Below are 48,119 nucleotides of genomic sequence, written 5' to 3'. Positions count from 1 at the left end.
AAATATCAAAAATTATTAAAAGAAAAAGGCATTATCCAAAGCATGAGCCGAAAAGGCAATTGCTTAGATAATGCCGTAATAGAAAATTTCTTTGGTTTACTAAAAAGCGAATTATTCTATTTAAAAAAATTCAAATCCGTTGAAGATTTTATAAAAGAGTTAAAATCTTATATAAAATATTATAATACAAAACGGATAAAGATAAAACTAAAAGGACTTAGTCCTGTAGAATACAGAACTAAGTCTCAATTAGTAGCTTAATTAATATGTCCAATATTTTGGGTGCATATCAATTGTATCTTGCTTTTCTTTTTTAGTTGTATAAATAGAAGATTTTTTACAAATATAAAAATTGGAATAGCAAGATGAGTATCTTTATCAAATGTTCTAATGCATAAATATTGATTAAATGTTATATAAATGATAAGATTTAATTGAAGTAAATTTCAGTTAATTTTAAATTTTTAATATTTTGGAGGGGATATTATGACCGTTTACAAAGAGACGATACAATTGACATCTCATGGAAAAACACCGACTTTTTTTGATATTACACCACAAGTAAAAACAGCAATACTTAACAGTAAGATTAAAAATGGCATATGTATAGTTATTTCCCCACATACAACATGTGCTGTATTTTTTGAAGAATTTGTGCATGATTATACAGAAAATGGCGATGAATTTTTACAAGCTGATTTAAATAATATCTTGCAAAAACTCATTCCTGATAACATAGCTGAAGGTCAATATAATTATCCAGGTGAAAAACATTATGAAGCAGTTGCTTCTTGGCCAAATGCAGAAGATTATTTACCTAATGGTGATAGAACAGCATTATTAAATTGTGAAGCGCATTTAAAAGCTACTTTAATTGGTTCAAGTGAAACTTTTGAAGTTGATAATGGTGCTTTAGGTGTAGGTACAACAGGATACGTTTATTTTGTAGATTTTGATAGAACTCGTTCGCGTACAAGAAAATGTAAAATTATTATTATGGGCGAATAATAGGAGGTTTTTATATGTTAGTGTCTTCAAAAGAATTATTACTTACTGCAAAGCAAAAACATTTTGCTATACCTTCTGCTAATTTTGTAGATGAAATTTCAGCAAAAGCTCATATAGAAGTAGCAGAAGAAATGAATTTACCATTGATTTTATCTTTTGCTCAGGTGCATAGTAAATATCAAAGTCTAGAAGAAGCAGCTAATATAGGAAAATATTATGCTAATAAAGCAAAAGTTCCTGTAGTATTGCATTTAGACCATGGTGAAGATTTTGATTTTATAAAAAGAGCTATTGATTTAGGTTTTACATCTGTAATGATTGATGCTTCAAATGAAACTTTAGATGAAAATATTAGAATTACAAAAGAGGTAGTAGATTATGCACATGCACATGATGTTTGTGTGGAAGCAGAAATTGGGCATGTTGGTACAGGTGTAAGTGTAGATGCATTAAGTGAAGCTAAGTCAGTATATACTTCTGTAGAAGAAGCAATAAAATTGACACAAGAAACAAATTTAGATTCTTTGGCAGTATCTATCGGTACAGCACATGGAAGTTATAAAGGAACACCTGTAATTAATTTTGAACGTTTAAAAGAATTATCAGAAGCTTTAGATGTTCCATTAGTGTTACATGGAGGTTCTTCATCAGGTGATGAAAATTTATCTCGTTGTGCTAAAGAAGGTATAGCGAAGATAAATATTTATACGGATTTTATTTTAAATGCATATAAAAATTTACAAGAAAATGAAGCTAAAGACTATTTTGCTGTTAAAACACTATTAAAAGATGGTATAAAAGATATTTTACGCAGATATTATAAAGTATTTAGTACACAAAATATTTAATACAAACTAAAAATATGGAGGAGATTATTTTGAGAAAAATAAAAACACCGTTTTTTATGGTAAATCCTAAATCATATTTATATGGGAAAAAGCTTTTAAAATTGGCATTGGCAGCAGATGCTATAGCTAAGGAAAAAGATTTTGATGTATTTTTTACAGCACCTTTTGTAGATTTGAGAATGATTGCTGAAAATACAACTAATTTGATAGTTACAGCACAACATATGGATAGTTTAAAAGCTGGCAGAGGTATGGGTTATGTTGTACCAGAAGCTTTGGCAGAAGCTGGCGTAAAAGCTGTGTTTTTAAATCATGCAGAGCATTCTTTGAAATTAGAAGAATTGGTAAAAGTTATTAATAGAGCTAAAGAAAATGATATGTATACAGTAGTATGTGCTGATTCGGTAAAAGAAGCCCAAGCTATTGCAACATTAAAACCAGATATTTTATTATGTGAACCAACTGAATTAATCGGTACAGGTACGGTAAGTGATAAATCTTATATTGAAGCCACAAATAATGCTATTCGCAGTATTGATGCTGATATATTAGTTATGCAAGCAGCTGGTATTAGTACAGGAAAAGATGTTTATGAAACAATTATAAGTGGAGCTGATGGAACAGGTTGTACAAGCGGTATAGTTTGTGCAAAAGACCCTGAAGCCATGGTGAAAGAAATGTTAGATGCAATAGAAAAAGCTGTTAAAGAAAAAGGATAAAATAGGAATTTTAATAAATAGTATAAGATTTTTTCTTATACTATTTGTTATAAAAAAATAAAAATATAAATTTATGTAGAGGGGGAGTTTTTTATGGATTTTATAGCATTTTTAGCGAACGGTTTTATTGAGTTATTTAAAGCAGGTGCTACAACCTTTATGGGATGGGTAACGGGTATTATTCCACTTGTAGTAGTATTGATGACTGCAGTAAGTGCATTGATAAAACTGATCGGTGAGGAACGAGTATATAGTGTAGCACAGAAGGCAACAAAATATACGATTACAAGATATACTATTGTTCCAGTACTCGCAGTTATATTTTTAGCTAATCCAATGTGTTACACTTTTGGTCGCTTCGTTGAGGAAAAATATAAACCTGCTTTCTATGATGCAGCTGTAAGTTTTGTTCATCCAGTAACAGGATTATTCCCACATGCAAATGGCGGAGAATTGTTTGTATATATGGGAATTGCATCAGGTATTACAACATTAGGCTTGCCACTTGGAGATTTGGCAGTAAGATATTTTATCGTGGGTGTAATAGTTATTTTTATTAGAGGTTTTGTAACAGAAAAGATTTTTGCAAGAATGTCTGCAAAATAATATGATAAAATGTTCTAAATCAGAACATTTAAATCTATCATCAATTACTTTTACATTTGTTCTAGTCTAATAGTATTGCAAAAATAATTATTTAAGTGTATTATAAAGTCAGTTAATAAATTAAGAAACATCAGTTTATACAAAATATTCTATTTATTTTATAGGTGCTATTATGAAGAAGATAATTGATGATATTAGATTAATTTACAAATGTTGTAGTCTATATTATGAAGATAATATGAGTCAACAAGAAATTTCAGAAACCTTGCAAATTTCTCGACCTTCTGTAGCTAGAATGATAAAAAGTGGTAGACGTAGTGGAATTGTCAAAATTGAGATAAAAAATCCAGATAATTTGATGTTTGCCAATATGGAACGTGAATTAGAGAAGAAATTTGGCCTAGAAGAAGTGGTAATAGCAGCAGCTAATTCTACAGAGATAGGACCAAATATTATAAATGAAAATTTAGCGCAGGAGATGGCAAAATTTTTAACTAGAATAGCAGAAGACAGAGAATATATAGGTGTGACAATGGGGATGACTCTTAGAAATTTGACTCATGCAAATTTATCTAATATAGAAAAATTAAAATGTACTTTTGTTCCCATTGTGGGTGGTATTGGTGAAAGCCGATATGACATTCATTCTAATTATATAGCAATGGCCTTTGCTAATATATTTAAGGCAGATTGTTTACAATTTTTTGCTCCATTAGTGTTTTCCAAACCAGATTTATTGAATGATTTTTTACAAGAAGAATCAATGCAGGGAATTTTAAAGAGCTTTAATAAAATTTCTACTGTAATTATGGGGATAGGCATACCAGATAGAGCTCATTCAACTATCTTAAAGGCTGGTTATATCAATGAAGAAATGTTTGATACTTTTGTTAAACAAGGTGCAGTCGGAGATATAGCAATGCAGTTTTTTGATAAAGATGGAAATGTAGAAAGGTTTAATGTTTTTAATAAATTGGTATCAGGTATGCCTATTGAAAAGTTAAAAAAGATTAGACGTAGAATAGGCGTGGCAACAGGAAAAATAAAAGCAGATTCAGTTGTTGGTGCTATAAAAGGTGGCTTTGTAAATATCTTAATAATTGATTCGGAATGTGCTCAAGCATTATTAAACTACGAGGAATGATGATGATGGACTTTACAATGTTATTTGTTTGTTTATTAGCATTTATGGTGATTCAAGCATTAGGAACATATGTTCAAGTGCAACAATATAAAAAAGCTGTGCGTCGTTTACATAAAAAAGGCAATATTGGTATAGGAAGTAAACGCTCAAGAATAAGAAATAATATTGTAATTATTGCTTGTGATAATCAAGGGAAAATTGTTGATGGAGAGTTAATGGAAGGTTTAACTGTATTTACAAAGTTTAAACAAATTCCAGATATTATAGGTAAAGATATATTTTTATTAAAAGAAGAATATGAAGCTTTATCTAAAAAAGAGAAAAAACAATTTAAAGGTCATCTGCAAGCAGTAGAAGCTTTATGTAATCGACTTAGCTCTATTGAAAATACATGAATTTTTTTAGGGGGAACAAAATTATGGAATTAATTGCGGGATTGGCAAACGGTTTTATTGAATTATTTAAAGCAGGTGCAGCTACGTTTATGAGCTGGGTAGTGAATATTATACCTCTTGTAGTGGTTTTAATGACAGCTGTTAGCGCTTGTATCAAATTGATTGGTGAAGAAAAAGTTTACAATGTGGCTGGTGTATTAACTAAAAGCATTTTTACTAGATATACATTATTACCAGTTATCTCTGTATTGTTCTTAGCAAATCCTATGTGTTATACATTTGGTAGATTTGTTGAAGAAAAACATAAACCAAGTTTTTATGATTCAACAGTAAGTTTTCTTCATCCAGTAACAGGATTATTCCCACATGCAAATGGCGGTGAATTATTTGTATATATGGGAATAGCAACAGGGATTACTACATTGGGATTGCCACTTGGTGATTTAGCTGTACGTTATTTTATAGTTGGTGTGATTGTAATATTTATTCGTGGTGTCGTTACAGAAAAAATATTTGCGATTATGAAATCTAGAAATTAAAGTTATAAGAGAGGAGTTAATCCATATGTATAGAGCGATAACAATTACAAGAGGTAGTGCTGGTTGGGGCGGTCCACTTACTATTAAACCTACAGAAAAATGTTATAAAGTAATAAGCGTTACCGGTGGTGGTATACATCCAGTAGCAACTAAAATTGCTGAAATGACAGGTGGCGAAGCTGTTGATGGTTTTTCAACTGGTGTTCCTGATGATGAAGTAATGATTGCTGTAGTTGACTGTGGTGGTACAGCTCGTTGTGGTGTATATCCTAAAAAGAAAATTTTTACTGTAAACTTAACTGCAGTGGGAAAATCTGGCCCTCTTGCTAAATTTATAACAGAAGATTTGTATGTTTCAGATGTTACAGAAAATTGTTTAAAATATGCAGATGAAAATGCAGTAATTACACAAAAAGTTTCTGAAAGTAGTGATAGTCAAAAAGCACCAAAAACTAAAGCTCAAGCTAGAGCTGAATTAGCTGAAATGAATGCAGGGAAAAAGAAAAACATCATAACTCGTATGGGTATTGGTGTAGGTGCTATTGTAAATAAATTCTATCAAGCTGGTCGTGAAACTATTGAAATGGTAATTAAAAATATCTTACCATTCATGGCCTTCGTAAGTATGATTTTAGGTATTATCAGTGCTTCTGGTATCGGTGATGTAATAGCAAATACTATTTCTCCACTTGCAAGTACATTACCTGGTATGATAGGTATTTCTATTATTTGTGCATTACCATTTATCTCTCCAGTACTTGGACCTGGTGCTGTAATTGCACAAGTTGTTGGTAGTCTATTAGGTGTACAGATTGGTTTAGGAAATATTCCTCCACAATATGCACTTCCAGCATTATTTGCAATCAATGCTCAAGTAGGTGCTGACTTTGTACCAGTTGGTTTAAGTTTAGGTGAAGCAGAACCAGAAACTATTGAACTTGGTGTTCCAGCAGTTTTATATTCCAGACTTATCACTGGACCTGTAGCTGTTTTAATTGCTTATGTATTTAGCATTGGTTTATATGCTTAAGTAAAAAGAGAAAAAGAGGTACTTAAAGATGAAATATTACGCAGAAATAACAGGTTGGGGCGACGAAGCAAAAGCTTTTTTAAAAGAGTTGAATTATATAATTTTATTCAATGATAATGCTCCATCAGAACTTGCTGAAATATCTATATTACATTCTATTGGTGAAATGAAAGGCGATATTGAAGTTGGAGATACTATCATTATTGCAGAAAAGGCTTTTGAAGTAACAGCTGTTGGTGATGAAGCTCAAAAAACTTTTAAAGAATTAGGTCATGCTACTATTAATTTTGCAGGTAGAGATGTACCAGATTTACCAGGACATATCATGTTAAAAGGTGATGAAGCTTTAACAGAAGATGATATTGTTAAAGGCGCTAAAATTGAAATATATTGATAATTAATTACCAATATAAATATATAACAAAATATTTTATGGAGTGTGAATTTCAATGCTTAATATGGATCAAAAACTTTTAAAACGTGAAGAAGAAGGAAAAATTATTCGCACTGGTATCGTAGGTGCAGGTCAAATGGGTAGAGGTATGGTTACTCAAATGGCTATCATGAAAGGTATCAGTCCATCAATCGTATCTGATATTAAAATTGAAAATGTAATCAATGCTTTCCATTATGCAGGTATTAGTGATGAACAAATTGCTATCGCTAAAACTTTAGAAGATGCAAATAAATATATGGAAATGGGTAAATTTGTAGCAACAGATAATTCTGATCTCATTTCTCAAGCAAATTTAGTAGAATGTGCTATTGACGTTACAGGTGTGCCTGAAGTTGGTGTAAAAATTGCTATTGACTCCATGAATAATGGAAAACACGTAGTAATGATGGACGTAGAAACAGATGTTGTAATTGGTTCTTATTTGAAAAAACTCGGTGATAAAAATGGTGTAGTTTATACTGGTTCTGCTGGTGATGAACCAGGTGCTGTAATGGAACTTTACTCTTTTGCTAAAGCTATGGGTATGGATGTAAAAGTAATGGGTAAAGGTAAAAATAACAAACTTGATTATGATTGCAATCCAGATACAGTATTAGAAGAAGCTACTCGTCGTAAAATGAGCCCTAGAATGCTTTGCGCATTTAAAGATGGTACAAAAACAATGGTAGAAATGACTGCAATGTCCAATGCAACTGGTTTAGTTCCAGATGTTATCGGTGGTCATGGTCCTGCTGCAAGTCCAGCTGAACGTTGTAAAGAATTAAATGAAATCTTCAAATTAAAAGAAGATGGCGGTATTTTAAATAAACATGGTGTAGTTGAATATGTAAATGGTATTGCTCCTGGTGTATTCGTAACAGTTTCTACTGAAAATGAAGAAATTGCATATCAAATGCAATATCATAGCATGGGTCCTGGTCCACTTTGGACATTATATCGTCCATATCATTTATGCAACCTTGAAACACCATTAACAGTAGCAAAAGCAGTTATTGATAAAGAACCTACTATTATTCCTATTGATGGCCCTGTAAGTGAATGTATTACTGTTGCTAAACGTGATCTTAAAGCTGGTGAATATATTGATGGTATTGGCGGATATACAACATATGGTTCCATTGCAACATCTAAAGAAACATATGAAAAAGGATATGTACTTTATGGCTTAGTTAATAAAAAAGCTCGTATGTTAAAAGATGCTAAAAAAGGTCAATTATTAACACTTGATATGGTAGAACTTGATACAAGCACTCAACTTTATCATGTACGTAAAGAACAAGATGCTATGTATGGAAAAAAATAATACTTACTAAAATATAAATTTTAATAAGTATTTAAAAGAAAAATATAAATAAAAAATAAATTTGTTACAATAATTAATATACTATACCCTAAAATATAAAACAAGATTATAAAATAATATAAGGTCTTTACTTTTTAATAGTAAAGACCTTATCTATTTAATTATATAAGTAAAGGGATAGTAAAATAATAGTTTTTATAAATCTATTTGTTGAAAAAAAATGAAATATCCATTATAATAAAATTTGTTTGATTAGATAAGTTGTATTTTTGTTAAAGAAAGTTGTAATACAACATTAGGAAGTATATAAGTTTATATAAAATATTTAAAAATATATAAAAATATATATAAATCCTAAAATTAAAAAAGGGGTAGTAAAAAATGACAGACATTAATAATTTATCAGTTAATGCCATTCGTGTATTAGCAGCAGATGAAGTACAGAAAGCAAATTCTGGACATCCAGGTCTTCCACTTGGCTGTGCACCAGTTGCTTATGAACTTTGGGGCAAACATATGAACCACAATCCTAAAAATCCTAAATGGGTTAATCGTGACCGTTTCATTTTATCCGGTGGACATGGTTCTTCTATGCTTTATGCTCTTTTACATTTATTTGGTTATGGCTTAACTGTAGAAGATCTTAAAAATTTCCGTCAAGATGGTTCCTTAACTCCAGGTCATCCAGAATATGGTCATACTGTTGGTGTTGAAGCTACTACTGGTCCACTTGGTGCTGGTATGGGTATGGCTGTTGGTATGGCTATGGCTGAAGCTCATTTAGCTGCAACTTTCAATAAACCAGAATTCCCTGTTGTAGACCACTACACTTATGTATTAGGTGGAGATGGCTGCATGATGGAAGGTATTTCTTCTGAAGCATTTTCTTTAGCTGGTACATTAGGTCTTAGCAAATTAATCGTTATTTATGATAGCAACAAAATCTCCATTGAAGGTAGCACAGATATTGCTTTCACTGAAAATGTGCAAAAACGTATGGAAGCATTTGGTTTCCAAACTATCACTGTTGAAGATGGTAACGATTTAGAAGCTATCGGCAAAGCTATTGAAGAAGCAAAAGCTGATAAAACTCGTCCTTCTTTCATCACTGTTAGAACTCAAATCGGCTATGGTTGCCCTGCAAAACAAGGTAAAGCTTCCGCTCATGGTGAACCTCTTGGTGTAGACAATGTAAAAGCTATGAGAGAATTCTTAGGATGGGAAAGTGAAGAAGCTTTCTATGTTCCACAAGAAGTTTATGATAACTACAATAAATTAGCTGAAAATGGTGCTAAAGCTGAAGAAGCTTGGAATACACTTTTTGTTGATTATTGTGCAAAATACCCTGAATTAAAAGCTCTTTGGGATAAATACTTCGGTGAAGTTGATGCTAAAGGCCTTCTTGAAGATGAAGAATTCTGGGCTTATGAAGATAAAGCAGTAGCAACTCGTGCTCTTTCTGGTACAATGATTAACCGCTTAAAAGATAGATTACCAAATCTCTTCGGTGGTAGTGCTGACCTTGCTCCTTCTAACAAAACTCATATGAATGATGCTGGTGATTTCAGCAAAGATGATTATCTTGGCAGAAACTTACACTTTGGTGTTCGTGAATTCGCTATGGCAGCTATCGTAAATGGTATTCAATTACATGGTGGCTTAATCTCTTATGGTGCTACATTCTTCGTATTTAGCGATTATACAAAACCAATGCTTCGCTTAGCTTCCTTGATGAACTTACCTGTAACAATGGTATTCACTCATGATAGTATCGGTGTTGGTGAAGATGGTCCTACACATGAACCTATTGAACAATATGCTATGCTTCGTTCTTTACCAAACTTCAACTTATTCCGTCCAGCTGATGCTACAGAAACAGCTGCTGGTTGGTATTTAGCTGTAACAAGCAAAACTACTCCAACAGGTCTTGTATTAACTCGTCAGAACTTACCACAGCTTCCTGGTAGCTCCAAAGAAGCATTAAAAGGTGGTTATGTAATCGCTGATTCCACTAAAGAAACTCCAGATGCAATCATTATCGCAACTGGTTCAGAAGTATCTTTAGCTTTAGATGCTAAAGCAGAATTAGCAAAAGAAGATATTGATGTTCGCGTAGTAAGTATGCCTTGCGTAGACTTATTTGAACAACAATCCGCTGAATACAAAGAAGCAGTTCTTCCAAAAGCTATCCGTGCTCGTGTAGCTGTAGAAGCTGGTACTGATTTTGGTTGGGGGAAATATGTAGGTTTAGATGGTGCTGTTGTAACTATGCATGGTTTCGGTGCTTCTGCTCCTGCTGATATCTTATTCAAAAAATTCGGCTTCACTACTGAAAATGTAGTAAATACTGTTAAATCTGTTCTTTAATAAGTAGTAAATATTTTTATAGAAAAAGACGATTGTCTATGGCAATCGTCTTTTTTGTATTTTTACATAAAAATAATAAAATTTTATAACAATTTTAGTTAAAAAGTAGTATAATGTTGTAAGTTTATAAAATGCGTTTTATAAACATCATTTGTTAATGCACATCAAAGATACTGTGCGAAGAATAAGGGGAGTGTTATGAAAAGTTTTAAACTGACAAAAGAAGAAGCTACAATGTTAGCACAAAAATATGCTACACCATTAGAGGTGATTTCTTTAGAGCATATTGAGGAAAATTATAATTTATTGTGCAAACATATACCGAGGTTGAAGGTTTTTTATGCAATCAAAGCTAATTCAGCGAAATGTATTTTGGAAAAGCTGATAAAATTAGGCTCTAATTTTGATGTCGCTTCAGCCGGAGAGATAAGGCTATTGTCTAAAATGGGTGTATCAGGGGAGAAAATGATTTATGCTAATCCTGTAAAGACGGTAGAAGGGCTGATTGAAGCTAGTAAGGTAGGTATAAAGCGATTTACTTTTGACAGTGAAAATGAAATTGATAAAATAAAAAAATATGTACCAGATGCAGAAGTTTTAGCTCGTGTGAAGATTAAACAATCTGATGCTATTGTAAATTTAAATATAAAATTTGGTGCAGATGAAACTAAAATTTTATATTTATTAAATTATGCAAAAGCTAATGGTTTAAAAGCAAATGGGATATGTTTTCATGTAGGTAGTCAGGTTTTATCTACAAAATCATATGAAAAGGCATTTTCATTAGCACGAGGTTTAATAGATAGATTAAAAGCTAGTGGACTAGATATAAAATATATGGATATTGGTGGCGGTTTACCTGTAGCATGTTTAGATAAAGATGTTGATGCAGAAAAAATCATGAAAAGTATAAATGATTGTTTAGCTGATTTTGAAGATGTAGAAGTTTGGGCTGAACCTGGTCGATATATTTGCGGTAGTGCAGTAAATGTGATTACTTCTATAATTGGTAAACAAATGCGTGATGAAAAACAATGGTATTATATAGATGATGGTATATATGGTTCTTTTTCGGGAATTTTATTTGACCATTGGGATTATGATATAATATCATTGAAAGATGAAGATAATACTTATGAAAAAGCCACTATAGCAGGTCCAAGCTGTGATTCGTTGGATATAGTAAAAAAAGAAATGTATTGCCCTAAATTAGATGAGGGCGATTTATTAATAGCCTTAAATGCTGGGGCTTATAGTAAAGTATCAGCTACAACTTTTAATGGCTTTTCTTTACCAAAAACAGTGGCATTAGAATAGTATTTTTGAGAGGAGGAAATACCATAAATAAAGCATCTATTGCCAATTTATTAGTGATTGTTTTAGTTTTATGTGGTATATTTTTTACAATGTCTCCTGAAAGCCAAGAAGGATATAGTTCTTTTATGGAAATAATGTTAGGTTTAGTAGGAGTATTTGTAGTTGTAACTGTCGTTAGAATGATAGTGGCAAATAAAAGAAATAAATAAAGTAAAATAGTTAAAATTAATTTATTTAATATTGAGATTAAAATTCCTATATTTTTATATAGGAATTTTTTTTATGATATACTAGATTTAGTTTTAAAAGGAGGTTTTTTGATGGAGCAAAATAATACACCTTTGTATACAGCAATGAAAAAATATATTGAAGATAAAGCAATGGCTTTTCATACACCAGGACATAAACAAGGTAAAGGTGCTGCAAATGAACTTCATGAAATGATAACAGATACAGGTCTTAAGATGGAAGTATCTTTGATGGAAGAATTAGATGATATACATGGAGCTTCTACTTGTATAAAACAGGCACAAGATTTGGCAAGTGATTTATATGGTGCAGATGAAACTAGATTTTTTATCAATGGAACAACAGGTGCTATTCATGCGATGATTTTAACAGCTGTAAATCCTGGAGATAAGATAATAATACCTAGAAATGCACATCGTTCCGTACTTGGCGGTTTAGTTTTAGCAGGGGCAATACCTGTATTTATTCAACCAGAAATAGATGAAAATTTAGGTATTGCTATGAGCATTACGAAAACTGAATTAGAAAAAGTAATACGTGAAAATAAAGATGCTAAAGCTGTAGTAATGGTTTATCCTACATATTATGGAGTAGCAGGGGATATACAAAGCATAGCTAATTTAGTGCATGAAAATAATATGTTATTATTAGTTGATGAAGCACATGGGCCACATTTAGCTTTTTGTGATAAATTGCCAATACAGGCATTATCAGCAGGAGCAGATATTGTTGCACAAAGTACGCATAAAATAGTAGGTTCAATGACACAAACCTCTTTATTGCATATGAAAAAACAACGCGTAGATGTAGAGCGTTTTAATAAAATGTGCAGTTTAGTGCAGTCGACAAGCCCTAATTATTTATTATTAGCTTCACTTGATATAGCACGCAGACAGATGGCAATGGAAGGTAAAGATTTAGTCGGTAGAGCTGTGCAATTAGCGGAAGATTTACGTGAGCAAATCAATAAAATTCCAAATCTAAGCTGTTTTGGTCATGAATATATGAACAGTGAAGGCAAATATGATTTAGATGTAACAAAAATAACTGTTTGTGTGCGTAAATTGGGGATAAGTGGAGCTCAGGCAGAACAGATTTTGCGACATAAATATAAAATTCAATGTGAATTATCCGATATGTATAATTTATTATTTATTATTTCCTATGCTGATAGTGAAAAAGAATGTGCGTATTTATTAAATGCTTTGCAAGAATTAGCAAAATCTTTCCAGGATAAAGAGACAAATCCTTTAGTACAGATTAATTTGCCAAGTATTCCTCGTTATGTTTTATCACCAAGACAAGCAATGTTTGCTAAGACGAAGAAAGTAAAATTTGAGCAAAGTGTAGGCAAAATAGCTGGAGAATTGATTACATTTTATCCACCAGGAATACCTGTGATTTATCCAGGGGAAGAAATAAGTAAAGAAATTATTGATTATGTATTGTTGCAAAAACAAAATGGGGGCAATATAATAGGCCCAGAAGATATGAATTTAGAAAATATTAATATAGTGGAGGAATAATGGTGAAAGGAAAGCTCATAATCATTGAAGCTGGTGATGGTTGTGGTAAAGCTACACAGACTAAGCTTTTATATGATAGATTAAATCAAGCAGGTTACAAGGTAAAAAAAGTAGAGTATCCAGATTATGAAAGTCCAGCATGTACACCGGTAAAAATGTATTTGCAAGGTGAGTTTGGCGGTCATGTAGATGATGTAAATGCCTATGCTGCTTCGGTATTATTTGCTGTGGATAGATATGCTTCATATCGTATGAAATGGAAAAAAGATTATGAAGAAGGCACTATTATTTTAGCAGATAGATATACTACTTCTAATATGGTTCATCAAGCTGTAAAAATAGAAGATAGTAAAATGCGTGATGAATTTTTATCATGGCTTTGGGATACAGAATTTACGAAAATGGGGCTTCCTGTGCCGGATAAAGTTATTTTCTTGAATATGCCACCAGATATTAGCAATAAATTGATTGATAATAGAGCTAAAAAAGATAATCGTAAAAAAGATATTCATGAACAGGATAAAAATTATTTAGAAAAATGCCATGAAGTTTATCAAGAAATGGCAAATCGCTATGATTGGGATATCGTAGAATGTGCAAAGGATAATCAGTTAAGAACTATAGAAGAAATTCATGAAGATGTTTGGCAAAAAATCCAAGGTCTGATTAAATAAAAATAGTAGATAAAAGTCTATAAACTTTATAATTAAATAGCTTTATGATATACTAAGTTTTAGTCATAAAAAATAAATTATGGCTAAAACTTTTTTATTAATGAAAATTTTGCTATCTAAATATATGTAAGAGTAAAGGATGTTCAGTATGAGTCAAGAAAAGAATAGCATATTGAAAGATGATTTCTATTCCATGATACAGATGCAACGCGTAAAAGTAGATGATGAATATAAATTATTATTGCAAAATCCTAATAATGAACAGATGCAAGTATATCAAACACTCATTAAAGATTTTGTAACTATGGCTGTAAAACAATTTTATATTGTAGTGATGAGTTCTGCTAAAGAAGAATTACCACAATATAATTTATACGATTATGCAAATAAAGTAGATGATTTATTATTAAATATCAATCAATGTATTGAAAATGAAGATACAGTATCTTTGACACAATATCACAAACAAATAGATGAACTTTTAGATAAGTTTATCTACATAAATTAAGATGATTAGTTGGCAAAATATTTATGGGCATGAGCAAATAAAAGCGGATTTACAATTATTATTGCAAGAAAATAAATTGCCTCATGCCTTATTATTTTCAGGAATTGATGGTATTGGTAAATTATTGACGGCTAAGATGTTAGCTAAATCGCTACTTTGCTGTAATTCGCAACAAGGCAATATGGCTTGTGGTTATTGTAATTCTTGCAAGATGTTTGATGAACAAAATCACCCTGATTTTTATTATTTGGAGCCAGAAGGTAAAACAAGAAAATTGATTAAGATTGAGCAAATTCGTCAAATACAAGCAAAAATAGCTTTATCGCCATATCTGTCAGATAAACAAGTGGTGATTATAAATGATGCTCAATATTTAAATGATACAGCAGGAAACAGTTTGCTTAAGACTCTAGAAGAGCCAATAGGCGAAGTGTTTTTTATTTTAATCACTTCTAATAAAGATATGATACTGCCTACTATATTATCGCGTTGTATGAAGATATATTTTGCGCCTCTTTCTTATCTAGATGTGGCGAAGGTTTTACAACAAAAAATACAGATTGAAGAAGATAAAGCTAAAATCATTGCTAGATTGTCTGGTGGCAGTATATTAAAAGCTATGCAATTTATTGATGATGATGCTCTAGCCTTAAGACAAAAGGCATTATCTTGTCTTCAAGACAATTTTTCCATAAAAGATATATGGTCATTTATTGATGAATTATCAAGTTTTGAGCGAAATAAGATAAATGATATAATGAGTCATTTACAAATGCTATTGAGAGACTTATTACTGATGAAGGTTAATAAAGATAGTGATATTATTTATAATCAGGATATAAAAGATGATTTATTGAATATACAAAACAAGTATGATGAAGTTAATCTATTAACTAAATTGACCTTAGTAGAAGAGATTTTAAAACGGTTAAATTCTAATGCAGATATAAAACTCATCTTGCAGAAATTTATTTTAGATTGGCAAAATAAATAAACGAGAAATAGACAGGAGGGCACTTTGTGCAGACCGTTGTAGGTGTAAGATTTAAAAAAGCTTGTAAAATATATTATTTTGGGTTAGGTGGATTGGAATTATCCCAAGGTGATGGCGTAGTAGTAAAAACTGCTCGTGGTGTTGAATTTGGAACAGTTGTTATAGGGCCACGTGATGTACCAGATTCAGAAGTTGTACAGCCATTAAAAGATGTACAAAGAAAAGCAACACAAGAAGATATTGATAAGTTGGCAGAAAACAGCGAAAAGGAAAAAGAAGCTTATGCTATTTGTGAAGAAAAAATTCGCTTGCGCGAATTGCCAATGAAACTCATCAGCGTAGAATATACTCTTGATGTGAATAAGATAATTTTTTACTTCACTGCTGAAGGTAGAATTGACTTTAGAGAATTAGTAAAAGATTTGGCAGCAGTATTCCATACTCGTATTGAACTTCGTCAAATTGGCGTACGTGATGAAGCAAAATTATTAGGTGGAATAGGTTGCTGTGGTAGACCACTTTGCTGTGCTACTTTTTTAGGCGATTTTGAACCAGTATCCATTCGTATGGCGAAAGACCAGAGTTTATCTTTAAATCCAACAAAAATATCTGGTATTTGCGGTCGTTTGATGTGTTGTTTAAAATATGAAAATGATTTATACCAAGGTTGTTGCAAACAAAATAGTATTATTGCTCCGCCAAAACAAGGTAGTCGTGTAGTATCTATGGAAGGCGAAGGAAAAGCTATTTCTATCAATATGCAAAAACGCACTGTAACTGTATTATTAGACTCTAAGAAAACTATTGTGGCTTCATGGGAAGATGTTGTAGAAAAAGATGACGATGATATCTGATTGGAATTTAAATTTAAAAGAAAATGAACGTATAGATGATTTATTAGCTGGCGGATTGAAAATAATTCAAAATAATAAAGAATTTTGTTTTTCCATTGATGCTGTATTATTGGCACATTTTGTAACTGTACGTAAAAATGCTAAAGGCTTAGATTTAGGCACAGGAACAGGTGTTATCCCCTTATTATTATCCAATAGAGCGATGAAAATGGACGCTTTGGAGATAAATCCTGTAACTTGTGAAATTGCCAAACGCAATATGGTCATGAATAAGCTTCAAGACAAGATTTGCGTTCAAGAAGGCGATTTATGCAAGATAAAAGAGTATTATAAACCTCAATCTATGGACTTTGTTGTATCCAATCCACCTTATCGTCAAATAAATCAAGGTCATTTAAATATTTTAGATGGAGTGGCAAGAGCTAGACATGAAATAACAGCTACACTTGATGATGTAGTGCGTGCAGGTAGTTTTGTATTGAAGAGAAAAGGTCGTTTTGCCATGGTACATTTGCCAGAGCGACTAGGCGAAATCATGGTGGCTTTTCACAAATATAATATTGAAGCGAAAAGACTGCAATTAGTGCAACCAAAACGAGATAAAGCACCGAATATAGTCTTGATTGAAGGTGTCAAAGAAGGCGCTCCAGGTGGATTGAGTGTAGAGCCAGCGCTTATTGTCCATGAAGATAATGGTGATTATACAAGAAAATTAATGGAATATTATTATCCAGATAGATTGTAAGAGGCGAGGTGAATATATATGGTAGAAAATAAAAATGGCTGTTTATATTTAGTAGCTACTCCTATTGGAAATTTAGAAGATATGACTTATCGTGGAGTTAGAATTTTAAATGAAGTAGATTTAATAGCAGCTGAAGATACAAGAAACACACGAAAATTATTATCACATTATGATATTCATACAGCGCTTACAAGCTATCATGAACATAATAAATTTGAAAAAGGGCCACAGCTTATAACAAAACTTCAAGAAGGATTAAATATCGCTGTAGTAAGTGATGCAGGTCTTCCAGGAATTGCTGACCCTGGTACGCATTTAGCACAACTAGCGATACAAGAAGGTATAAAAGTAACGCCTATTCCTGGAGCAAATGCAGCCTTATCGGCACTTATTTGTTCTGGTATAGATACAAGAAAATTCACTTTCATAGGATTTTTGCCCAAGACAAGTAAAAAGCGCAAAGAATTATTAGAGTCTATAAAACTTAGAGAAGAAACATTGATTTTTTATGAAACACCATATCATCTAAAAGATATGTTGAAAGAATTAATGAATGTTTTAGGTAAAGATAGACAGGCTTCAACTTGTAGAGAGCTTACGAAAAAATTTGAAGAATTTAATCGTGGCACTTTAGAAGAATTGGTAAATTTCTTCCATGAAAATGAACCTCGTGGTGAATTTGTAGTTATTGTATCTGGAATTACTGAAGAAATGTTAAATGAACAAGAAGATACAAAAGAAGATATCTCTCCTGTGAAATATGTGCAGGACTTAATGGAAAAGGGCATAAACAAAAAAGAAGCCATGCGTATGGCTGCAAAAGCTTTAAATATGAGTAGACGAGATATTTATCAAGCATTATTAAAAGATGATTGATATTTTATGTATTTGATATAAAATAAAAACTCTGCTATATCTAAATTGATATTTTGGATATAACAGAGTTTTTTTATTAAAGCTTAGATAATAGAGTTGTTTGTGTTGGTTGAGGTAAATCTGTTTCAGGAAGTGGAAGTGCAGAAGTTTTTACTTCTTGAGGAATTTCATCAACTGTAGTGTTATTTAGATGAGAAATTCTAATATTTAAATTGAATTTGCTGAGATTTAGATAATTTTTAAATGTATTGCGCAATACATAACCATTCACATCAGAAAATTCTTCATCAGGAATACTATCTAAAACTTCATTACCAAATTCTTGAATATTATTGGAGAAATCTGTTTTTAAATTAGTTATGGATTGAGATTTTTTATCAATGGTCAATTCATAAGAAATTTTTCTAGGTTTAGCAAGACTTTCTACTAATTGAGGATTTTTGGCTAGTAGATTATCTAGTTTTTCTAAATTTTGCTTTTGTTTATCATCTTTAGCATAAAGAGTTTTTAATTCTGCCTTCATGCCTTCATCTAAAATTGGTCTAGTATAAGTTACATAGATTTTAGCAGTATTTTTATTCACATCATACATAAATATATTAGTGATATTTTGAGTGAATTTATCTAAATTAAATTGTTTTTTTTGGGAGAATAATTCATTGGCATTATCAGCAAGTGTTGTACTAGATATATACCATTGGTCAGGATTTATATCATTGATGAGAGGAGTTGTTTTCATCTTTAAATATTGATTTAAATTATTATCAGCAATCTCAGTATAAAATTGAGTTGTAGCTTCAAATTTAATAGTATCTATCCAGCTATTAAAAGAAATATTCATATTACCAGATGTATTCATTAATTCAGAGTATTTACCATCGACAATGATATCACCATCAGCAAGTGGACTTGTCATAGATAAATTGATTTTATAAGTCAAATTTTTAGCATTAGCAGTATTTTCTACAGCTTGTTTGAGGTAATCAATGGCTTCATCTTGTGCTTTATTAGCAAAAACTGTGCTACTAAAACAAAATACAAATAAAGATAATAGTAAAATTAATAAATGCTTCGATTTCATAGTATTCATAGTATCGCCACCTTTATACTTTTTCTTTAATTATACCATAGATTATTAGTAGGTTAATATTTTTATTATGGATTTTTTTGTATTTGTTGTATAATAAATTAGATACAAATTTTTAAAGGAGGAATTATTGTTGGCTAAACAATCTTTTTATATAACTACGCCAATTTATTATCCTAGTGCAAAACTTCATATCGGTCATGCTTATTGTACAACAATTGCAGATAGTATTGCTCGTTATAAACGTTTATCCGATTTTGATGTATTTTTCTTAACTGGTTCTGATGAACACGGTCAAAAAATTGAACAGAAAGCCGAAGAACAAGGTGTTACACCTATTGAATATGTAGATAAAATAGTTGCAGGCTTCCAAAATTTATGGAAAAGATTAAATATCTCTAATGACGATTTCATTCGTACTACACAAAAACGCCATGAAAAAGTAGTACAAGAAGTTTTCAAACGCATTTATGAAAAAGGCGATATTTATAAAGGTGCATATAAAGGCTTATATTGCACACCTTGCGAAAGCTTCTGGCTCGAACGTCAATTAGTTGATGGTAAATGCCCAGATTGCCATCGTGAAGTGAAAGAAGTAGCAGAAGAAGCATATTTCTTCAAGATTTCTAAATATGCTGATCGCTTACTTGAATACATTGAAGCAAATCCAGATTTCATTCAGCCAGTATCTCGCAGAAATGAAATGATTAATTTCATTAAACAAGGCTTAGAAGATTTATGTATTTCTCGTACATCTTTTGACTGGGGTATTCCTGTGCCAATTGATGAAAAACATGTAATTTATGTATGGTTTGATGCACTTACAAACTATTTAACACCAATTGGTTATTTAGATGACCCAGAAAAATTCAACAAATTCTGGCCAGCAGACCTTCACCTTGTAGGTAAAGAAATTGTTCGCTTCCATACAATTATTTGGCCAATAATCTTAATGGCACTTGATTTACCACTTCCTAAAAAAGTATATGGTCATGGTTGGCTTGTAGTTGATGGCGATAAAATGAGTAAATCTAAAGGAAATGTAATCGATCCAATCGGCTTAATTGACGAATTTGGCGCAGATGCTATCCGTTATTTCTTACTTCGTGAAATCAATTTAGGTCAAGACGGTAACTTCTCTCGTGATGCTTTGATTTCTCGCATTAACTCTGACCTTGCAAATGACCTTGGAAACTTATTACATCGTACACTCAGTATGATTAATAAATATAATAAAGGCATTATCGAACAGCCTGGCGATATTCGTGAAGTAGACCAAGCATTAATTGATGATGCTACAAAAACTATTGCTGAATATAAAAACTACATGGATAATATGAAACTCAGCGATAGCATCAAACTTGTATGGTCATTTATCAGCCGTACAAATAAATATATTGATGAAACTACTCCATGGGTTTTAGGTAAAGATGAAGCTAGAAAAGCTGAATTAAATCGTGTACTTTATGATTTAGTAGAAAGCTTACGTGCAATCAGTGTAATGATTGAGCCATTCATTCCTACTACAGCTCGTCGTATTTGGGCTCAATTGAATTTACCACAAAACTTTGATGAAATTCGCATCAGCGATATCGAAGGTTGGGGCAAAACTCCTGTAGGTATTCAAATCAATAAACCAGAACAGCTCTTCCCTCGTATTGAAATCGAAGAAGAAAAACCAGAAGCTAAAAAAGAAGTAAAAGAAAATAAAAAAGCTAAAAAAGAAGAACAAAAAGCTCCAGAAAAAGCCAAAGAAAATGAAGATGGCATGATTGGCATAGAAGATTTTAGCAAAATTGATTTACGTGTAGTAGAAATCTTAGCTGCTGAACCTGTGCCAAAAACAGATAAACTCATGAAAATACAAGTTTCTTTAGGCGATGAAGAAAGAACAGTAGTATCTGGTATTGCTAAACACTACAAACCAGAAGATTTAATTGGCAAACATGTAGTTTTAGTTGCTAATTTAAAACCTGCAAAACTTCGTGGTGTAATGAGCCATGGTATGCTTTTAGCTGCTTCTAAAGGCGATGAACTTCAAATAGTAGAAACTACAATGCCTGTAGGTAGTAAGGTGAAATAATGTTAGTAGATACACATGCACATCTTGATGATTTAAAATACGAAGAAGATAGACAAGAAGTAATAGCTAGAGCAAAAGCTGAAGGTACAACAAGAATTATTACTATGGGTGATACTATGGAGTCCTCATTTAATGCTATTAAAATTGCAGATAATTTTGATGGTGTTTTTGCAGGAGCTGGAGTACATCCACAAGAAGCTTTGAGCATACAAAGCAATAAAGATTATGATACTTTAGCAGAACTTATGACTTTACCAAAGGTTAAAGTTTTAGGTGAAATTGGCTTAGATTATTATTATGAAAATGCTCCTCGTGAAGTTCAGCGTGAAGTATTTATTCGTCAATTAGATGTAGCAAGACAAATGCATATGCCAGTTAGCATACATGACCGTGATGCTCATGGTGATACTATGGCAATCTTGAAAAAAGAAGGAAAAGGGCTTACAGGCTCAATACATTGTTTTTCTGGTAGCTATGAAATGGCAAAAGAATTATTAAAGATGGGTTGGTTCTTAGGTGTTGACGGACCGCTTACTTTTAAAAATTCAGCAAAATTGCCAGAAATAGTGGCAAAAATTCCTTTGGAAAGATTGCTTTTAGAAACAGATTGCCCATATTTAGCACCTGTTCCTAAACGTGGCAGACGTAATGAACCAGCATATGTAAAATATATAGCAGAAAAGGTAGCAGAGATTAGAAATATTTCTTTAGAAGAAGTAGCAAATCAAACAACTAAAAATGCTATAGAAGTATTTAATTTATAAAATAAAAGCTTTTCTTTAAGTGGAAATTAAATTCCTTTAAAGAAAAGCTTTTTTATCTTGCTTTTATATAAATAATATTAATTTTTATAGAATAGAATTATATATGCAATTAATAATTATACAAAAAACACAATAAATGATATATATGTGAAATAGATTAATTATAAGTAAAATTTCTGTATTTATTTTTATGAGCCGTTTGCATTTAAATGCCTTATTTATTTACATGAAATACATCATATTTTAGGTGTAAACACATAGAAAAATCCTTTATTTATAAGGTTTTTTACTAGATTACAATTTACAATTTTACAAGTACAAATGTTACATATTTATGAAGAAATTTGACACAAGTGTAAATACTTGGTATAATATCTTTTCGTAAAGGAGGAATTCAATGGATTTTAAAAACCTATTAAGCCACAATTTAACAAAATGTAAACTAACTGCAGTAGTGGTTTTATGTTTTGCAATGGCTACATTAACTGGATTTGTAACAGCAAATAAAAATGTCACAATTGTAGCAGATGGTAATAAAATGGTAGTCAATACGGTCTATGATAATCCAAAGAATATATTGAAGCAAGCTGGTATAAAGTTAGATAATGGAGATGATTATACAGTATCTACAGGTAATATAACTGATAATGCTGTAATTACAATTAATCGTGCAATGCCAGTAACTGTAGAAATTGATGGAGATACAAAAGTAGTAAAAACCACAAAGAAAACTGTGGGAGAATTGATATCTTCAATGAATTTAGATGAAGATAAGTATTTTGTTGAGGGCGGTAAAGATACTCAGCTACATACTGATGCAAAAGTAAAAGTTTTAAATGTTTCTAGTAAATTAGTATTAAGAGATGAAGTACAAAATTATCAGGTGATAAAAGAGCCAGATAGCTCTATGATCCGTGGTAATGAAGAAGTAATTCAAGCTGGAAGAAATGGTTTAAATAGATTATTAGTTAGAGAAAAATATCATAAAGGTATTAAAGTGGGAGAAGAAGTAGTACAAACTTCTCAATTAGTTCGTCCTGTAAATCAGGTTGTTCGTGAAGGCACAGCAGAACCGATGAATACTATTGGTTTGAGATCATATTCTCAAGTATTGTATATGGAAGCTAGTGCATATTTACCTTATGATGGTGGCGGTGCTGGATATACGGCGCTTGGTATTCCTGCTCGTTATGGTGTAGTAGCTGTAGACCCAGATATTATTCCACTTGGAACACGTGTATATATTCCAGGTTATGGTGAAGCTATTGCAGCAGATACTGGCGGTGCGATTAATGGCTATATGATTGATTTATGTATGGAAGATTATACTCAAGCTATAGCTTTTGGTCGTCGTGGTGTAGAAGTTTATATTTTAGATTGATATTTGTATAAATTGATTTAAAATAGTAGGATAGATAGAAAATTATATATAAAGATGAAAAAGAGTCTGTAAGTTTACAGGCTCTTTTTGTCTAGAGTATATGGCTTTTTACTTGCGTTTTTTGATATATTTTTGTTATACTAAAAAAATATGAGTTTATTTGTAATATTTTAGTTTAGTTGAAAAATAAGTGAGAAGGTTTTTAATGATAAAAGAAGTTTTAGTTGTAGAAGGAAAAATGGACGTTGTAGCCATTAATAAAGCAGTTGAAGCTGATTGTATTATCACAGAAGGTTTTAATTTATTGCCTAAGACTATAAAAAATATTAGAGCTGCTTATGAAAAACGTGGCATTATTATTTTAACTGACCCAGATTCAGCTGGAGAGCGAATTCGCACATATTTAACAAGAAGATTTCCTAATGCAAAGCACGCTTTTGTACCTTGTGAAGAAGCTACTGCAAATGATGATATCGGTATAGAGCAGGCAAGTCCTGAAGCTATTCGTAAAGCATTGGCTAAAGTGCGTACAATGAATTGGAAACCTAGTGATGAATTTAGTGCTACTGATTTAATTTTAAATCGCTTAAATGGTTTTGCAAATTCTGGTGTTCGTAGGGCAAAATTAGGTGCTATTTTAGGAATTGGTTTTGCCAATGCTAAAACTTTTTTACGCAGATTAAATAATTATGGAATTACTAGAGATGAATTTAATCAAGCTTTAGCAAAATTAAATTCAGAAAATGATATTAATGAAGTTGGAAATAAATAATAAATTGGAGGAATTTTAATTAATGAAGCAACCTACTATTGCTAATAAGAAGGTTACAAGATATATTTTACAGCGTTTTGGCATTCATATGAGCAAACGCTTAGGACAAAACTTTTTAATAGATGCTAATATTGTACAGGGCATTGTAGATGCAGCAAATGTACAGGAAAATGATAGAGTATTAGAAATCGGCCCTGGTATCGGTACTTTGACTCAAGCTTTAGCTGAAACTGGAGCAGAGGTTACTTGTGTAGAATTAGATAAAAGATTGCCAGAAGTTTTGGCACATACTTTAGAGGCTTATGACAATGTGCGTGTTATTCAAGGAGATATTTTAAAAGTAAATATTCCAGAAATCATGGGGGATAAACCATTTAAAGTAGTAGCTAATTTGCCATATTATATTACTACACCAATTATCATGGCTTTGCTCGAAAAACATTTGCCCATAACAGATATCGTAGTAATGGTACAAAAAGAAGTAGCAGAACGTATGGCAGCACAGCCAGGCGGTAAAACATATGGTGCTTTATCTGTAGCAGTGCAGTATTATACAGTGCCTGAAATCGCTTTATATGTACCACCACGTTCTTTTATGCCACCTCCAGAAGTGGATTCTGTAGTAGTGAACTGTAAAGTTAGACAGATTCCTGCCGTAGAACTTATTGATGAAAAAATGTTCTTTAGAGTGGTAAAAGCAGCTTTTGGTCAACGTCGTAAGACTTTAAATAATGCTTTAAAATCCATGGGCGTAGATAAAAATATCATCGCTGATGTATTAGATAAAGCTGGAATAGAAGCAACTCGTCGCGGAGAAACTTTGACTATGGAAGAGTTTGGAGCTATTGCTAATATTTTGGCACAAATGGCAAAACAGGAGGCATAATTTATGAAATTTGTTTCTTGGAATGTAAATGGTCTTCGTGCTTGTATGAATAAAGGTTTCATGGAAACTTTTCAAACTTTAGATGCAGATATTTTTTGTTTACAAGAAACAAAAATGCAACCTCATCAATTAGAATTAGACTTACCGGGATATAAACAGTATTGGAATAGTGCAGAAAAAAAGGGTTATTCAGGTACAGCTATTTTTACTAAAGTAGAGCCATTAAATGTAAGTTATGGTTTAGATATAGAAGAACATGACCATGAAGGTCGTGTAATTACTTTAGAATTTGATAAATTCTTTATGGTTTGCGTATATACACCAAATTCTAAGCGAGAATTAGAGCGCTTGGATTACCGTATGCAGTGGGAAGATGCTTTTCGCAATTATTTAGTTGAATTAAACAAGCAAAAACCTGTCGTGATGTGTGGAGATTTAAATGTTGCTCATAAAGAGATTGATTTAAAAAATCCTAAGACAAATCGCCGTAGTGCAGGTTTTACTGATGAAGAACGCAGTAAAATGACCGAATTATTACAAGCAGGTTTTGTCGATACTTTCCGCTATCTTTATCCGGATAAAACAAGCATTTATTCATGGTGGTCATATATGCGAAAAGCTCGTGAAAATAATGCTGGGTGGAGAATTGATTATTTTATCGTATCTAAAGATATTGAAGCAAATATAAAAGAAGCTGGCATTCACAATGAATTTTTTGGTAGTGACCATTGTCCAGTTAGTTTGGAATTAGATATTTAAATAAAATGGCAATAGACTTTTTTTTAAGCCTATTGCCATTTTTTATTCTTCAAAACTGTATTCAATTATGCTACCAGATGGACAAGAAACTTCTTTTCCTTTAAATAGTAAACCTGAAAAAGGAACGATAATACTACTTGCTATATTGGCATAATTTTTGCCACCTTTTAATTTTAAATCGCAAGGAAATTCTAAAATACTGCCATCAGTTAAGGTGATATTATTTAATTTTATGCGGATAATAGCACTTTCCCCAAGCAATCTACTGCCATGGATTTTAGTAATCATACCTTGAAGTTTTGTATCTTTAGGTAAAATGATTTCGTTGTTAACAACTAAATCTTGGTGAAGACGGAAGTTGATTAAATCGTATTTATGATTAGTTTTACTGTCTAAATTATCTATATTTATTATTTGCATAGTAGTTTTTTCTGGTAAATGTAAATAAGTAGTAGTATTAGTTGTGGTATTTTGGGTATTTGTATTATTTTGAGCATAAGTTATAGAAGGTAAGTAAATAATACAAGATAAAATAATTATTAAAGTAAGAAAAACAGATTTTGGTGACATAAAAAAATCCTTTCATATTAAAAAATATATTAACATTATAATAGATATATTTAATTAAGTTAAGATAATTATTTATATTGACAGTATAATTATAGAATGATATAATATTACTGTTGTTTAGCACAACATGCCGAAGTGGCGGAATTGGCAGACGCACTTGACTCAAAATCAAGCGTAGTCCCCTACGTGCCGGTTCGAGTCCGGCCTTCGGCACCATTAGTAAATTCAAGGCTTTACAGGTTTTCTGTAAAGCCTTTTTTGCTGTCTAAAAAAGTAAATTTTTAAGATTTGGGCACATTTTGGGCACATGAACTTTTTTAAGAGAATTTTATTGAATAATACAATCTATAATATAAAAAATTTGTTAGTATAATTTATTAGTATTTTTCAAAAAAGTAATGAGTAAAGCTAAATTTTGGCAAATGATAGGACGTGGTACAAGACTTTGTCCAAACTTATTAGATGGTAAAGATAAAGAAAAATTTTATATCTTTGATTTCTGTGGAAACTTTGACTTTTTCCGATTAAATAAGGGAAAAGCAACAAAAAATCAATTATCCATACAAGGAAGTATTTTCTCTTTAGAATTTGATATAGCTTTTAAATTACAGGATATAGCGTATCAAACAGATGATTTAATTGCTTTTAGAGCTTCTTTAGTTGAAAGTATGGTCAATAAGGTTAGAAAATTAGATAAAAGTAATTTTGCTGAAAACAACATTTGAAATATGTGGAAATGTATTCTAACCCTGAAAGTTATAAATTAATTACTTATGAAAATACTTTAGATATAAAAAGAGAATTGGCTCCTTTGATTGAACCTGAAGAAGATAATGCTATTGCTTTACGTTTTGATGCTTTAATGTATGGTATAGAATTAGCTTATTTAATGAATAAAAAAGATGGTAGAAGATATAAAGATTTGAAAGATAAAGTAAAAAGCATTTCTAAAATAGCTAATATACCAGAGATTATAGAGCAAAAAGATATCATAAATAAAATCTTAAATACAGATTATTTGAATGATGATATTGGTATTAATAAATTTGAAGATATTAGAGAAAGATTACGTAATCTAATGAAATATATACCAAAATCACAAATGATATTTGAAACTGATTTTAATGATGAGATTTTATCAAAAACATGGAATGAATCTGACTTAGAAAATGACGATTTAAAAAATTATAAAGAGAAAGCGGAATATTATATTCGTCAGCATCAAAATGAAAAAGTTATTTCTAAGATAAAAACTAATCAGCCTTTAACAACTGATGATATAAAGGATTTAGAAAGAATTCTTTGGAATGAACTTGGTACACAAGAAGATTATAAAAAAGAATATAAAGACAAGCCATTAGGAGAATTCGTCAGAGAAATTGTTGGTTTAGATATGAATGCTGCTAAACAAGCTTTTTCTAGATATCTAAATGAAACTAATTTAGATAGTAGACAGATTTATTTTGTAAATAAGATAATTGAATATATCGTTCAAAATGGAATGATGAAAGATTTATCTGTTCTACAAGAAACACCTTTCACAGATAAAGGCAGTGTAATTGATATTTTCCCTGATATATCTGTTTTTGCAGGCATAAGAACTATCATACAACAAATTAATTCAAATGCATTTATAGCATAAAATATTAATAAAAATAAGCCCTAATAATTTAATGCTAGGGCTTATTTTTATATTAATTTTATTTCATAGATGTTCTTTTTGTAGGTTTATTTCTATTTTTAGTTGTTTTAATCATATTTTTCATTTCTTCCATAACAACAGATTGATTTTTTTGATCCATTTGTTGTTGAAGTATAGATTCTGTCATACCTTTGGGAATATATGGTTTTTGTATAGATTCCCATGTAATTATATCTTTATATCCTAATGCATTAGCCATTGTCTCTAAAAGTTTTTCATGTTCTATCTTTATTTTAGATAATTCTGTATCTGTTGGATTCTCTACATAAAGTTTATCAAGATAAACTTTCCATTGCTTTCTAACAGCTTCATCATCTGCAAAAACAATATCAATTAAATTCAAAGCTTGAACACTTTCATTTGTCCAGCCAAAAATACGATGAGTCATCAATATTTTAAATATCTGCATTTTATCATTTCGTTTTTGATGTTTAATTTGCAATCTTTGTCCAACAATAACTGCGAAAATTGGGATAAATATAAGTGCTATTATATTTAGAATTTCTATCATTTTATTACCTCCAGTTTTTTATTTAATTAAATTATATCTCTTTGTTTAATATGAAGAAAGTTTTCCTTTTGATAAACTAAAAAATTTCAGTTATATATTATATTAATGATAATTATCCTATACTCAGCTCTAGTACAAATGTGCTAGGGCTTATTTTTATGCCCAATTTTATTTAGGAGGAATGTATTATGAAACAAGGTTTAAAATCAATTGAAAGTCTTTATGGAGAACTTATGCGTCAACGTGAAATGAGAAAGGATTTGATAGCAGATACAAGAAGTTTGACAGCCAATACAGAAAAAGGAAAAACTATAATCACTGTAAATACAGGAACCGACCTTTTAGATTATCAAGTAACAGAAATTGCTCACCGCCAAATTGCAGAACGTTTGAATATTCCGTTTAAGTATTATGAAAGAATGAGAACAGATTTTCCAATGCTTTTAGATGCTAATATCAATGGTTGGTTAAAACTAAAAAGTGAAAAACGTATGCTTCGTACATTAGATGGTAACTTACGAGCTTTTCTATCTAATCGTTATCGTAGATTAGATAACCTTGAGCTTGTAGACCATATATTACCAGTTATTGCCCAAATGAAAAATTGTACTATAGCAAGCTGTGATATCACAGAAACTCATCTGTATTTAAAGGTAATCAATAAATCAATGAAGGCAGAAATTGCAAAGGGAGATATTGTACAAGCTGGTTTTGTAGTAAGTAATAGTGAGATTGGTCTTGGAGCTTCAAAAGTTGAGCCACTTGTTTATCGTTTAGTATGTAAAAATGGCATGATTAGCAGAGATTATGCTCATAAAAAATATCATACAGGAAGAAATGTAGAAGATACAGACAATGCATATGAACTATATTCTGATGAAACATTAGAAGCTGATGACAAAGCATATTTCATGAAAGTACAAGATATCGTAAGTGCAGCTGTTGATGAAACTAAATTCTTATTAACAGTAGATAAAATGCGTCAGGCAAAAACTATTTCTACAGGAAATAATCCAGTGGAAACAGTAGAAGTTTTAGGCGATAAATATATCTTAAATAAAGTAGAAAGAGCTTCTGTACTTAGACATTTTATTATAGATAATGATTTCAGTCAGTTTGGTTTAGTTAATGCAGTAACAAGAGCTTCTCAAGATGTAGATAATTATAATCGTGCTACAGAACTTGAAAGAATTGGTGGAACAATTTTAGAAGATAGTATAAAATCCATAAAACAAAATAAATTAGTGTTGTTACCAAGAGATTTAAACCAAGATTTAGGCATAGCTTAATTGCTATGCCTATTATTTTTTTATTAACTATATATTTATTTTGATATATAATATAAATGATAATCATTATATTATGTATTGAGGGGTATTATTTTGGAGATTAAACAATTAGAATATTTTTTAGCTGTTTGTGAACGTGGTAGTATCAATAAAGCAGCTGAGTGCTTGTATACATCACAACCCAATGTGAGTAAAATAATAAATAGTTTAGAACGAGAATTAGGTAGAGAATTATTTAAACGAACACATAAAGGTATAGAAATAACACCTTATGGGAAAACCATATATCAATATGCTGAAGTTATTTTAAAACATATACATTTAATGACAGATATTGCATTACCTATAAATAGTAATAAATTATCAATAGCAACATATAGAAGTGATATTATATCAAATATTTTAACTACTTTTTATGAAAAAAATAATGGTGAAGTATCAATAGAACATTATCAAGGCTCGATAGAGGAAGTAACAGATTATGTAAAAAAAGGAATAACAGAAATAGGATTGATATATGTAGCAGAAAAACAAATGAAAGTTTTTTTACATATTTTATTTCATAAAAAATTAGAGTTTATACCATTAGGAAGCAAATCTATTTGTATATATGTAGGAGAAAAACATCCTTTGTTTAATACGGAGTATATAGAGTTATCTGATTTAAAAACTTTAAAATTTATTAAAGGCATAAAAGATTTTTTTTCATTAGAACATCATTTAGATAAAATAAATATTGGTTTTACTGAATGGGAAAACTTAAATAATTCAGTTTATACAAATAGTGATGCAACAATGGTAAATTTATTAATGAAAACAGACTTATGTAGATTAGGAATATATAGTAAAAAGAAAAAGTATGAACCTTTTAATATAAAAGCTATAAAAATAAAAAATACAGAAGGTATATTAAATATAGGATATGTGTATGTTGAAGGACAAAAGTTAAGTCAGCATGTACAGTCGTTTTTAGAAGACTTTAAAAAAACTATATAATATTTTGTTATAACCAAGGTTTAACAAAATAGAATAAACATATATATTTTTTTTATGATATAATTATTGATGTTGAAAATCGTTATCATAAGGAGGAAATATATGTTAAATCCATTAAAAAAGTTGACTAGTAAAAAAATAACAACAGCAATTTTATCATGTATTATGGCTACAAGCTTATTAACGGGATGTGGTTCTGATTCAAATGTTAGAAATGAACGTCCAAAAGATGAATTAGTTTTTGTTAATTACAGAGATATTCGTGATTTAAATCCACATTTATATGCTGGTGAAATGTATGCTCAAGAGATGCTTTATGAAACCTTGATAACATTAACTGATGAAGGATATAAAGGTGTGCTTGCTGAATCATGGGATATCAGTCCAGATGGTACTACATATACTTTCCATATTAGAGATGGTGTAAAATTCTCTGATGGAGAAGTTTGTGATGCTTATGCAATAAAAGCTAATTTTGATGCAATTATAGAGAATAAAGAGCGTCATACATGGTTAGAAATGATGCATTTATTAGATAGTGTATCTGCACCAGATGCTAAAACTTTTGTTATTAAATTAACTAAACCATATTATCCAATGCTTACAGAATTGAGTGTTACTAGACCATTTGCAATGATATCTCCTAAAGCAATGAAAAATGGTAGTACTAAAAATGGTGTAAATGAATATATTGGTACAGGACCATATATCTTAAAAGAAGTAGTTACTGATGAATATGCTATTTTTGAAGCTAATCCTAACTATTGGGGTGAACAACCTAAAATTAAGAAAATATTGGTAAAAGTTATACCAGATAATCAAACAAGAATAATGGCTTTGGAAAAAGGTGAGATTGATTTGATTTTTGGTAAAAATATGCTAGATGTTGATTCTATTAAGAAATTTGAGGAGAATTCAGATTTTACAGTAGCTTTATCTGAAGCAACATCAACTCGTCAGATAGTATTAAATACAACAAATAATATTTTAAAAGACAAAACAATACGCCAAGTATTACAACATGCTACTAATAAACAAGCTATTTCTGATGGAATTTTTTATGGTGTAGAAAAACCAGCTGATACTTTATTTGCGAAAACTATCCCATATTGTAATATTGATTTAAAACCTTATGTTTATGATACAAATTTAGCTGAAAAAATGTTAGATGAAGCAGGATGGACTAAAGGTAATGATGGAATTCGCATGAAAGATGGGAAAAAATTAAATTTATCATTATTATATAACAGCGATAGTGTAACAGAAAAATCTATTGCAGAATATCTACAATCTGAATACAGTAAAATAGGTATTTCTTTAAATATTTCAGGAGAAGAAGAACAGTCCTATAGAGATAAAATGAAAGCTGGAAACTTTGATATGGTATTTAATATTTGTTGGGGAACACCATACGATCCACAATCTTCATTAGCAGCAATGAGACTTCCTGTATATGGTGATTATGCTGCACAGCAAGGCTTAGAAGATAAAGCTCAAATTGATGAAGCAATTACAAATATTATGATTTCAACTGATGAGGCTAAACGTCAAGAATTGTACAAATTTGTATTAACTCGTTTACATGATGATGCGGTATATATTCCATTAACTTATGAATGTAATAAAGCAATATATCGTTCTGATTTGAAAGGAATGCATTTTATGCAAACTCAATATGAAGTACCGTTTCAAGATATGTATATAGAATAATTATTAATAAAAATAAAAGGCTTTCTTCAGTAAGAAGAAGCCTTTTATTTTTAGAAAGGAGTTTTTATGAAACATTATGTAATAAAACGTATATTAAGTGCTATACCATTATTAATTTGTATTTCCTTTGTTTGTTTTTGCTTTATAAATTTAATACCATCAGATCCAGCAGAGGTGGCTTTACGTGTTAGACAAGTTCCCGTTATAACTGAAGAAGCCGTACAAGAAGTACGAAGTGAATTAGGATTAGATAAGCCTTTTTTTGTCCGTTATGTGGATTGGGTGGTGAATTGCGTACAAGGTGATTTTGGTATTAGCTATACTAATCCATCAAGAACGGTATCTGAAGAACTTTTGCGATGTATGCCAGCTACTTTAGAATTAGCAGGTGCTTCTTTTATTTTAGTTATTTTACTTAGTATTCCAATTGGATTTTTTTGTGCAGTTTATAAAGATAGTTTATTTGATAAAGTAATGCGTGCTTTTATTTTTATGACTACAGCTATGCCAGCTTATTGGATTGGTTTATTACTGATGTGGTTTGTATCTATTAAATTGGATTTATTGCCAACAAGTGGAAATAATAGTTTAAAACATCTAATATTACCAGCACTCACAGTGTCATTAACATATATTTCTACATATATTCGTTTAATTAGAAATAATATGTTAGAAAATATGAAAAAAGATTATGTATTATATGCAAATGTAAGAGGTTTATCTCAACGTTTAATTTTGACAAAACATATTTTGCGAAATTCTATGCAGACCTGTTTTGTGGCTATTGGTATGAGTATTCCTCAACTTATTGCTGGAACAATTGTTGTAGAAAATGTATTTGCTTGGCCTGGATTAGGAACATTATGTATAGAATCTATTTTCAATCGTGATTATCCAATTATTCAAGCATATGTATTGTTAATAGGTACTTTATTTGTTATCTTCAATTTAATTTTTGATATTTTACAAACTATAATTGACCCTCGTCTACGCAAGGAGGTTTCTTAATGTTAGAACGTTTTTTGCATAATAAAATGGCAATGCTAACCAGTGGTTTTATTTTGATAATTGCTATTTTAGGTATATTAGCACCATTGATTGCTCCAAATGACCCATATGCTAATAATATTTTAAATAAATTTGCTCCAATGAGTGCACAATACCCTTTAGGAACAGATCAATTAGGTAGATGCGTATTGTCTAGAATGTTATATGGAATACAACCAACATTAGGCTTAGCCTTATTAACTATGATTGGTACAATTGGACTAGGAGCATTTATGGGATTATTGGCTGGGTATTTTAAAGGGCCTATAGATGAGATAATCATGCGTATTGTAGATGTAATGTTATCCTTTCCAAGTCAAATCATGGTTTTTGCAGTAGTAGCGTTGTTAGGTATAGATGTACGTAATGTAATTTTGGCAAATGTTTTTATTAAATGGGCATGGTATGCACGTATGATACGAACATCAGTTGTCCAATATCGTGATTGTAATTTTGTGCAATTTTCTCGTTGTGTAGGAACATCAGAAAGATTTATTCTTTGTCGTCATTTATTGCCATCTATTACAGCCGATTTAGCAGTACTTGCTACTTTAGATATTGGTTGGGCTATAATAAATATTTCTACATTATCCTTCTTAGGTTTAGGAGTACAAGCACCTATTCCTGAATGGGGAGCTATGCTGAATGAAGCTAAACATGTATTAACAACAAATCCTATACAAATGTTTGTACCAGGTATTGCAATTGTAGCTTTAGTTACAGCATTCAATTTACTAGGAGATGCTCTTCGTGATGTTTTTGATCCTAAGGAGGTTAACTAATGAGCGTACCTATTTTGGAAGTAGAAAATTTAACCGTAATTTTAAGACAAAAAAAGAAAAAAAAGGTATTAGTAGATAATTTAAATTTTAAATTATATGAAGGTCAATGTTTGGGAATTTTAGGTGAGTCAGGTAGTGGAAAATCTTTAACAGTAAAGGCTATTTTAGGTTTATTAGACCGTAACTTTGAAATTACAGGAAAAGCTTTATTTAAAGGTAAAAATTTGTTAAAAGAAAATAAAGAAAGTTTAAGAAAACTACGTGGTGAGCAAGTAACAATGGTATTGCAAAATCCAATGACATGCTTTGATCCACTTTGTAAAATAAATGACCAGATTGCAGAAACTTTTGCTATGCATTTGAATTTAAGTAAGAAAGAAATACATGAATTATCAATTGAATTATTAAATAAAATGCTGATAAAAGATCCAGAAGAAGTGTTAGAAAAATATCCACATCAATTATCTGGAGGCATGTTACAGCGAATAATGATAGGCATTGCGTTAGCTTTAAAACCAGATTTATTAGTAGCAGATGAGCCTACGACAGCAATAGATGCAATAACTCAATATGAAATATTAGAGGAATTTATGCATATAAAAGAGAGAAAAAATACATCTATGATTTTTATTACACATGATTTAGGAGCAATTTCTAAGGTGGCAGATGAAATTATTGTAATGAATAAAGGAAGATTAGTAGATCAAGGAAATTTTGATTATATTTTACACTATGCTAAAGATGAATATACTAGATTGCTTGTAGAAAAAAAATTAGCAGTAATGAAGCAATATCGTGAAGTTGTTGATAAAAAGGAGTGATTAATTAGTGATTAAATTAAGAGATATTTGTGTTAGTTTTAGAAATGAAAAACAAGAGTCTTTTTTTGGTAAGACAAGAAAACAAGTATTATTTAATATATCATTAAATATTGCTCAAGGAACTTGTTTGGGAATTTTAGGTGAGTCAGGTAGTGGAAAATCTACATTAGGTAGAGTTATTTGTGGAATGTTAAAACCTGATAGTGGAATATATACTTTAAATGATGTGGAAATTTATAAAAGTAAATCTAACAAAAAAATATTACAAGAAAAGTTAAGTATTGTGTTTCAAGATTATACAACATCAACAAATCCACGTTTTAAAATAAAAGATATAATTGCTGAGGGACTATTTGTTTATAAAAAACGAACTAAAAAGAATATTGATTTAAAAAAAGAAATAGTTCATTTATTGGAAATGGTTGGTTTAGATGAAACTTTTTTAAACAGGTTTCCACATCAATTATCTGGTGGACAATTACAACGTGTGTGTATAGCTAGAGCGGTTGCTTGTCAACCAGAAGTAATTTTATTAGATGAAGCTATTTCTTCATTAGATGCACATACACAAGTGCAAGTAATGGATTTGTTAAAGGAATTAAAAGAAAAATTAAATTTAACTTATATTTTTATTACACACGATTTAACCTCAATAACATATCTTTGTGATGAAGTAGTATTTTTAAAAGATGGAAAAATCACAGAAAGTTTAAAAGTAAAAGATTTGAATAAAACAACAGATGAGTATGCTAAAAAATTAATTCATTCAATAATAGAGTTTTGATAAAGGAGTATTTGCTTAATGAAAAAAAATATATTATCACAGTTATTAGTTATCGGCTTATTAACTATATCTATGACTACAGTATCAGCTCAATCTATTCAAGCAAATGAGGCAAATGATATTGATTTAGAGATATCTACAGAAGATGAAAAAAATGATGATAAAATAGCATCTAAAGATGAACATAAAGATATCTTAACTATAAAAGGTTTGACTCGTTATGATATACGTCGAGATAATGTAGAAGGGAAAAAAGGAGAGACAAAAAAATCTTTATTAAGAATGCGATTAGAGCCAACTTTGAATTTAGGTGATGATTGGAAAATAAAAAATCGTGTAGATGTAGATATAAATTATAAAGATAGAGATGAAGATCATTTTTATAATAGAATGCTGTATTTACAAGGACCAGCTTTTGGCGGAACTATTTCTTTAGGAAAAATAGATTATGCTGATTTTGCGAATATGGAAATTGGGTATGGTATGATTTATGATGATTATTTAAAAGGTGGGAAATTTACTTATAAAGATGCAAAATCAGATATTGTCTATACTACTGCTGTAGGAAATTTTGATTCGCCACATAATGATAAAAATAATGGAATGCTAAAAAATTATCCAGAATATGATGCTATGCATTATGTTGGGTTACAAGCTGAAATACCAATGTCTGATAAGTTAATGACAGGTGTTGCTTATCATAATGTAAGAAGTGGTGAATTAGAAGAAATTCAACAAATTTTAGAAATAGCAAATGAATATAAATTTGATAATAATTTTAAATTAGGAGCAATATATGCTATGTCTAATTTAGATTCATCAGATTATGGATTAAAAGATAATAATCAAGAAAAAGCATATGTTATGCAGTTGAATTATAAAGGTATAAAGAGAAGTGAACCTAATACATTTGGAACATGGGTAGCATATAAAAATTTAGGTCAATTATCTACTTTTGTACCAACGTATACAAATAGTTTTGTAGGAGAAAAAGGATTTGAGTTAGGTACAAAATATGTATTTGCTAAAAATTTAACAGGTGAAATATCGTATTTTAATGGAAAAAATATTGATAATAATAAAGAAAAAACACGTTGGTTTGGAAGGGTAGAATATAGGTTTTAAAGTATAATTAACAATAAAAAGGAGATTTTATGGTATCACAATTAACATATAAAGATTATTTAAAGATTACAATACCTTTTATGTTGGCTACAGCTACACAGCCTATATTAGGAGCAGTAAATACGGCTGTTATGGGACATATGACAGAGGTTTTTTATATTGCTGCTGTTTCATTAGGTGTAATTTTGTTTAATAATATATACTGGTTATTTGGTTTTTTAAGAGTATCTACTACAAGTTTTTCTGCTCAGGCTTTAGGGAAACAATGTGATAAATTGAGATTTTTGTCTTTAGCAAGACCAATAATTGTAGCGATATTTATTAGTGGAATATTTTTACTGATATATCCTATTTTATTTAATTATTATATTGATTTTATGAAACCAGAAATACAAGTAATAGAATTAATGAGAATTTATTGTGATATAGTAATTTGGGGAGCTCCTTTTGTTTTATTAAATTATGTAACACTTGGTTGGCTAATGGGACAAATGATTATACGATATACTATGTTTATGCAAATTTCTATGAATGTAGTAAATATCATATTATCAATATTATTTGTATTTGCATTAGATATGAATATAGAAGGTGTGGCTTATGCATCCATAATAGCTCAAATTTATGGCTGTATAGTAGGTTTTTTGGCTATTTATTTTAAAGCTAAATTAAATATAACAAAAGAATACTTGCAAGAGTTAAAAAATATAAAACCTTTTTTATCTATGATGAAGGTAAATACGGATTTAATGTTGAGAACGGTTTGTTTATTGACTATCAATAATTTATTTGCTATAGCAGGTGCAAGCTTAGGTACAATAACATTAGCTGCAAATGCAGTTATATTAGAAATAATATTTATTATAGTGTATTTTATTGATGGTATGGCTAATGGAGTGAGTGTATTTTCAGGAAAAGCTTTAGGTAATAAAAATAAAGTATTATTAGAAAAAACTTTAAAAATAGGCTTAATATGTTTGTTTATTTTCATATTCTTTATAAGCATAATATCTTTTTGGGGAAGAAGTTATTTTATATCTATGATGACAAATTTAACTGAAATATATATGTATGCTAATGAGTATAGTTTTTATATAATCTTACATCCTATTTTTGCAGGTGTAGGTTTGTTATTATATGGAATGTATACGGGTGTGGGACAAACATCTTCTATTAGAAATATGATGTTTGTAGCTGTAATATTCTTTTATGTTTGTCAAAATATCTTAATGAATTTGTATGGAAATAATGGTATTTGGTTAACATATATATTAACTTATTTACTGGAATCAATTATTTTAGTATTATATTTACCAATATTAAAACGTAAATTCGAGTGATTTTTGTTAGATTAATAATTTTTAATTGTATACTATATTAGTGAATAAAATACTAAATAATAGGCATAGCTTAATTGCTATGCCTATTATTTTTATGAAGAAGAATTTACTATGAACCTACAAAATTTATCTGATGAAGAATTATTAAGTAACTTTGTACCGATTAAGAGTGCTGAAAATTTGCTTAAAGAATATAACAGCATTTATGATGTAGTTTTAAATACTACTAAGGCTGAATTGAAGTCTATAAATGGCATGACTGAAAACAGATTAAAAAAAATCTTATCAATACGAGAAATCTTAAAACGTATGCAGGATTATAGAACAAAAGAATTGTCATTAATAAGGAAAACAAATGATGCCATAAATTACTTTGAGTTTCTGCAAGATAAACAAGTTGAAGAATTATGGATTGCTGTCTTAAATACAAAAAATAATGTTGTTCTAAGTCGCTGTATAAGTAGAGGTACAGTAAATATGTCTGTAGTCAATCCAAGAGAAATATTTAATGTAGTTATAAAGAATATGGCTTCAGCAATAATAATTGCACACAATCACCCATCAGGAGATTCAATGCCTAGTAATGAAGATATAAGTCTTACTAAAAAAGTAATGAATTTATCTGAAATGCTAGGTATTGATTTTTTAGACCATGTAATTATTGCCAAAAAAGGGAGTATAAGTTTAAAAAAAGAAGGATATGTAAAATTTGATTAAGGAGAGATGACTATGTCAAATTATTTGATTTGTATGGGTTTTGATAATTTAAATGGAGATATTCATTATGATGAAAAGCTAGGTCTTGTGAATATAAATTTAGATACAGAAGATACTCATAGTAGTTTAAATTTCAGTCTAAATTTATCACAAGCAAAAGTTTTTAATGAATTTTTAGCAAATGTTATAGCTTCAGCTAATATACAAAATATAAATGAAAGTAACTTATTTGGTGATTTAAAAATAGATGTAGAGGAGTAAATATCATGGCAAATTATAGTGATAATCAAGTAGTATTTTTCAGTGAGAATAAAGAGGCTGTATATGATTTATGGCAAAAAATTAATGATTATATAAATAACAGTAAAACCAATTCAATATGTGGCTTTTTAGAAAGCTTAGGTTATAGTGAGTATGAATCAAGAAATATGTCTGATCTTAGAAATAGTTTTGTAGGCTGTGATGATGAAGTTACTGATGATGAATCTGTGAGCTTTTTCTATATTAAAACTGAAACAGCATGGACAGGTAATATAGAAGTATTCTATAGAGTTATTGAAGATAAATATAATAATGAGATAGAGCTATATGCACTGATTGAAGAATCAGGATTTAATATTTTTATTAATACTGATGAAGAAGGTGTATATTTCTATCCTAAATATAAAATAGATGCTTTCATAAATGATGAGCAAATAGTAGAATACTTTGAAAGTTTTAGTCAAGTTTTAGATTTTATCAAGAAAAAGTTTCCTAAAGTAAAACTATCTTCAAAAGATATGATAGCAAGACTTAAAAAGAAAATAACTAAAGTCTATAAAATAAATGATGATGAAGATTTTTATTTAAATATACATAGATTCAGTTCTATGTATCCGTTTTAAAGTTTTGATATAATATGAGGTAAGGAGTGAATATCATGGAAAATTTTAATAGATTGAATGACTTATACTTCAAAAAGCTTCTAGGAGATAAAAAAAGAAAGAATTTAACACTTAGCTTTTTAAATGGGATTTTAAATAAAGATGATGAAAATTGTTTTACAGATATAACTTTTTTAGATAAAGATAATGAACCATTAACTTTAGATGGTAAATTATCTAAATTAGATATTAGAGCGGATTTGAATGATGGCACACAAGTAGATATCGAGGTACAAGTTTGTCCGTTTAAATTGATGGCTGAGCGTTCATTATACTATTGGTCAAAAATGTATTCAGAGCAACTAGAAAAAGGTGCAGAATATAAGAAGTTAAAAAAGGCTATAGCTATAAATCTATTAGCATTTGATTATTTGGAAGATGAGCAAGATTGGCATAATATCTATAATCTATTAAATGTGAAATCTCATAATAAGCTCACAGATCATATAGAGATACATTTTCTAGAATTGCCCAAATTTACTTTAAAGGATATGAGAAAAATAAGAGCATCTGAAGCATGGATTGCTTATTTTTCAGGAAAATATAGTAAAGAAGAATTGGAGGAAATAGCAATGACAACTCCAGCAATTAAAGAAGCAGTAGAATTTGAAGATACATTTTTACAGAATAAAATAGAACGTAGAGCGTATGAACAAAGAGAAAAAGCGATAAGAGATTATTATTCTTATATGAATTCATATAAAGAAGAAGGTTTACAAGAAGGCTTACAGAAAGGTTTGCAACAGGGTTTATATCAGCAAGCTATACAAACTGCAAAAAATATGCTAAAAGATAAAGTAGATATAAAGCTTATTTCTAAATATACTAATTTAAGTATAGAAGAAATAAACAAAATAAAAGTAGAATAAAGCTTTAATTTTGAGGAAATAGCAATGACAATTCTAGCAATTAAAGAAGCAGTAGAATTTGAAGATACATTTTTACAGAATAAAATAGAACGTAGAGCGTATGAACAAAGAGAAAAAGCAATAAGAGATTATTATTCATATATGAGTGCATTTAAAGAAGAAGGATTAGAGCAGGGCTTACAAGAAGGCATTACTTTAGGAATGAAAAAGGCTAATATCAATACAGCAATTAATCTTTTAAAATTAGGTGTAGATGTAGATACTATTGTTAAAGGAACAGGATTAAGTATTCAAGATGTAGAGGCTTTAAAAATTAAAATTAAATAATATAAACAAATTACAGCAGGTGTAGCAAATGCTATACCTGCTATTTTTGTGTCAGGAGGTTTTATTATGCCAGCAACAAGATTTATTTGTCCTTCAGGTCATGAAGTAAATATCAATCAATGTCTAAAAAAATGTATATATACTCAAAGATGTATGTTCTTACCAACATTACGAGCAGTTGCCAATTTTTTAAATAGGAAACTACAAAATGCAACAGTTACAGAATTATTAGCAGGAACAATGGAAACCTTTTTAAAGAAAACAACAGATTATGCTGTAGATCCTATAAATCAAATGTATGCACTTCATGGAAGTGCTGTTCATACTTTAAATGAAAATTACACTGAAGGTAATATGCTAAGTGAAGAAAGATTGCATGATGAAATTACTAGTGGAAAGTTTGATTTATTTGGTCAAATCCTTGATAAAGAAGATAATACACTCGGAGATTATAAAATCACTTCTTCATATAAACTGATGAAAGCACTGGGCTATTATAAAATTGATGTACCAACTGGAGAAGTCTATAAAACAGGAACAAAAAAAGGTCAGCCAAAAACTAAAAAAGAATGGAGAACTGACGGAGTTAAACATATTTTAGATTGGGCTATTCAGCTTAATTATTATCGAATTTTACTTGAAGAAAGAAGCTTTAAAGTAAATCGAATGGAGATTCAAGCATTATGTAGAGATTTTAATTTAAGAGTAGCTAGTGAACGCAATATTACAAGTCCTGTATATATAATTCATATAAATAAAATTTCAGATATATGGATAAAAAAATATATGAAAGCTAAAGCAAAAAGATTAAATGAAGCATTAATAAAAGGTAAAACATCTCATATTTGCAATAGTAAAGAACGTTGGTATGATCGTAAATGTAAAGATTATTGCAGTGTTGCCAGTTTTTGTCCATATGGTAAGCAATTTAAACAATTAGAAAAAATAGCGTAAAGGAGAATTTTATCATGAATAAAGAAATCATTTTATTAATATTACAAGTTATTAGCATGATTTTAAATAATAATGGCAATAATAAAAAATAAAGAAAATAAGCCAAAGGTTAAATACCTTTGGCTTTAGTTTTTAAGGAGTGAAATATATGTATAATCCATTTTTCAAAGCTAATTTTTACCAGACAAGAACAATTGCTCAAGATATTAAAGAAGATCCTAAATACAGGTTAGAGATAAATAATTGTATTGAGAGATTTATTTCTAAAGATTGGGGAGACTTAACAACTGATGATATTAAATCTAATAATGAAGCGATAATTTATAACGATAGGATTTTAGCTAGTTATAAGACTTCAAAAGGCAAAATATATATTATAGCTGATGCTACAGATAAAAATTACTATGAAACTGTAACTGTATTATTTGCAAATGAATATTAAGGAGTGTATATATTATGGAAAATACAAAAATTGCTAAAAAATTGGTTAATGTAATGATTGAATGTGGTCATATTGCTAAAAATGGTTTGAACTCGTACCATCAATATAAATACGCTACAGCTGAAGATGTGCTTTTAAAAGTTAATTCTGCTTTAACTAAGAATAAGATTGCAAGTGTTGTTATACCAGAAATTGCTTCAATGGTTGATGTTATCAATCTAAAGGGAAATACAGAACATCTGGTAACTGTTAATGTCCAAATTAAATTAATTGATAGTGAAAGCGGAGAATGTGTTGATTTATTTGGTATAGGTAGTGGTCAAGATGCAGGAGATAAAGCTGTTATGAAAGCACAGACAGCAGCTATAAAATATGCTTATATGATGAGTCTATGTATTGCTACAGGTGATGATCCTGAAGCAGATACTAAAACAGATGAAAATTCTTCAATAGGTAATAAAGGTTCTAAAATAGTTAATAATGTAAAGAAAATATCTACTATTAGAAAATCCATAACTGTTTGTGCTAATTGTGGTGAAGAAATAACGAGTGATAGAGTGGTGCAATTTTCTATGGCTAGATATAATAAACCACTATGTATGGATTGTCAAAAGCAAATGATTAAGACAGCATAAATTAAAGGCTAGAATCTGAATAAGTATTCTAGCCTTTTTAGGCAATAAAATACGATATTATCGAAAAGATAGAGGTTTTGAACAAGTTGATTTTGCTCAAAAAATAGGTATAACACCACAATATTTAAGCAAAATAGAATGTGGATATGCAAAACCCAGTATGGATTTATTATTTAGAATATCTGAATGTTTAGGTGTAGATATTACTGAAATTATGAAAGAAAGCGATATTTAAAAAATATATATACTTATAGTATTAATATTAACCCTAGTGAGAATGGTGTTTTTTTTATAAATACGATATTGTAATTTTATAAAAACTTTTAATAAACATATAGCGAAATAAAATGTGAGGAGGGAATAAATATGTCTTCAACATTTAAGAGAATTGAATATATGTGTACTTATTGCGGAAAAAAAGAAACTCGTTCACCAAGTATGGGAAGACCACAGCCAGGCAAATGTCCTAGAAAAAATGGAGATAAACCTCATAGTTGGGTAATTAATCGAAGATTAGGTTAATGTTAGGAGGAACAAATAAATGGGATTTTCAGGTTTAGATATTCTTGGGACTATTGCTCAAGTAGCAGTAGAAGCATGGGATTCAAGTAATAGAAAAAAAATTGAAATAGAAAAATTAAAGAATGAACGTACAGAAACATTAGTTAAAGGTGGAGCGATAGTGGCTGGTATTGCGGCTACAGCTTTTGTAGCTAAAAAACTTATTGATAAAAGCGATAATATAAAAATTAATACACCTAATGTATCAATAGAAGCACAATCTAAAAATGCTTTACCTAATAAAACTGAAGATAGTTTACTTATAGATTACGATACAGTTTGGTTTGATAGAAAACAAAATCAGTTAGGTGCAGATTTAATAAATCAAAAAGATGACAGTATTGATAAAGTGATTTATCAAATAAAAGGAATAGGCGGAAAAGCTTATCAAATTTATGAAAGTATTAATAATAGTGATTGGAAAAATATAGGTATTATAGATTGGGCTAAGATGTCTATATCTGATTTAGGAAAACCTGAGAATGGTGGACCAATATTTGCAGAAATAGCAAAGACAGCATTTAGAAGACCACAAAAACAAATACAATATTAATAAAATGAGAGGTACAAGTTATGTTAAAATTTTGTCCTAATTGTGGAGCTAAAACATTAAAGAATGGCAAATTTTGTCATGAATGTGGATATTCTCTTCAGGAATTTAATAATGAATCTACAATAACTGAAAAGGATATTATAGATGATACTAAAGAAGATATTATTATTGATAATGATGGTGGAGACTTTTTTGGAGATTTTGCTCAAGTACAACAAGAAGAAGATATTAAAAATGATAAATTAGCTGAAAAATTAGAGAGATTATTTGTTAATTATAAAATGAGTGAGTTTATTGATAGAATTAACAATATTGAAAATGCTGATAGTCCAAGATTGGCTTATTTAGCAGCAATGATTTTAGAATATGGCTATGATCAAATAAAAGAAGATGGTGAATCGGCATTCAATATATTAGCTCAATTAAGTGATGAGGGTTATGTATTAGCAGATTTACATTTAATAGGTTCAGGTTTTTATAATATTAATGAAGAGTATATTCCTATCTTAAATAAAAATATATTATCTCAAATTGATAAATTAGAAAAATCTGAAGATCCTTTTATTATATATGAGGTCGCAAATTATTATTGTTCTGAGAACTCCGAAAAGATAAACTACAATAAAGCTATGAAATTATATCAAAAAGCTGCTAATAAAGGTTACTGGAAAGCTTTGGCTTCCTTAGGATATATATATTTATCAGGAGAGTGTCATCAATCGGCTAATGTAAATAAAGCTATTCAATATTATGAAAAAGCAGCTGTTAAAGGTGAAAGAAATTCTGCATTAATATTAGGACGTTTATATTATTTTGAAAAATTTTTACCTAAAAATATTAATAAAGCTAAACAATGGTATCTAGTAGCTGCTGAACAAAATGAAGAAGAAGCTTTGAATGAATTAGCTAATATATTTTTAAGTGAACATAATTATTATAAAGCTGTTGAATATTATGAAAGAAATATCCGAGTTAATAATTCTAGTTTAGCAGCTAGTAGTTTAGCTAGTGTATATTTAGGTCTTAATGAGGAATATGCAGACTTTGATAAAGATGAAAAAAAAGGAATTTCTTTATTAAAAAAAGCTTTAGAACTTGATCAAAATAATGGAGATGCCTTATGTATTTTTGGTATATGTTATGCCATTGGCGTAGGTGTTGAAGAAAATCCATCTTTTGCTAGAGATTATTTAAATAAAGCTATATCTGTGGGAAATGATGAAGTTAAAACAGTAGCTAAAGATGTTCTTAAAAATTTGAATGAATCTCAAAAAGAAAATGAATCCGAAGGCTGTTTTATTACTACAGCTGTATGTGATAGTTTTAATAAACCAGATGATTGCTATGAATTAACTATGTTTAGGCATTTCCGTGATAATTGGTTGAAAAATCAACCTGATGGTAAAGAGTTAATAAAAGAGTATTATAATATAGCACCTAAAATTGTAAGTACCATTAATAAGTTACCAAATGCTAGTGATATATATATGAATATTTGGTTAATGTATTTAAAACCTTGTCTTAAATATATTGAAGCAAATGATAATATAAGTTGTAAAAATTTGTATTTTAAAATGGTGCAAGATTTAAAAGAAAAAATAGTATAAGAGGTATTTTATATGTTTGGTGAACGTTTTAGACGTAAGATGAGAGATTCTATACAATTTAGTAAACGTCTTAAGGGAGAGACTATAGTAGATTTAGGTTTATTAGATGCTGTTAATAATGGAGAGATATCATTTAGATCGTATAAATGAATCAGTAAAGGGTATAGTAAGAGCTAAATTATTACATTTAATGTAATTTTTAATTATTAAAATAAGTATATGTCTTAATGTCCATATGTCCAATTATAGAAGGGTGTGTTTTATGTTTAATAACACACCCTTTTACACACCATTTTATTGCTGGACATTTGGACATCTGGACATTTATGTATTATTGATAAATTTTGACTCTACCAGATAAGGTGGTTTTTATTTCTAAAGTTATTGTTTTACATTTGATTGGACATATTTTTTTTTGATACTATTATTAATATATGGATGAAAGTCAAGGTGAATAAAATGACAGATGACGTTAAACTTGAAAATGAAGAAGTAGAAAAAACTAAAATTGAGCTAATTCCTAAAACATCAGATATGGATAAAGAGTTTAACTGGTTTGACTTAATAAAGTGTGAATATAAAATTAATAGTATTTGTTATGAAATATATTTACCAGCATCTTTTTTTAAAATACATGAATTTTTATCAAAAGATATAAATATAAAAGATAAAGAGCAATATGTATTTAACTTTGATTGTCTAAAAGTTAATGATAAAACTCTTAAAGAATACTTTGATACGTGTGAAGAAAATAAGAATGATATAAATTTTGATATATTAATTAAATATTGTAGACCTTTATATTATTCACAAAAAACTAAAGATGCTTATATGAGAGATAGAAAGCAATCTAATAATGTTTTGAAGCAAGAGTTTAAAGATTTCTATTGTTTATTTGCTCAGAAAGAATTAGACATCAAGAATAATTTATCTAAAATATATCATTGGTTCAAACTTTTTATTCTATTTAGGTGTATAAAAATAGGTGGAATTCCTGAGCATTATGACAAAGAATTATCAGAAAATGAATCTGAATTAAAGAAGATACGTATTACGAAATTTTTTTCTTTAGAAACGGATAATGCTACAATTGCTCCTTTAGATGGTGAGTTGGATAATGAACGTTATATATATATTAAAAAATTTTATGCATTAATATGGAATACCATATCAGAAAAAGATATGTATAATGTAATAAATACAATTGTTTTAGTAAAATATATGGAGAAAGAATTAATAAATTTAGTAGAACGAACATTGTATGAGATAAATAATAATAGAATTATTAAAGATAATAATAATATTTATGTTATGAGTGCAAAATCATGTATGAATATTTTCATAAAAGGATATAGAGATTATAGGGAACAAAATAAGTATTATAAGGCACTCTGTATAAAATTAAAGAATCTACCTATTAATGCAATTTGCTTGGTAGAAATTTATTTAATGAATTATAGAAAAAAATTGTATTGGAGAAAAGTTATTAATGATATTTCAAATAAAATGATTATAGAATGTGATTTTAATAATTTTGATGAATTGTCAATCCAAGTGCGACACTTCTTTTAAAAATAAATTAAATGGATTATCCCAATTTAAACATTTTCTTGGTCTACTATTTAATAATATTAATTTTTCTATTAAATCATCATTAGATATTTTCCCTAAATCTGTTTTCTCTTGGATAATATTCTCTTAATAACCCATTTGAATTTTCGTTACTACCTCTTTGCCATGCTGCATAAGCATCTGCAAAATATACTTTTATATTTAATTTTTCTACTTCTTTATAACATGCAAATTCTTTTCCTCTATCTGTTGTAAATGTTTTTAATGCCTTTTTTGGTAGTACTTTCACTAATTTTTTTATTGCTTTTAGCATTGATGGGGCTGTTCTATCTTTTATTTTTATTGCCACATAAAATCTTGTTTTTCTTTCTACAAATGTTGCTAAACAAGC

55 protein-coding genes, 1 tRNA gene and 1 pseudogene are annotated in these 48,119 nt (G+C 29.6%); 53 read left to right on the top strand and 4 right to left on the bottom strand.

What is annotated here, in order from left to right:
• The 21 genes from F553_RS0107535 to rsmI form a co-directional block, all read left to right on the top strand.
• Positions 1 to 261 (top strand): IS3 family transposase (locus F553_RS0107535; protein WP_018999638.1); only part of this gene is annotated, 261 nt, incomplete at its 5' end.
• A 225-nt stretch (positions 262 to 486) separates the two neighbouring features.
• Complete coding sequence (locus F553_RS0107530; protein ID WP_018999637.1) at positions 487 to 1,008, top strand: YjbQ family protein; 522 nt, start codon at positions 487 to 489, stop codon at positions 1,006 to 1,008.
• Positions 1,009 to 1,022: 14 nt separating this feature from the next.
• Positions 1,023 to 1,856 (top strand): class II fructose-bisphosphate aldolase, encoded by an 834-nt coding sequence (locus F553_RS0107525; RefSeq protein ID WP_018999636.1) that lies wholly within the window; start codon positions 1,023 to 1,025, stop codon positions 1,854 to 1,856.
• A 29-nt stretch (positions 1,857 to 1,885) separates the two neighbouring features.
• Positions 1,886 to 2,575, top strand: a complete 690-nt coding sequence (locus F553_RS0107520; RefSeq protein WP_018999635.1) for a triose-phosphate isomerase — start codon at positions 1,886 to 1,888, stop codon at positions 2,573 to 2,575.
• 93 nt (positions 2,576 to 2,668) lie between these two features.
• Positions 2,669 to 3,181 (top strand): PTS glucitol/sorbitol transporter subunit IIC, encoded by a 513-nt coding sequence (gene srlA / locus F553_RS0107515; protein WP_018999634.1) that lies wholly within the window; start codon positions 2,669 to 2,671, stop codon positions 3,179 to 3,181.
• Positions 3,182 to 3,353: 172 nt separating this feature from the next.
• Positions 3,354 to 4,325 (top strand): sugar-binding transcriptional regulator, encoded by a 972-nt coding sequence (locus tag F553_RS0107510; protein ID WP_026296970.1) that lies wholly within the window; start codon positions 3,354 to 3,356, stop codon positions 4,323 to 4,325.
• A gap of 2 nt (positions 4,326 to 4,327) precedes the next feature.
• A complete protein-coding gene (locus F553_RS0107505; RefSeq protein WP_224169607.1) occupies positions 4,328 to 4,720 on the top strand; it encodes a transcriptional regulator GutM in 393 nt (130 codons plus the stop codon).
• A gap of 23 nt (positions 4,721 to 4,743) precedes the next feature.
• Positions 4,744 to 5,259 (top strand): PTS glucitol/sorbitol transporter subunit IIC, encoded by a 516-nt coding sequence (srlA, locus tag F553_RS0107500; RefSeq protein WP_015562850.1) that lies wholly within the window; start codon positions 4,744 to 4,746, stop codon positions 5,257 to 5,259.
• 25 nt (positions 5,260 to 5,284) lie between these two features.
• Positions 5,285 to 6,289 carry a PTS glucitol/sorbitol transporter subunit IIB gene (gene srlE, locus F553_RS0107495; RefSeq protein WP_018999631.1) on the top strand — a complete coding sequence of 335 codons (1,005 nt, stop codon included), beginning with the start codon at positions 5,285 to 5,287 and terminating at the stop codon, positions 6,287 to 6,289.
• Positions 6,290 to 6,317: 28 nt separating this feature from the next.
• The gene (locus F553_RS0107490; protein WP_015562848.1) at positions 6,318 to 6,683 is read left to right on the top strand and encodes a PTS glucitol/sorbitol transporter subunit IIA; all 366 of its coding nucleotides are present in this window, start codon (positions 6,318 to 6,320) and stop codon (positions 6,681 to 6,683) included.
• A gap of 55 nt (positions 6,684 to 6,738) precedes the next feature.
• A complete protein-coding gene (locus F553_RS0107485; protein WP_018999630.1) occupies positions 6,739 to 8,049 on the top strand; it encodes an NAD(P)H-dependent oxidoreductase in 1,311 nt (436 codons plus the stop codon).
• A 381-nt stretch (positions 8,050 to 8,430) separates the two neighbouring features.
• A complete protein-coding gene (gene tkt, locus F553_RS0107480; RefSeq protein WP_018999629.1) occupies positions 8,431 to 10,416 on the top strand; it encodes a transketolase in 1,986 nt (661 codons plus the stop codon).
• Between the two features lie 198 nt (positions 10,417 to 10,614).
• Positions 10,615 to 11,733 (top strand): type III PLP-dependent enzyme, encoded by a 1,119-nt coding sequence (locus F553_RS0107475; protein ID WP_018999628.1) that lies wholly within the window; start codon positions 10,615 to 10,617, stop codon positions 11,731 to 11,733.
• Between the two features lie 5 nt (positions 11,734 to 11,738).
• On the top strand, positions 11,739 to 11,942 hold the full coding sequence (locus tag F553_RS0107470) for a hypothetical protein (RefSeq protein ID WP_018999627.1): 204 nt from the start codon (positions 11,739 to 11,741) through the stop codon (positions 11,940 to 11,942).
• Between the two features lie 111 nt (positions 11,943 to 12,053).
• On the top strand, positions 12,054 to 13,508 hold the full coding sequence (locus F553_RS0107465) for an aminotransferase class I/II-fold pyridoxal phosphate-dependent enzyme (protein ID WP_018999626.1): 1,455 nt from the start codon (positions 12,054 to 12,056) through the stop codon (positions 13,506 to 13,508).
• Positions 13,508 to 14,182 (top strand): dTMP kinase, encoded by a 675-nt coding sequence (locus tag F553_RS0107460; RefSeq protein WP_015562843.1) that lies wholly within the window; start codon positions 13,508 to 13,510, stop codon positions 14,180 to 14,182. The genes F553_RS0107465 and F553_RS0107460 overlap by 1 nt, the downstream gene beginning before the upstream one ends.
• Before the next feature lie 148 nt (positions 14,183 to 14,330).
• Positions 14,331 to 14,690 (top strand): hypothetical protein, encoded by a 360-nt coding sequence (locus F553_RS0107455; protein ID WP_018999625.1) that lies wholly within the window; start codon positions 14,331 to 14,333, stop codon positions 14,688 to 14,690.
• Between the two features lies 1 nt (position 14,691).
• Entirely contained in the window at positions 14,692 to 15,684 is a 993-nt protein-coding gene (holB, locus tag F553_RS0107450) for a DNA polymerase III subunit delta' (protein ID WP_008538725.1), read from the top strand.
• 26 nt (positions 15,685 to 15,710) lie between these two features.
• On the top strand, positions 15,711 to 16,538 hold the full coding sequence (locus F553_RS0107445; protein ID WP_018999624.1) for a PSP1 domain-containing protein: 828 nt from the start codon (positions 15,711 to 15,713) through the stop codon (positions 16,536 to 16,538).
• A complete protein-coding gene (locus tag F553_RS0107440; protein WP_018999623.1) occupies positions 16,528 to 17,283 on the top strand; it encodes a tRNA1(Val) (adenine(37)-N6)-methyltransferase in 756 nt (251 codons plus the stop codon). Before F553_RS0107445 ends, F553_RS0107440 begins: the two co-directional genes overlap by 11 nt.
• 18 nt (positions 17,284 to 17,301) lie before the next feature.
• Entirely contained in the window at positions 17,302 to 18,159 is an 858-nt protein-coding gene (gene rsmI / locus F553_RS0107435) for a 16S rRNA (cytidine(1402)-2'-O)-methyltransferase (protein WP_018999622.1), read from the top strand.
• Between the two features lie 76 nt (positions 18,160 to 18,235).
• On the opposite strand, the gene F553_RS0107430 is transcribed toward rsmI, so the two are convergent.
• Positions 18,236 to 19,249, bottom strand: coding sequence for a hypothetical protein (locus tag F553_RS0107430; protein WP_018999621.1), 1,014 nt, complete (start codon positions 19,247 to 19,249; stop codon positions 18,236 to 18,238).
• Positions 19,250 to 19,379: 130 nt separating this feature from the next.
• Between F553_RS0107430 and metG the strand changes: the two genes are divergently transcribed.
• The 6 genes from metG (at position 19,380) to F553_RS0107400 (ending at position 25,891) form a co-directional block, all read left to right on the top strand.
• Positions 19,380 to 21,329: a methionine--tRNA ligase gene (gene metG / locus F553_RS0107425; protein ID WP_018999620.1), complete on the top strand. Its 1,950-nt coding sequence runs from the start codon at positions 19,380 to 19,382 to the stop codon at positions 21,327 to 21,329.
• On the top strand, positions 21,329 to 22,093 hold the full coding sequence (locus tag F553_RS0107420) for a TatD family hydrolase (protein ID WP_018999619.1): 765 nt from the start codon (positions 21,329 to 21,331) through the stop codon (positions 22,091 to 22,093). Before metG ends, F553_RS0107420 begins: the two co-directional genes overlap by 1 nt.
• A gap of 397 nt (positions 22,094 to 22,490) precedes the next feature.
• Positions 22,491 to 23,474 (top strand): resuscitation-promoting factor, encoded by a 984-nt coding sequence (locus F553_RS0107415; RefSeq protein ID WP_018999618.1) that lies wholly within the window; start codon positions 22,491 to 22,493, stop codon positions 23,472 to 23,474.
• Positions 23,475 to 23,679: 205 nt separating this feature from the next.
• Positions 23,680 to 24,246, top strand: coding sequence for a ribonuclease M5 (gene rnmV, locus F553_RS0107410; protein ID WP_018999617.1), 567 nt, complete (start codon positions 23,680 to 23,682; stop codon positions 24,244 to 24,246).
• 22 nt (positions 24,247 to 24,268) lie between these two features.
• Positions 24,269 to 25,132 (top strand): 16S rRNA (adenine(1518)-N(6)/adenine(1519)-N(6))-dimethyltransferase RsmA, encoded by an 864-nt coding sequence (rsmA, locus tag F553_RS0107405; protein ID WP_018999616.1) that lies wholly within the window; start codon positions 24,269 to 24,271, stop codon positions 25,130 to 25,132.
• Positions 25,133 to 25,135: 3 nt separating this feature from the next.
• The gene (locus F553_RS0107400; RefSeq protein WP_018999615.1) at positions 25,136 to 25,891 is read left to right on the top strand and encodes an exodeoxyribonuclease III; all 756 of its coding nucleotides are present in this window, start codon (positions 25,136 to 25,138) and stop codon (positions 25,889 to 25,891) included.
• A gap of 42 nt (positions 25,892 to 25,933) precedes the next feature.
• Here the strand turns inward: F553_RS0107400 and F553_RS0107395 are convergent, their stop codons facing one another.
• A complete protein-coding gene (locus F553_RS0107395) occupies positions 25,934 to 26,461 on the bottom strand; it encodes a hypothetical protein (protein ID WP_018999614.1) in 528 nt (175 codons plus the stop codon).
• Positions 26,462 to 26,590: 129 nt separating this feature from the next.
• On the opposite strand from F553_RS0107395, the gene F553_RS0107390 reads away from it, so the two are divergent.
• From F553_RS0107390 to F553_RS12120, 3 genes are all read left to right on the top strand, one after another.
• Positions 26,591 to 26,677, top strand: a tRNA-Leu gene (locus F553_RS0107390).
• Positions 26,678 to 26,859: 182 nt separating this feature from the next.
• On the top strand, positions 26,860 to 27,186 hold the full coding sequence (locus F553_RS12630) for a hypothetical protein (protein WP_026296968.1): 327 nt from the start codon (positions 26,860 to 26,862) through the stop codon (positions 27,184 to 27,186).
• A gap of 5 nt (positions 27,187 to 27,191) precedes the next feature.
• Positions 27,192 to 28,103: a type I restriction-modification enzyme R subunit C-terminal domain-containing protein gene (locus tag F553_RS12120; protein WP_244263947.1), complete on the top strand. Its 912-nt coding sequence runs from the start codon at positions 27,192 to 27,194 to the stop codon at positions 28,101 to 28,103.
• 58 nt (positions 28,104 to 28,161) lie between these two features.
• Here the strand turns inward: F553_RS12120 and F553_RS11805 are convergent, their stop codons facing one another.
• Positions 28,162 to 28,674 (bottom strand): DUF6680 family protein, encoded by a 513-nt coding sequence (locus tag F553_RS11805; protein WP_018999613.1) that lies wholly within the window; start codon positions 28,672 to 28,674, stop codon positions 28,162 to 28,164.
• Between the two features lie 188 nt (positions 28,675 to 28,862).
• Here F553_RS11805 and F553_RS0107370 point away from each other — a divergent pair, with 188 nt between their 5' ends.
• From F553_RS0107370 to F553_RS0107260, 23 genes are all read left to right on the top strand, one after another.
• Positions 28,863 to 29,963: a DUF932 domain-containing protein gene (locus F553_RS0107370; protein WP_018999612.1), complete on the top strand. Its 1,101-nt coding sequence runs from the start codon at positions 28,863 to 28,865 to the stop codon at positions 29,961 to 29,963.
• 93 nt (positions 29,964 to 30,056) lie between these two features.
• Positions 30,057 to 30,959, top strand: a complete 903-nt coding sequence (locus tag F553_RS0107365) for a LysR family transcriptional regulator (RefSeq protein WP_018999611.1) — start codon at positions 30,057 to 30,059, stop codon at positions 30,957 to 30,959.
• A gap of 102 nt (positions 30,960 to 31,061) precedes the next feature.
• On the top strand, positions 31,062 to 32,669 hold the full coding sequence (gene nikA / locus F553_RS0107360) for a nickel ABC transporter substrate-binding protein (protein WP_018999610.1): 1,608 nt from the start codon (positions 31,062 to 31,064) through the stop codon (positions 32,667 to 32,669).
• 66 nt (positions 32,670 to 32,735) lie between these two features.
• Entirely contained in the window at positions 32,736 to 33,677 is a 942-nt protein-coding gene (gene opp1B / locus F553_RS0107355) for a nickel/cobalt ABC transporter permease (RefSeq protein WP_018999609.1), read from the top strand.
• Positions 33,677 to 34,498, top strand: coding sequence for a nickel/cobalt ABC transporter permease (gene opp1C, locus F553_RS0107350; protein ID WP_018999608.1), 822 nt, complete (start codon positions 33,677 to 33,679; stop codon positions 34,496 to 34,498). Before opp1B ends, opp1C begins: the two co-directional genes overlap by 1 nt.
• Positions 34,498 to 35,319 (top strand): ABC transporter ATP-binding protein, encoded by an 822-nt coding sequence (locus F553_RS0107345; RefSeq protein ID WP_018999607.1) that lies wholly within the window; start codon positions 34,498 to 34,500, stop codon positions 35,317 to 35,319. Before opp1C ends, F553_RS0107345 begins: the two co-directional genes overlap by 1 nt.
• A gap of 7 nt (positions 35,320 to 35,326) precedes the next feature.
• A complete protein-coding gene (locus F553_RS0107340) occupies positions 35,327 to 36,103 on the top strand; it encodes an ABC transporter ATP-binding protein (RefSeq protein ID WP_018999606.1) in 777 nt (258 codons plus the stop codon).
• A gap of 18 nt (positions 36,104 to 36,121) precedes the next feature.
• Positions 36,122 to 37,228, top strand: coding sequence for a hypothetical protein (locus tag F553_RS0107335; protein WP_018999605.1), 1,107 nt, complete (start codon positions 36,122 to 36,124; stop codon positions 37,226 to 37,228).
• A 29-nt stretch (positions 37,229 to 37,257) separates the two neighbouring features.
• Positions 37,258 to 38,568, top strand: coding sequence for an MATE family efflux transporter (locus F553_RS0107330; RefSeq protein ID WP_018999604.1), 1,311 nt, complete (start codon positions 37,258 to 37,260; stop codon positions 38,566 to 38,568).
• A gap of 111 nt (positions 38,569 to 38,679) precedes the next feature.
• Entirely contained in the window at positions 38,680 to 39,285 is a 606-nt protein-coding gene (locus F553_RS0107325; RefSeq protein WP_018999603.1) for a JAB domain-containing protein, read from the top strand.
• Between the two features lie 12 nt (positions 39,286 to 39,297).
• Positions 39,298 to 39,546: a hypothetical protein gene (locus tag F553_RS0107320; RefSeq protein WP_018999602.1), complete on the top strand. Its 249-nt coding sequence runs from the start codon at positions 39,298 to 39,300 to the stop codon at positions 39,544 to 39,546.
• A gap of 5 nt (positions 39,547 to 39,551) precedes the next feature.
• Entirely contained in the window at positions 39,552 to 40,169 is a 618-nt protein-coding gene (locus tag F553_RS0107315; protein WP_018999601.1) for a hypothetical protein, read from the top strand.
• Positions 40,170 to 40,204: 35 nt separating this feature from the next.
• Positions 40,205 to 41,077 carry an Rpn family recombination-promoting nuclease/putative transposase gene (locus F553_RS0107310; RefSeq protein ID WP_018999600.1) on the top strand — a complete coding sequence of 291 codons (873 nt, stop codon included), beginning with the start codon at positions 40,205 to 40,207 and terminating at the stop codon, positions 41,075 to 41,077.
• 18 nt (positions 41,078 to 41,095) lie between these two features.
• Positions 41,096 to 41,404: an Rpn family recombination-promoting nuclease/putative transposase gene (locus F553_RS0107305; RefSeq protein ID WP_259317169.1), complete on the top strand. Its 309-nt coding sequence runs from the start codon at positions 41,096 to 41,098 to the stop codon at positions 41,402 to 41,404.
• 66 nt (positions 41,405 to 41,470) lie between these two features.
• A complete protein-coding gene (locus F553_RS0107300) occupies positions 41,471 to 42,358 on the top strand; it encodes a hypothetical protein (RefSeq protein ID WP_018999598.1) in 888 nt (295 codons plus the stop codon).
• 148 nt (positions 42,359 to 42,506) lie between these two features.
• A complete protein-coding gene (locus F553_RS0107295) occupies positions 42,507 to 42,800 on the top strand; it encodes a hypothetical protein (RefSeq protein ID WP_018999597.1) in 294 nt (97 codons plus the stop codon).
• 14 nt (positions 42,801 to 42,814) lie between these two features.
• Positions 42,815 to 43,435 carry an ERF family protein gene (locus F553_RS0107290; protein ID WP_018999596.1) on the top strand — a complete coding sequence of 207 codons (621 nt, stop codon included), beginning with the start codon at positions 42,815 to 42,817 and terminating at the stop codon, positions 43,433 to 43,435.
• 19 nt (positions 43,436 to 43,454) lie between these two features.
• Positions 43,455 to 43,670 (top strand): helix-turn-helix domain-containing protein, encoded by a 216-nt coding sequence (locus F553_RS12315; protein WP_083912160.1) that lies wholly within the window; start codon positions 43,455 to 43,457, stop codon positions 43,668 to 43,670.
• 131 nt (positions 43,671 to 43,801) lie between these two features.
• On the top strand, positions 43,802 to 43,957 hold the full coding sequence (locus F553_RS12585; RefSeq protein ID WP_018999595.1) for a hypothetical protein: 156 nt from the start codon (positions 43,802 to 43,804) through the stop codon (positions 43,955 to 43,957).
• Between the two features lie 19 nt (positions 43,958 to 43,976).
• Positions 43,977 to 44,549 carry a hypothetical protein gene (locus tag F553_RS0107275; protein WP_018999594.1) on the top strand — a complete coding sequence of 191 codons (573 nt, stop codon included), beginning with the start codon at positions 43,977 to 43,979 and terminating at the stop codon, positions 44,547 to 44,549.
• A gap of 20 nt (positions 44,550 to 44,569) precedes the next feature.
• Positions 44,570 to 46,156 carry a CFI-box extended C-terminal domain-containing protein gene (locus F553_RS12210; RefSeq protein ID WP_018999593.1) on the top strand — a complete coding sequence of 529 codons (1,587 nt, stop codon included), beginning with the start codon at positions 44,570 to 44,572 and terminating at the stop codon, positions 46,154 to 46,156.
• A 12-nt stretch (positions 46,157 to 46,168) separates the two neighbouring features.
• On the top strand, positions 46,169 to 46,306 hold the full coding sequence (locus tag F553_RS12505; RefSeq protein WP_018999592.1) for a hypothetical protein: 138 nt from the start codon (positions 46,169 to 46,171) through the stop codon (positions 46,304 to 46,306).
• A 309-nt stretch (positions 46,307 to 46,615) separates the two neighbouring features.
• Positions 46,616 to 47,728, top strand: a complete 1,113-nt coding sequence (locus F553_RS0107260; protein WP_156809626.1) for a hypothetical protein — start codon at positions 46,616 to 46,618, stop codon at positions 47,726 to 47,728.
• Here the strand turns inward: F553_RS0107260 and F553_RS12115 are convergent.
• A pseudogene (locus F553_RS12115) lies at positions 47,702 to 48,119 on the bottom strand (IS30 family transposase); the annotation flags it as partial. The gene F553_RS0107260 and the pseudogene F553_RS12115 overlap by 27 nt on opposite strands.

It is taken from the genome of Megamonas rupellensis DSM 19944 (assembly GCF_000378365.1).
In the GTDB taxonomy this organism is placed as follows: domain Bacteria; phylum Bacillota; class Negativicutes; order Selenomonadales; family Selenomonadaceae; genus Megamonas; species Megamonas funiformis.
This window is presented reverse-complemented; position numbering and strand designations above follow the sequence as displayed.

Bases quoted from the DNA above. Each gene is read 5' to 3' on its own strand.
- F553_RS0107325 (WP_018999603.1), top strand. From the start codon at position 38,680: ATGAACCTACAAAATTTATCTGATGAAGAATTATTAAGTAACTTTGTA.
- rsmI (WP_018999622.1), top strand. From the start codon at position 17,302: ATGGTAGAAAATAAAAATGGCTGTTTATATTTAGTAGCTACTCCTATT.
- F553_RS0107455 (WP_018999625.1), top strand. From the start codon at position 14,331: ATGAGTCAAGAAAAGAATAGCATATTGAAAGATGATTTCTATTCCATG.
- F553_RS0107490 (WP_015562848.1), top strand. From the start codon at position 6,318: ATGAAATATTACGCAGAAATAACAGGTTGGGGCGACGAAGCAAAAGCT.
- srlA (WP_018999634.1), top strand. From the start codon at position 2,669: ATGGATTTTATAGCATTTTTAGCGAACGGTTTTATTGAGTTATTTAAA.
- opp1C (WP_018999608.1), top strand. From the start codon at position 33,677: ATGTTAGAACGTTTTTTGCATAATAAAATGGCAATGCTAACCAGTGGT.
- F553_RS0107290 (WP_018999596.1), top strand. From the start codon at position 42,815: ATGGAAAATACAAAAATTGCTAAAAAATTGGTTAATGTAATGATTGAA.
- F553_RS12210 (WP_018999593.1), top strand. From the start codon at position 44,570: ATGTTAAAATTTTGTCCTAATTGTGGAGCTAAAACATTAAAGAATGGC.
- rnmV (WP_018999617.1), top strand. From the start codon at position 23,680: ATGATAAAAGAAGTTTTAGTTGTAGAAGGAAAAATGGACGTTGTAGCC.
- F553_RS0107505 (WP_224169607.1), top strand. From the start codon at position 4,328: ATGATGGACTTTACAATGTTATTTGTTTGTTTATTAGCATTTATGGTG.
- F553_RS0107395 (WP_018999614.1), bottom strand. From the start codon at position 26,461: ATGTCACCAAAATCTGTTTTTCTTACTTTAATAATTATTTTATCTTGT.
- holB (WP_008538725.1), top strand. From the start codon at position 14,692: ATGATTAGTTGGCAAAATATTTATGGGCATGAGCAAATAAAAGCGGAT.
- F553_RS0107485 (WP_018999630.1), top strand. From the start codon at position 6,739: ATGCTTAATATGGATCAAAAACTTTTAAAACGTGAAGAAGAAGGAAAA.
- F553_RS0107440 (WP_018999623.1), top strand. From the start codon at position 16,528: ATGATATCTGATTGGAATTTAAATTTAAAAGAAAATGAACGTATAGAT.
- F553_RS0107465 (WP_018999626.1), top strand. From the start codon at position 12,054: ATGGAGCAAAATAATACACCTTTGTATACAGCAATGAAAAAATATATT.
- F553_RS0107310 (WP_018999600.1), top strand. From the start codon at position 40,205: ATGGAAAATTTTAATAGATTGAATGACTTATACTTCAAAAAGCTTCTA.
- srlA (WP_015562850.1), top strand. From the start codon at position 4,744: ATGGAATTAATTGCGGGATTGGCAAACGGTTTTATTGAATTATTTAAA.
- F553_RS0107525 (WP_018999636.1), top strand. From the start codon at position 1,023: ATGTTAGTGTCTTCAAAAGAATTATTACTTACTGCAAAGCAAAAACAT.
- F553_RS0107460 (WP_015562843.1), top strand. From the start codon at position 13,508: ATGGTGAAAGGAAAGCTCATAATCATTGAAGCTGGTGATGGTTGTGGT.
- rsmA (WP_018999616.1), top strand. From the start codon at position 24,269: ATGAAGCAACCTACTATTGCTAATAAGAAGGTTACAAGATATATTTTA.
- F553_RS0107330 (WP_018999604.1), top strand. From the start codon at position 37,258: ATGGTATCACAATTAACATATAAAGATTATTTAAAGATTACAATACCT.
- F553_RS0107320 (WP_018999602.1), top strand. From the start codon at position 39,298: ATGTCAAATTATTTGATTTGTATGGGTTTTGATAATTTAAATGGAGAT.
- F553_RS0107260 (WP_156809626.1), top strand. From the start codon at position 46,616: ATGACAGATGACGTTAAACTTGAAAATGAAGAAGTAGAAAAAACTAAA.
- F553_RS0107315 (WP_018999601.1), top strand. From the start codon at position 39,552: ATGGCAAATTATAGTGATAATCAAGTAGTATTTTTCAGTGAGAATAAA.
- F553_RS0107430 (WP_018999621.1), bottom strand. From the start codon at position 19,249: ATGAATACTATGAAATCGAAGCATTTATTAATTTTACTATTATCTTTA.
- F553_RS0107335 (WP_018999605.1), top strand. From the start codon at position 36,122: ATGAAAAAAAATATATTATCACAGTTATTAGTTATCGGCTTATTAACT.
- F553_RS0107510 (WP_026296970.1), top strand. From the start codon at position 3,354: ATGAAGAAGATAATTGATGATATTAGATTAATTTACAAATGTTGTAGT.
- F553_RS0107420 (WP_018999619.1), top strand. From the start codon at position 21,329: ATGTTAGTAGATACACATGCACATCTTGATGATTTAAAATACGAAGAA.
- F553_RS0107300 (WP_018999598.1), top strand. From the start codon at position 41,471: ATGCCAGCAACAAGATTTATTTGTCCTTCAGGTCATGAAGTAAATATC.
- F553_RS12630 (WP_026296968.1), top strand. From the start codon at position 26,860: ATGAGTAAAGCTAAATTTTGGCAAATGATAGGACGTGGTACAAGACTT.
- opp1B (WP_018999609.1), top strand. From the start codon at position 32,736: ATGAAACATTATGTAATAAAACGTATATTAAGTGCTATACCATTATTA.
- F553_RS0107295 (WP_018999597.1), top strand. From the start codon at position 42,507: ATGTATAATCCATTTTTCAAAGCTAATTTTTACCAGACAAGAACAATT.
- F553_RS0107345 (WP_018999607.1), top strand. From the start codon at position 34,498: ATGAGCGTACCTATTTTGGAAGTAGAAAATTTAACCGTAATTTTAAGA.
- F553_RS0107415 (WP_018999618.1), top strand. From the start codon at position 22,491: ATGGATTTTAAAAACCTATTAAGCCACAATTTAACAAAATGTAAACTA.
- F553_RS12505 (WP_018999592.1), top strand. From the start codon at position 46,169: ATGTTTGGTGAACGTTTTAGACGTAAGATGAGAGATTCTATACAATTT.
- F553_RS0107400 (WP_018999615.1), top strand. From the start codon at position 25,136: ATGAAATTTGTTTCTTGGAATGTAAATGGTCTTCGTGCTTGTATGAAT.
- srlE (WP_018999631.1), top strand. From the start codon at position 5,285: ATGTATAGAGCGATAACAATTACAAGAGGTAGTGCTGGTTGGGGCGGT.
- F553_RS12585 (WP_018999595.1), top strand. From the start codon at position 43,802: ATGTCTTCAACATTTAAGAGAATTGAATATATGTGTACTTATTGCGGA.
- F553_RS0107275 (WP_018999594.1), top strand. From the start codon at position 43,977: ATGGGATTTTCAGGTTTAGATATTCTTGGGACTATTGCTCAAGTAGCA.
- F553_RS0107530 (WP_018999637.1), top strand. From the start codon at position 487: ATGACCGTTTACAAAGAGACGATACAATTGACATCTCATGGAAAAACA.
- tkt (WP_018999629.1), top strand. From the start codon at position 8,431: ATGACAGACATTAATAATTTATCAGTTAATGCCATTCGTGTATTAGCA.
- F553_RS0107370 (WP_018999612.1), top strand. From the start codon at position 28,863: ATGAAACAAGGTTTAAAATCAATTGAAAGTCTTTATGGAGAACTTATG.
- F553_RS0107475 (WP_018999628.1), top strand. From the start codon at position 10,615: ATGAAAAGTTTTAAACTGACAAAAGAAGAAGCTACAATGTTAGCACAA.
- nikA (WP_018999610.1), top strand. From the start codon at position 31,062: ATGTTAAATCCATTAAAAAAGTTGACTAGTAAAAAAATAACAACAGCA.
- F553_RS11805 (WP_018999613.1), bottom strand. From the start codon at position 28,674: ATGATAGAAATTCTAAATATAATAGCACTTATATTTATCCCAATTTTC.